This is a genomic window from Novacetimonas cocois, from assembly GCF_003311635.1.
In the GTDB taxonomy this organism is placed as follows: Bacteria; Pseudomonadota; Alphaproteobacteria; order Acetobacterales; family Acetobacteraceae; genus Novacetimonas; species Novacetimonas cocois.
Genome location: NZ_QEXL01000020.1, coordinates 1 through 57,447 on the forward strand (window position 1 = coordinate 1; position 57,447 = coordinate 57,447).

51 protein-coding genes (1 of these 51 only partly in view) are annotated in these 57,447 nt (G+C 62.9%); 26 read left to right on the plus strand and 25 right to left on the minus strand.

Going from position 1 to position 57,447, the window contains the following annotated elements:
* Positions 1–91: 91 nt before the first annotated feature.
* Positions 92–1,699, plus strand: a complete 1,608-nt coding sequence (locus NJLHNGOC_RS13385) for a S41 family peptidase (protein WP_113596818.1) — start codon at positions 92–94, stop codon at positions 1,697–1,699.
* A 166-nt stretch (positions 1,700–1,865) separates the two neighbouring features.
* On the opposite strand, the gene NJLHNGOC_RS13390 is transcribed toward NJLHNGOC_RS13385, so the two are convergent.
* Together NJLHNGOC_RS13390 and NJLHNGOC_RS13395 are read right to left on the minus strand one after the other, a co-directional pair.
* Entirely contained in the window at positions 1,866–3,143 is a 1,278-nt protein-coding gene (locus tag NJLHNGOC_RS13390) for a DEAD/DEAH box helicase (protein ID WP_113596819.1), read from the minus strand.
* A gap of 307 nt (positions 3,144–3,450) precedes the next feature.
* On the minus strand, positions 3,451–4,062 hold the full coding sequence (locus tag NJLHNGOC_RS13395) for a nitroreductase family protein (RefSeq protein ID WP_113596820.1): 612 nt from the start codon (positions 4,060–4,062) through the stop codon (positions 3,451–3,453).
* A 261-nt stretch (positions 4,063–4,323) separates the two neighbouring features.
* Here NJLHNGOC_RS13395 and NJLHNGOC_RS13400 point away from each other — a divergent pair, with 261 nt between their 5' ends.
* Complete coding sequence (locus tag NJLHNGOC_RS13400; RefSeq protein WP_113596821.1) at positions 4,324–4,755, plus strand: OsmC family peroxiredoxin; 432 nt, start codon at positions 4,324–4,326, stop codon at positions 4,753–4,755.
* Positions 4,756–4,781: 26 nt separating this feature from the next.
* On the opposite strand, the gene aroC is transcribed toward NJLHNGOC_RS13400, so the two are convergent.
* Positions 4,782–5,855, minus strand: coding sequence for a chorismate synthase (gene aroC, locus NJLHNGOC_RS13405; RefSeq protein ID WP_113596822.1), 1,074 nt, complete (start codon positions 5,853–5,855; stop codon positions 4,782–4,784).
* A gap of 24 nt (positions 5,856–5,879) precedes the next feature.
* On the minus strand, positions 5,880–6,719 hold the full coding sequence (gene fabI, locus NJLHNGOC_RS13410) for an enoyl-ACP reductase FabI (protein ID WP_110526455.1): 840 nt from the start codon (positions 6,717–6,719) through the stop codon (positions 5,880–5,882).
* Positions 6,720–6,936: 217 nt separating this feature from the next.
* Between fabI and pdxH the strand changes: the two genes are divergently transcribed.
* The 12 genes from pdxH to NJLHNGOC_RS13470 all read left to right on the plus strand — a co-directional run bounded on the left by pdxH (position 6,937) and on the right by NJLHNGOC_RS13470 (position 18,697).
* On the plus strand, positions 6,937–7,545 hold the full coding sequence (gene pdxH, locus NJLHNGOC_RS13415) for a pyridoxamine 5'-phosphate oxidase (protein WP_113596823.1): 609 nt from the start codon (positions 6,937–6,939) through the stop codon (positions 7,543–7,545).
* Between the two features lie 84 nt (positions 7,546–7,629).
* Positions 7,630–8,511 (plus strand): universal stress protein, encoded by an 882-nt coding sequence (locus NJLHNGOC_RS13420; RefSeq protein ID WP_110526449.1) that lies wholly within the window; start codon positions 7,630–7,632, stop codon positions 8,509–8,511.
* Between the two features lie 161 nt (positions 8,512–8,672).
* Positions 8,673–9,368 carry a phosphoadenylyl-sulfate reductase gene (locus tag NJLHNGOC_RS13425; protein WP_113596858.1) on the plus strand — a complete coding sequence of 232 codons (696 nt, stop codon included), beginning with the start codon at positions 8,673–8,675 and terminating at the stop codon, positions 9,366–9,368.
* 88 nt (positions 9,369–9,456) lie between these two features.
* Positions 9,457–10,251 (plus strand): sulfate adenylyltransferase subunit CysD, encoded by a 795-nt coding sequence (cysD, locus tag NJLHNGOC_RS13430; protein WP_113596824.1) that lies wholly within the window; start codon positions 9,457–9,459, stop codon positions 10,249–10,251.
* Positions 10,252–10,279: 28 nt separating this feature from the next.
* Complete coding sequence (gene cysC / locus NJLHNGOC_RS13435) at positions 10,280–12,160, plus strand: adenylyl-sulfate kinase (RefSeq protein ID WP_113596859.1); 1,881 nt, start codon at positions 10,280–10,282, stop codon at positions 12,158–12,160.
* A gap of 193 nt (positions 12,161–12,353) precedes the next feature.
* Positions 12,354–12,695, plus strand: a complete 342-nt coding sequence (locus tag NJLHNGOC_RS13440) for a DUF2849 domain-containing protein (RefSeq protein ID WP_113596825.1) — start codon at positions 12,354–12,356, stop codon at positions 12,693–12,695.
* Positions 12,688–14,388 (plus strand): nitrite/sulfite reductase, encoded by a 1,701-nt coding sequence (locus tag NJLHNGOC_RS13445; RefSeq protein WP_113596826.1) that lies wholly within the window; start codon positions 12,688–12,690, stop codon positions 14,386–14,388. The genes NJLHNGOC_RS13440 and NJLHNGOC_RS13445 overlap by 8 nt, the downstream gene beginning before the upstream one ends.
* Complete coding sequence (locus NJLHNGOC_RS13450) at positions 14,375–14,869, plus strand: DUF934 domain-containing protein (protein WP_113596827.1); 495 nt, start codon at positions 14,375–14,377, stop codon at positions 14,867–14,869. Before NJLHNGOC_RS13445 ends, NJLHNGOC_RS13450 begins: the two co-directional genes overlap by 14 nt.
* A gap of 156 nt (positions 14,870–15,025) precedes the next feature.
* On the plus strand, positions 15,026–16,288 hold the full coding sequence (locus tag NJLHNGOC_RS13455; protein WP_239021539.1) for a 3-deoxy-D-manno-octulosonic acid transferase: 1,263 nt from the start codon (positions 15,026–15,028) through the stop codon (positions 16,286–16,288).
* Positions 16,288–17,271: a tetraacyldisaccharide 4'-kinase gene (gene lpxK / locus NJLHNGOC_RS13460; RefSeq protein ID WP_113596829.1), complete on the plus strand. Its 984-nt coding sequence runs from the start codon at positions 16,288–16,290 to the stop codon at positions 17,269–17,271. Before NJLHNGOC_RS13455 ends, lpxK begins: the two co-directional genes overlap by 1 nt.
* Positions 17,271–18,185, plus strand: a complete 915-nt coding sequence (locus NJLHNGOC_RS13465; protein ID WP_113596830.1) for an LpxL/LpxP family acyltransferase — start codon at positions 17,271–17,273, stop codon at positions 18,183–18,185. Before lpxK ends, NJLHNGOC_RS13465 begins: the two co-directional genes overlap by 1 nt.
* Positions 18,186–18,358: 173 nt before the next feature.
* Positions 18,359–18,697 (plus strand): hypothetical protein, encoded by a 339-nt coding sequence (locus tag NJLHNGOC_RS13470; protein WP_110526647.1) that lies wholly within the window; start codon positions 18,359–18,361, stop codon positions 18,695–18,697.
* Between the two features lie 53 nt (positions 18,698–18,750).
* Here NJLHNGOC_RS13470 and NJLHNGOC_RS13475 read toward each other — a convergent pair whose 3' ends face one another.
* A complete protein-coding gene (locus NJLHNGOC_RS13475; protein WP_338045554.1) occupies positions 18,751–20,007 on the minus strand; it encodes a penicillin-binding protein activator in 1,257 nt (418 codons plus the stop codon).
* A 68-nt stretch (positions 20,008–20,075) separates the two neighbouring features.
* Between NJLHNGOC_RS13475 and rsmI the strand changes: the two genes are divergently transcribed.
* Positions 20,076–21,038 carry a 16S rRNA (cytidine(1402)-2'-O)-methyltransferase gene (rsmI, locus tag NJLHNGOC_RS13480; RefSeq protein WP_408890938.1) on the plus strand — a complete coding sequence of 321 codons (963 nt, stop codon included), beginning with the start codon at positions 20,076–20,078 and terminating at the stop codon, positions 21,036–21,038.
* A 24-nt stretch (positions 21,039–21,062) separates the two neighbouring features.
* On the opposite strand, the gene NJLHNGOC_RS13485 is transcribed toward rsmI, so the two are convergent.
* The 4 genes from NJLHNGOC_RS13485 to NJLHNGOC_RS13500 form a co-directional block, all read right to left on the minus strand.
* Positions 21,063–21,731: a LolA family protein gene (locus NJLHNGOC_RS13485; RefSeq protein ID WP_239021540.1), complete on the minus strand. Its 669-nt coding sequence runs from the start codon at positions 21,729–21,731 to the stop codon at positions 21,063–21,065.
* Between the two features lie 83 nt (positions 21,732–21,814).
* Positions 21,815–22,774: an iron exporter MbfA gene (gene mbfA, locus NJLHNGOC_RS13490; protein WP_113596833.1), complete on the minus strand. Its 960-nt coding sequence runs from the start codon at positions 22,772–22,774 to the stop codon at positions 21,815–21,817.
* Positions 22,775–22,996: 222 nt separating this feature from the next.
* Positions 22,997–24,406, minus strand: coding sequence for a glutamate--cysteine ligase (locus NJLHNGOC_RS13495; RefSeq protein WP_113596834.1), 1,410 nt, complete (start codon positions 24,404–24,406; stop codon positions 22,997–22,999).
* An 82-nt stretch (positions 24,407–24,488) separates the two neighbouring features.
* A complete protein-coding gene (locus tag NJLHNGOC_RS13500) occupies positions 24,489–25,238 on the minus strand; it encodes a 16S rRNA (uracil(1498)-N(3))-methyltransferase (RefSeq protein ID WP_113596835.1) in 750 nt (249 codons plus the stop codon).
* A gap of 106 nt (positions 25,239–25,344) precedes the next feature.
* On the opposite strand from NJLHNGOC_RS13500, the gene ubiA reads away from it, so the two are divergent.
* Entirely contained in the window at positions 25,345–26,295 is a 951-nt protein-coding gene (ubiA, locus tag NJLHNGOC_RS13505) for a 4-hydroxybenzoate octaprenyltransferase (RefSeq protein ID WP_408890941.1), read from the plus strand.
* A gap of 16 nt (positions 26,296–26,311) precedes the next feature.
* Here ubiA and NJLHNGOC_RS13510 read toward each other — a convergent pair whose 3' ends face one another.
* Positions 26,312–27,055 carry a dienelactone hydrolase family protein gene (locus NJLHNGOC_RS13510; RefSeq protein ID WP_113596836.1) on the minus strand — a complete coding sequence of 248 codons (744 nt, stop codon included), beginning with the start codon at positions 27,053–27,055 and terminating at the stop codon, positions 26,312–26,314.
* Positions 27,056–27,207: 152 nt separating this feature from the next.
* Entirely contained in the window at positions 27,208–28,629 is a 1,422-nt protein-coding gene (locus tag NJLHNGOC_RS13515; RefSeq protein WP_113596837.1) for a sugar porter family MFS transporter, read from the minus strand.
* 340 nt (positions 28,630–28,969) lie between these two features.
* Between NJLHNGOC_RS13515 and NJLHNGOC_RS13520 the strand changes: the two genes are divergently transcribed.
* Entirely contained in the window at positions 28,970–30,310 is a 1,341-nt protein-coding gene (locus NJLHNGOC_RS13520; protein WP_113596862.1) for a GntT/GntP/DsdX family permease, read from the plus strand.
* Positions 30,311–30,361: 51 nt separating this feature from the next.
* Here NJLHNGOC_RS13520 and der read toward each other — a convergent pair whose 3' ends face one another.
* The 5 genes from der to NJLHNGOC_RS13545 all read right to left on the minus strand — a co-directional run bounded on the left by der (position 30,362) and on the right by NJLHNGOC_RS13545 (position 35,582).
* A complete protein-coding gene (gene der / locus NJLHNGOC_RS13525; RefSeq protein WP_113596838.1) occupies positions 30,362–31,777 on the minus strand; it encodes a ribosome biogenesis GTPase Der in 1,416 nt (471 codons plus the stop codon).
* Between the two features lie 13 nt (positions 31,778–31,790).
* Positions 31,791–33,161, minus strand: a complete 1,371-nt coding sequence (locus tag NJLHNGOC_RS13530; RefSeq protein WP_113596863.1) for a PQQ-binding-like beta-propeller repeat protein — start codon at positions 33,159–33,161, stop codon at positions 31,791–31,793.
* A gap of 49 nt (positions 33,162–33,210) precedes the next feature.
* Entirely contained in the window at positions 33,211–33,909 is a 699-nt protein-coding gene (locus NJLHNGOC_RS13535; protein WP_113596839.1) for a hypothetical protein, read from the minus strand.
* Between the two features lie 238 nt (positions 33,910–34,147).
* Positions 34,148–34,540 (minus strand): hypothetical protein, encoded by a 393-nt coding sequence (locus NJLHNGOC_RS13540; protein WP_113596840.1) that lies wholly within the window; start codon positions 34,538–34,540, stop codon positions 34,148–34,150.
* Positions 34,541–34,679: 139 nt separating this feature from the next.
* Positions 34,680–35,582, minus strand: a complete 903-nt coding sequence (locus NJLHNGOC_RS13545; protein ID WP_113596841.1) for a glycosyltransferase family 9 protein — start codon at positions 35,580–35,582, stop codon at positions 34,680–34,682.
* Between the two features lie 87 nt (positions 35,583–35,669).
* On the opposite strand from NJLHNGOC_RS13545, the gene ygfZ reads away from it, so the two are divergent.
* From ygfZ to NJLHNGOC_RS13560, 3 genes are all read left to right on the plus strand, one after another.
* On the plus strand, positions 35,670–36,509 hold the full coding sequence (ygfZ, locus tag NJLHNGOC_RS13550) for a CAF17-like 4Fe-4S cluster assembly/insertion protein YgfZ (RefSeq protein ID WP_113596842.1): 840 nt from the start codon (positions 35,670–35,672) through the stop codon (positions 36,507–36,509).
* Positions 36,510–36,581: 72 nt separating this feature from the next.
* Positions 36,582–36,998, plus strand: coding sequence for a phosphoribosyl-AMP cyclohydrolase (gene hisI, locus NJLHNGOC_RS13555; protein ID WP_113596843.1), 417 nt, complete (start codon positions 36,582–36,584; stop codon positions 36,996–36,998).
* 37 nt (positions 36,999–37,035) lie between these two features.
* Positions 37,036–37,281: a hypothetical protein gene (locus NJLHNGOC_RS13560; protein ID WP_113596844.1), complete on the plus strand. Its 246-nt coding sequence runs from the start codon at positions 37,036–37,038 to the stop codon at positions 37,279–37,281.
* A 23-nt stretch (positions 37,282–37,304) separates the two neighbouring features.
* On the opposite strand, the gene lpxB is transcribed toward NJLHNGOC_RS13560, so the two are convergent.
* The 6 genes from lpxB to rpmI all read right to left on the minus strand — a co-directional run bounded on the left by lpxB (position 37,305) and on the right by rpmI (position 43,960).
* Positions 37,305–38,522 (minus strand): lipid-A-disaccharide synthase, encoded by a 1,218-nt coding sequence (lpxB, locus tag NJLHNGOC_RS13565; RefSeq protein WP_239021541.1) that lies wholly within the window; start codon positions 38,520–38,522, stop codon positions 37,305–37,307.
* A gap of 46 nt (positions 38,523–38,568) precedes the next feature.
* Positions 38,569–39,534 (minus strand): phosphate ABC transporter substrate-binding protein PstS, encoded by a 966-nt coding sequence (gene pstS / locus NJLHNGOC_RS13570; RefSeq protein ID WP_113596865.1) that lies wholly within the window; start codon positions 39,532–39,534, stop codon positions 38,569–38,571.
* Between the two features lie 112 nt (positions 39,535–39,646).
* The gene (gene pheT / locus NJLHNGOC_RS13575) at positions 39,647–42,109 is read right to left on the minus strand and encodes a phenylalanine--tRNA ligase subunit beta (RefSeq protein ID WP_113596845.1); all 2,463 of its coding nucleotides are present in this window, start codon (positions 42,107–42,109) and stop codon (positions 39,647–39,649) included.
* A 3-nt stretch (positions 42,110–42,112) separates the two neighbouring features.
* Positions 42,113–43,183, minus strand: a complete 1,071-nt coding sequence (gene pheS / locus NJLHNGOC_RS13580; RefSeq protein WP_113596846.1) for a phenylalanine--tRNA ligase subunit alpha — start codon at positions 43,181–43,183, stop codon at positions 42,113–42,115.
* Between the two features lie 202 nt (positions 43,184–43,385).
* A complete protein-coding gene (gene rplT / locus NJLHNGOC_RS13585; RefSeq protein WP_110526387.1) occupies positions 43,386–43,742 on the minus strand; it encodes a 50S ribosomal protein L20 in 357 nt (118 codons plus the stop codon).
* A gap of 14 nt (positions 43,743–43,756) precedes the next feature.
* Positions 43,757–43,960, minus strand: a complete 204-nt coding sequence (gene rpmI, locus NJLHNGOC_RS13590) for a 50S ribosomal protein L35 (protein WP_012554749.1) — start codon at positions 43,958–43,960, stop codon at positions 43,757–43,759.
* 241 nt (positions 43,961–44,201) lie between these two features.
* Here rpmI and NJLHNGOC_RS13595 point away from each other — a divergent pair, with 241 nt between their 5' ends.
* From NJLHNGOC_RS13595 to NJLHNGOC_RS13620, 6 genes are all read left to right on the plus strand, one after another.
* Positions 44,202–44,930, plus strand: coding sequence for an SDR family NAD(P)-dependent oxidoreductase (locus NJLHNGOC_RS13595; RefSeq protein ID WP_113596847.1), 729 nt, complete (start codon positions 44,202–44,204; stop codon positions 44,928–44,930).
* Between the two features lie 394 nt (positions 44,931–45,324).
* Complete coding sequence (locus NJLHNGOC_RS13600; protein WP_113596848.1) at positions 45,325–46,806, plus strand: mannitol dehydrogenase family protein; 1,482 nt, start codon at positions 45,325–45,327, stop codon at positions 46,804–46,806.
* 173 nt (positions 46,807–46,979) lie between these two features.
* Positions 46,980–49,346 carry a glucose/quinate/shikimate family membrane-bound PQQ-dependent dehydrogenase gene (locus NJLHNGOC_RS13605; RefSeq protein WP_113596849.1) on the plus strand — a complete coding sequence of 789 codons (2,367 nt, stop codon included), beginning with the start codon at positions 46,980–46,982 and terminating at the stop codon, positions 49,344–49,346.
* Positions 49,347–49,776: 430 nt separating this feature from the next.
* The gene (locus NJLHNGOC_RS13610; protein WP_113596850.1) at positions 49,777–51,105 is read left to right on the plus strand and encodes a cytochrome c; all 1,329 of its coding nucleotides are present in this window, start codon (positions 49,777–49,779) and stop codon (positions 51,103–51,105) included.
* 21 nt (positions 51,106–51,126) lie between these two features.
* The gene (locus tag NJLHNGOC_RS13615; RefSeq protein WP_113596851.1) at positions 51,127–51,600 is read left to right on the plus strand and encodes a (2Fe-2S)-binding protein; all 474 of its coding nucleotides are present in this window, start codon (positions 51,127–51,129) and stop codon (positions 51,598–51,600) included.
* Complete coding sequence (locus NJLHNGOC_RS13620) at positions 51,593–53,917, plus strand: xanthine dehydrogenase family protein molybdopterin-binding subunit (RefSeq protein WP_113596852.1); 2,325 nt, start codon at positions 51,593–51,595, stop codon at positions 53,915–53,917. The genes NJLHNGOC_RS13615 and NJLHNGOC_RS13620 overlap by 8 nt, the downstream gene beginning before the upstream one ends.
* Before the next feature lie 229 nt (positions 53,918–54,146).
* Here the strand turns inward: NJLHNGOC_RS13620 and NJLHNGOC_RS13625 are convergent, their stop codons facing one another.
* From NJLHNGOC_RS13625 to NJLHNGOC_RS13635, 3 genes are all read right to left on the minus strand, one after another.
* Positions 54,147–55,175 carry a hypothetical protein gene (locus NJLHNGOC_RS13625; RefSeq protein ID WP_239021542.1) on the minus strand — a complete coding sequence of 343 codons (1,029 nt, stop codon included), beginning with the start codon at positions 55,173–55,175 and terminating at the stop codon, positions 54,147–54,149.
* Between the two features lie 346 nt (positions 55,176–55,521).
* A complete protein-coding gene (locus tag NJLHNGOC_RS13630; protein ID WP_113596866.1) occupies positions 55,522–56,625 on the minus strand; it encodes a glycerophosphodiester phosphodiesterase family protein in 1,104 nt (367 codons plus the stop codon).
* 84 nt (positions 56,626–56,709) lie between these two features.
* A protein-coding gene (locus NJLHNGOC_RS13635) for an acid phosphatase (protein ID WP_113596854.1) crosses the window boundary here: on the minus strand, positions 56,710–57,447 show its 3' portion. Its footprint extends 72 nt past the window's final position; only the last 738 of its 810 coding nucleotides appear in the window; the start codon falls outside the window, past its right edge; the stop codon is at positions 56,710–56,712.

Below are 57,447 nucleotides of genomic sequence, written 5' to 3' on the forward strand. Positions count from 1 at the left end.
CCACATCGCAGCAAGCTTCATCTTCTATCTCAAAGAATGAGTCCTGAGCCTAAGCACAGGTGATCGAAAGAGCGCGAGGCAGGGGCAGGTAATGCGAATTCGGTTACTGTCAGTGCTGGCGATGATGGCGAATATCATCTGCTCCCCATGTCAGGCGACGCCAATAGCTGATGCCTGGCACACGATTGCTGTCGAAGATAGTAACGCCGCCCTCAAGCTGATCGAGACAGGCCATCCCGGGGCTGCGCCGGAACTGGGTGATGCAGCCTTTCAGGCACGGCTCGTGCTGGCGAAAGCCCATGTTGCTGAACGCTTGCCGCAGGTGACTGATTACCCGGCCTATGCCGCCCTGATGGCTGGCCTTGCTGCCGATTTTCAGGATGGGCATATCTGGAACAACGCGATCGTCGGTGCCCAACGGATCAACACTTCCGGCATCCTGCTGATCCGCCAAGACGGTCATTGGGTGGTGGGCGCGCAGCAGACACTTGATGGCGAACCGGATATCAAAGGTTCCGTCCTGCTCGGCTGTGACGGCAAGGACGCCGATAGCTGGGCTTTCCCGCGCATCGCCCAATTCCGTGGCGACCCTGAACTGGAGGCGATCCGGTCCAGCGCGGCAGGCTGGCTGCTGCTGGATGAAGGCAACCCTTTCCTCGTTCGGCCGACACATTGTCGTTTCGTCAGACCGGGAGGCCAACCAAAGGACGTGACCCTGCACTGGCATCCAGCTCTCACGGCCCACGTGCGGGAAGCAGTCAGGCAGATCGCACGCCACGGTGACGCCGGATTGAGCGTCATGCCTTTTTCAGGCGGCTGGTGGATCGGGCTGGATACCTTCGAAGACGAGGCGCAGAAGTTCGTCGATCTGGTCCGAAATAATCAGGCCGCCCTCCGGACCGCCCCGATGGTCGTGATCGATCTGCGGGGGAATGGTGATGGGAACTCCCGATACTCTGATGCCATCGCTCGATCGCTGGTCGGTGATCCGCGCTTCGCTGCCGCCCAGGTACCGCTTCCCGCATGCTCCGGCGATTACTGGCGAGTTTCACCCGGCACGCTGGCCACTCTCCAGAACGATCTGGCACATGCAGAAGCGGAGCACGATACCGCTGGCATAAGCTTTTATCAGCCGGTCGTCAGCGACATGAAACAGGCTATTGCCAGCCATCGTGAGTTCTCTCCAGCGCTTCCAGCCTGCGCCCGCAATGCCCTGGCCGTTGATCAGGATACCGCGCCCCGGTCATTACCCCCGAGCAAGATGAAAGGACGGCTGGTGCTAATAACCGACCATAATTGTTTCAGCTCCTGCCTGATCGTCGCAAATCTCTTCCGACGGCTTGGCGCAGTGCCATGTGGGGGAAGCAACGGATCGATCCACCCGTTACATGGAAGTAAGGGAAGAAACCCTGCCATCAAAGCTGCGCGCCTTTTCAACGCTTCAGAAGGTAGAAATCGGGATCGGCAATTATGGACCTTATATGCCCGAGATCGCGTATCCAGGTGTGCTCAGCGACGATATTGCGCTGAAAACGTGGGTTGCCGCATTGCCAGACCGAAAGTGAGAGAAAGACATTGGCGGGTCGGGTCGCGATCAGTCGCCAGCATGCAATCCAGATCACTGAGCAATTACCGGAACAATTACCGGAACACGATTGTTGATTTATGTAATATCCATGAATTATTCATTATAAAGTAATATATATTATCGAAAAATATAACGTTATTATTTTATATCATGCTCGGATCAGGTCCAATGATAGAATAAAAATTCACAATTACAATTGTAATGCATGACATCCTCAGTAAAAAGGGCTACACCCATATGGATACAGCCCTTTTGATCATTCAACGCGAATATTCAATCAGGCAACCCGACGATGACCTCCGCGCGGGCCACCATGACCACCGGGACGACCACCACGGCCGCCGCCACCGGGGCGACCACCACGTCCACGGCCGCCGCCACCCAGCACGGGCGGGCGCATGGTCGAATTCGCAGCAGCCTCGGAATGATACGGATGCTCCTGCACGACCGGGATCTTCTTGCCGATCGTCTTTTCGATATCGCGCAGCCATGCACGCTGTTCGGCATCGCACAGCGATACGGCCCAGCCATCACGTCCCGCGCGCGCGGTGCGCCCGATCCGGTGCACATAGCTTTCCGGCACATTCGGCAGATCATAGTTGAAGACATGCGTGACATCATCAACGTCAATGCCGCGTGCCGCGATATCGGTCGCCACCAGCACCTTTACCGCGCCAGAGCGGAAGCCCGACATCGCGCGTTCGCGCGCGCCCTGCGACTTGTTGCCGTGGATGGCCTCCGCCGTTATACCATGCTCGTTCAGGAACGCGGCAACCTTGTTGGCTTCGTGCTTCATCAGCGTGAACACGACGGCACGCTCCACCTTGGGGGAGTCCACCAGCAGCTTCAGCGCCTCGCGCTTGTTGCCCGTATCCACATACATCACGGCCTGACGGATGCGGTCCACCGTACTGGACGGCGGCGTGACCTGCACCGTGGCCGGGTCACGCAGCAGACCGTGCGCCAGCTCCGAAATGCTCTTGGGCATCGTGGCGGAAAACAGCAGGGTCTGGCGATCGGTCGGCAGCGTTGCGACAATCTTGCGGATATCGCGGACAAAGCCCATGTCCAGCATCCGGTCGGCCTCGTCCAGGACAAGGATTTCCAGCCCGGACAGGTCGACATGCCCCTGCCCCATCAGGTCCAGCAGACGGCCCGGGGCGGCGACCAGCACATCGACACCGCGACGCAGTGCCTCGATCTGGCGTCCCTGCCCCACGCCACCGAAAACCACCGCATGGGTGAACTTCATATGACGGGCATAGGACGAGAAGCTGTCATCGATCTGTGACGCCAGTTCACGCGTGGGCGCCAGGACCAGCGCGCGCGCGCCCTTGGGATGGGCACGGCCCTTGCTGGTCAGCAGATGGTTTAGGATCGGCAGCGCGAATGCCGCCGTCTTGCCCGTGCCTGTCTGCGCCAGGCCCAGCAGGTCGCGTCCCTCAAGCAGATAGGGAATGGCGCCAGCCTGAATCGGGGTGGGCGTGGTATAGCCTTCCTCGTTGAGAGCCCGCAGCAGCGGCTCCGCAAGATGAAGATCGGCAAACGTTGTCATGAAAAGCGCCTCCTGGCGCAAGGAAATATGGCCGGAAACGTCACGACAGCATGCGCGTCCGGAAAAACCTGATGAAGGAACACAAGACCTGCCCCCGCAGATGTGCATGGGGCGGTCGTCTGTCGTCGCGAATTATCAGGTGTCGGGATGAAACTGGTCCTGTCGCTTCTGTCGTGTCCCCCGCGTCAAGGACACGCGCCTACATGCCAGCAATCGGGACAGGCGCGGTCCGTCCCTTGGACGCGGCTTCTATCCGTTTGCGTCCCGCCCCGCAAGTTTTTTCCGTCCGCCCCGCTCAGATGACCATTTAACCGGCCGGGAAACGGTCCGTGATGATGACCTCGCTGTCCGGCAGCGCGCCGACCCGTGGCAGGGCTTCCTGCGTGCCCCGGCCAATCACGACGAACATGGCGACGACATGATCGGCAGGCAGGTTGATCAGCTTTCCCACCGCATCATAATCAAACCCGTCCATGGGGCAGCTCTGGTATCCCTCTGCCGTGGCCGCCAGCATCAGCGTCTGGGCCGCAAGGCCCGCGCTCCGCATGGTTTCGTCGCGCTGCACCCATTCGCGACCGCTGTAATAATCGTGGATCATGCCGGCCATCTGGTCCTGCACCTCTTTCGGTGCCCCGTCGAAATAGCGGGCCGGGTTCTTTTTCCATGCATCCACGTCGGCACATACGACCACCAGCACCGAGGCATCGGTCACCTGCGCCTGATCCCACGCCACCTTGCGCAGTTCCCGACGCAGTTCCGGGTCCTTTACCACCACGAAGCGGCAATGCTGGATATTGAACGCGCTCGGCGCGTGCCGGGCCGCGTGCAGCAGCGCCTCAACCTGCGCATCGTCAATGTGATAGGTAGGATCATATGCCCTTATCGCGCGGCGCCTGCGAACGGCTTCCAGTGTATCCATGGTCTTTTTCTCCTGCCTGATCCGCCTGCGATGGCCGCAAGGCCTTACGGGCGGCTGTCCTTTATTCCGCCACAGCGTAACCCCTGCCCCCGCCGCTGGTCAAAGGACCGGGAATCGCCGGTCGGCCCGGATATCGCCATCATCACGACAGCGTGACATTCCTTCCGACAACCTTCATGCGCGACCGAAGTTATAACACGATGCCCTCAGCATGGTCCGGGATCGCATGATCCGGGCCTGACAAAGGATGGAGTACGAAGAATGGCGATCAAGAAATATGGAACGGCGCAGTGGGCCGGTGGCCTGAAGGATGGAAAAGGCAATGTTTCCACCGAAAGCGGCGCCCTGTCGAAACAGCCCTATGGCTTCAACACCCGCTTCGAAGATGCACCGGGCACCAATCCTGAAGAACTGATCGGCGCCGCCCATGCCGCATGCTTTGCAATGGCGCTGTCGGGCGTGCTGGGCGGAAAAGGCATCACTGCCGACCTGCTTGAAACCAAGTCCACCGTGTCGCTGGAAAAGCAGGATGACGGCTTTGCCGTGACCGGCGTGCATCTGGCCCTGCACGCCACCGTGCAGGACATCGATTTCGCGACGTTCAACGAACTGGCCAATACGGCCAAGGCCGGCTGCCCCATTTCAAAGCTGCTGAACGCGCCCATCACGCTGGAAGTCGTGCTGGAACAGTAAGCCCCTTCCTCAACGGGCGGGGAACATCACGTCCCTGCCTGTCCCCGATGGCGCAGAAGATGATCGGCCAGCACGCAGGCCATCATCGCCTCGCCCACCGGCACGGCGCGGATCCCGACGCACGGGTCATGCCGTCCCCTGGTCATGACATCCACGTTTCCGCCCGATCGCGTGACTGAAGGAACGGGGGTCAGGATCGAACTCGTGGGCTTGACCGCGAAACGCGCAACGATGGGCTGTCCCGTGGAAATGCCGCCCAGGATGCCGCCGGCATGGTTGGACAGGAAATGCAGCTGCCCATCGCGCATGCGCATGGGATCGGCATTTTCCTCGCCCGTCAGGGTGGCGGCGGTGAACCCGTCGCCAATTTCAACGCCCTTGACAGCATTGATGCTCATGAATGCCATGGCAAGGTCGGAATCCAGCTTGCCATAAATCGGCGCCCCCATACCCGCGGGCACGCCTTCGGCCACCACCTCGACAACCGCGCCAATGGAGGATCCATCCTTGCGAATCTGCGCAAGATAATCTTCCCACTGTCCCAGCATTACCGGATCGGGACAGAACAGCGGATTATCCTCCACCAGATCCCAGTCCCACCGCGCACGGTCGATCCCGAGAGCCCCGACCTGCACCAGCGCGCCGCGAATACGCACCCCCTGGCCCAGCACCTGCCGCGCGATCGCCCCCGCGGCAACACGCATCGCCGTTTCCCGGGCGGAGGAGCGGCCACCGCCGCGATAATCGCGAATGCCGTATTTGCGGTCATACGTGACATCGGCATGACCGGGGCGGTACCGTTCGGCAATGTCCCCGTAATCGCGTGAGCGCTGGTCGGTATTGTGGATGCTCAGGGAAATGGGCGTGCCGGTCGTCTGTCCCTCGAACACGCCGGACAGGATCTGCACCCTGTCGGCTTCCTGCCGCTGCGTCGTATATTTCGACTGCCCCGGCCTGCGCCGGTCAAGCCAGGGCTGGATGTCGGCCTCGTCCAGTTTCAGGCGTGGCGGACACCCGTCCACCACACAGCCGATGGCCGGACCATGGCTTTCGCCCCAGGTCGTGACGCGGAACATGTGTCCGAACGTGTTGTACGACATCGTGCCTGCCCCGCCGTCCTGACGTCAGCTTCCCGCGACGGTGATGTCGGGGGCCGTGGGGTTCTTCATCCCCACGATATGGTATCCGGAATCGACATGGTGGATTTCACCCGTCACGCCACCCGACAGATCGGACAGCATGTACAGGCCCGCGCCACCGACCTCCTCCAGCGAGACATTGCGTTCGAGGGGGGAATTGTACTGGTTCCATTTGAGGATATAGCGGAAATCGCCAATGCCATTGGCCGCCAGCGTCATGACGGGACCGGCGGAAATGCCATTGACGCGGATGCCATCCCCGCCAAGGTCAACGGCCATGTAGCGCACCGATGCCTCCAGCGCTGCCTTGGCGACGCCCATCACATTGTAATGCGGCATGACGCGTTCCGCGCCGAGGTAGGTCAGCGTCAGCAGCGAACCGCCCGACTTCATCAGCCGCGCCGCGCGCCGCGCCACGGCGGTAAAGGAATAGCAGGATATGTCGAGCGCCTTGAGAAACGCCTCACGCGGGGTATCGACATAACGGCCACGCAGGAACTGCTTGTCGGCCCATCCGATCGCATGCACCACGAAATCAAGCTGGCCCCATTCCTTTTCGATCGCCGCGAACGTCGCGTCGATCGCGGCATCGTCGCTGACATCGCACGGCAGGACCAGGCTGGACCCGACGGAGGCCGCCAGCGGACGCACCCGCTTGCCCAGTGCCTCGCCCTGATAGGTGAAGGCCAGTTCGCCACCCTGTTCGGCGACGGCGCGGGCGATGCCCCACGCGATGGAGCGGTCGTTCGCGACGCCCATGACAAGTCCGCGCTTGCCTTTCATCAAAGAACCCGTAGCGGAGATTTTGGCCGCACCGTCTGACATGCTACTACCCTTGGTGGTGAATGGCGTATGAAATTTCGGCATGGTGGTCGCACAAGCCGAAGCATCGGACAAGGTCCGGCGCGCGGAATTGTAGCGATTAATCCCGACGTCGTAATTTACCTTATATTTCCATATGTTTCTCATCAGGCCACGCGCGGGGTCGAAAAACGATCAGGCCACGGCCCCCGTCATATGACACACAGACCGGAAAACAGACATGACCGTCAAGCTGATTGACCTCAAGGCCGACCCCTTCGCCCTTTTCGATGCGTGGATGAAGGATGCGGTGGCGCACGAACCCAATGACCCGAACGCGATGGCGCTGGCGACCGCCACCCCGCAGGGCCGCCCCTCCGTCCGCATGATCCTGCTCAAGGGGGCCGATCGGCGCGGGTTCGTCTTCTATACCAACCTCAACAGCCGCAAGGCGGCCGAACTGAAGACCAATCCGCACGCGGCCCTGCTGTTCCACTGGAAAAGCATCCGCCGCCAGATCCGCATCGAAGGCCCGGTCGAGCCGGTAAGCGCGGCGGAAGCCGATACCTATTTCGCCAGCCGCAGCCGCATCTCCCGCCTTGGCGCGATTGCATCGAACCAGTCCCACCCCCTTGCGGACCGGGGCGTGTTCGAGGTGCGGCTGAAGGAACTGGAAGAACAATATCCCGGCGAGGACGCGGTGATCCCGCGCCCGGAGAACTGGAACGGCTTTCGCGTGGTCCCCGACAGTTTCGAATTCTGGCAGGATCGTCCCTATCGCCTGCACGACCGCGCGACATGGACGCGTGACGGGCAGGACGGCTGGATACGGCAGCGTCTTTATCCCTGAACTTGTCGCCCGCTTATCCGTTCCCTGAAAGAGAGAGTTTCTCGACACGCAGAATAAATAACAAACAGATCGAAAGGGGCCTCCATGCACATCCGCAAGATCCTGCTGCCTTTATCCGGCGCGGAAAATGCAGGGAGCGCCCTTGGCATTGCCGTGATGTTCGCGCGACGTTTCAACGCGCATATCGCCGGACTGCATGTTGGAAGCGACTGGCAGGAGGTCAGCCCCATAGCAGGCGAAGGGCTGTCAGGCGCGATGGTGCAGGAAATGATCGCCGCCGCCCTGCATGAAAGCGCGGGGCACCTGCGCGAGGTGCGACAGGCATTTCATGGCTTCATGGACGAGGAAAACATACCGCTCGTCGCGCCACGCTCCCCCCTTTCCACCATTCCGATGGACCGGCCCAGCGCCAGCTTCACCGCCATGGCGGGCAACATGTACACCGTCGTCGCCCATCAGGCGCGGATGTCCGATATCGTCATCGTGCGCAATACCGGGGCCAGCGGACAGGTCTCCTCCTCCGACGCGCTGCATGCGACGCTGTTTGACAGCGGGCGCTGCGTCGTGGTCGCCCCCATCGAACGGCCGGTCAGCGTGGGCCGCCGCATCTGCATTGCATGGAACGGCACGACGGAGGCCGCGACCGCGCTGCGCCATGCCCTGCCCTGGATTGTCGAGGCGGAGGACGTGCGCATCCTTTACAGCCGCAGCTACCAGCGGCTTGGGCCGGAAGCCCGCCACGTCAAGCATTACCTGGACATACACGGGGTGGACACGACGATGCACGAATTCCACGCGGACGGACGCAGCGTGGGCGCAGCCCTGCTGGAGGCATGCCGTGATTTCAAGGCCGACATGATGGTCATGGGCGCATATTCCCATTCCCGCCTGCGCCAGATGATTCTGGGGGGCGTGACACGGCATGTGCTGGAAAATGGGAAGCTTACGGTTTTCATGAGCCGATAACCACTATGCAAAATAGTGCAATACAGCAGCCACAAAGTCATATGCCCGTCATGCGCACGGCCCGGAATGTGTATTATTCCCCTTGCATGAGGAGACGATAGTGATTAACTCCTCACCAAATTAACGATGAAAGATCGTGAACTGCGGAGGGGGATCGTTTGGTGAAGATTGATCCGTCAATTATACGATCACTACAGGCCGAAGCGAACACGGCGCAGGCTGTGCTGCGGGGCGCCCTGACGGGGGAACTGCGTGGACGCATCGGGCTGGTTTCCTCGTTCGGGACGGAATCCGCCGTCCTGCTGGCGCTGGCCGCCGAAATCGATCCCGCGGTCCCTGTCCTGTTCCTCGATACGGGGCAGCATTTTCCCGAAACCCTTGCCTATCGCCAGGAACTGACGCGCTTCCTCGGACTGACGGACGTGCGCGATATCCATCCCGACCCCGCGCAGGTCCATGATCGCGACCCGCAGGGCCAGTTGTGGGCCTTTGATACGGACGCCTGCTGCGCGCTGCGCAAGGTGGAGCCGCTGGATGAAGCCCTGATCCCGTTTGACGGATGGATCACGGGGCGCAAGCGCAGCCAGGCGGCGACCCGCGCCAACCTGCCCATGATCGAACATCTTGATGACGGCCGCATCAAGATCAATCCGCTGATCCGCTGGACCCCGCGCGAACTGGATGCGGAAATGACGCGCCGGAACCTGCCGCGCCATCCGCTGAGCCTGCGGGGATATCCATCCGTCGGCTGCGCGCCGTGCACCCGCCCCGTCGATGCGGACGCCGACCCGCGTTCCGGCCGCTGGGCGGGACAGAGCAAGACCGAATGCGGCATCCACCTTCGCAGGGTATCCTGAATTCCGCACAACGGCCCCGTGTCCCACGGCGACAACTTTTTTGCCTTATCCTGTCACTGCTTCCCCGGAAAGGAAGGTCTGCAAACCCATGGACGATCTCGATCAGCTCGAAGCCCAGAGCATTTTCATCCTCCGCGAGGCCTATCGCAAGCTCAAGCCGCTGGCGATGCTATGGTCGCTGGGCAAGGATTCCAACGTGATGGTCTGGCTTGCGCGCAAGGCGTTCCTTGGGCGCGTGCCGTTTCCCGTCATGCATGTCGATACCGGCAAGAAATTCCCGGAAATGTACCAGTTCCGCGACGAATATACCAAGAAATGGAACCTCGACCTGCTGCTGGGCGACTGCCCGGCGGTGGAGGAAATCGACCCGACCCTGCCGCCGGCCGCACGTTCGGCCGCGCGCAAGACGGCGGGCCTTGCCGCGATGATCGAAAAATACAAGCTGGCGGGCGTCATCGCGGGCATCCGCCGCGATGAACAGGCCACCCGCGCGAAGGAACGCGTGTTCAGCCCGCGCGGTGCCGGCCACAAATGGGACGTACGCAACCAGCCGCCCGAATTCTGGGACCAGTACGCGACCCCGCATGAACCCGGCATGCATATCCGCGTCCATCCCCTGCTGTCATGGCGGGAAATCGACATCTGGCGGTACATCGAGCGCGAGGGCATTCCCCTTGTCGACCTGTATTTCTCGAAAAATGGCAAGCGTTACCGTTCGCTGGGGGATCAGGACATCACCAATCCTGTCGAAAGCAACGCCAGCACGGTGGCCGAGGTGATCGCCGAACTGGAAACCTCGCGCACGTCGGAACGGGCGGGCCGCGCGATGGATCATGAATCCGAGGATGCGTTCGAGCGTCTTCGCGTTGCTGGTTACCTGTGAACGTCGGGCCGAGCGGAGCTGCAAGGACATGAATACGATTTCTCCCCCCGCCTCGCAGGAGGCAGCCACCCCGATCGTGATCGTCGGCCATGTCGATCACGGCAAATCCACCCTGATCGGACGCCTGCTGTACGATACCGACAGCCTGCCTGACGGACGGGTGGCGCAGATCATTGAATCCAGCACGAAGCGCGGCCTGTCGGTTGAATGGAGCTTCCTGCTCGACAGCCTGCAGATCGAGCGCGACCAGGGCGTGACCGTGGATTCGACACGCATCCCGTTCCGTCTGGGGCAGCGCCAGTTCGTGATCGTCGATGCGCCGGGCCACCGGCAGTTCCTGCGCAACATGATCACCGGCGCCGCCGATGCCGAAGCCGCCGTCCTGGTGGTTGACGCCGCCGAGGGCGCGCAGGAACAGACGCGCCGCCATGCCATGCTGCTGCGCCTGATCGGCATTCGCCACGTCATCGTCCTGATGAACAAGGTCGACCTGCTGGATTACGACGAAGCCAGGATCACGGCCTCCGAACACAGCGTGGCCGCCCTGCTCAAGCAGCTGGAAATCGAGCCGACCCTGTTCGTGCCGGCCTCCGCCCGCGAAGGTGACAATATCGCATCGCGGTCCGAACGGATGAAATGGTACAAGGGCCCGACCCTGACCGAGGCGCTGGCCCGCGTGCCGGCCCCCTCCTCGCGTTCGGACCTGCCGCTGCGCCTGCCGGTGCAGGACGTCTATCGCTTTGACGCCCAGCGCGTCGTCGTCGGCCGTATTGAACGTGGCCGCATCCATATCGGCGATGAGGTCGTGATCGGACGCCACGGCACCGTGGCGCGCATCGCGACGATCGAAAGCTGGCACACCGCCGTGCAGGAGACGGCGGTGGCGGGACAGTCGGTCGCCATCACGCTGGAACCCGACGTGATTCCCGACCGTGGCGACCTGCTTTTCCCGCCGACGGAGGCGCCATTGCAGGGCGCGCGCGTGCGTGCGCGCCTGTTCTGGCTGCGTCAGGAGCCGCTGCGCGTTGGCGAGAGTTTCCGCCTGCGGCTGGCGACGGCGGAACATCAGGTGACGGTGGCATCCATTGATTCCGTCGTGCGCCTGGAGGACCTGACCGAACATCCCGCCGACGTGGTTCCCCCCGAAGGGTTCGCCGAAATCACCCTCGCCGTGTCCGAGACGATGCAGTTCGACCCGTTCCTGCCCGGCACGGCGGATGGACGTGGCGTCCTGGTGGACCGCAACCAGCAGATCGTGGGCGGCGTGCCCCTGATCGGGGTGGCAGACATCGTTGCCGGGACCAACGCCATCCATCCGACCGGCAGCACCGTTTCCCTGTGGGACCGTGCACAGGCCAAGGGACATCGTGGCGGTGTTTTCTGGATGACGGGCCTGCCCGGCGCAGGGAAAAGCACCATCGCGCGCGCGGCCGAACTTCAGCTGTTCTCCCGCGGGATGGATGTCTCGGTGCTTGACGGGGATACGCTGCGCGCCGGCCTGTGTTCCGACCTTGGCTTCAGCGAAGCGGACCGGCGTGAAAACGTCCGTCGCGCCGCCGCCGTGGCGCGTATCCTTGCCGACAGCGGACAGGTCGTGCTGGTCGCCCTGATTTCGCCCACGGTCGCCGATCGTGAACTCGCACGCCAGATCGTGGGCGACGGGTTCCACGAGGTTTTTGTCGATACGCCGCAGCCCACCTGTGAATCCCGCGACCCCAAGGGACTCTATGCCGCGGCACGATCGGGCAAGATTTCAGGTTTCACCGGCGTGGATGCCCCGTATGAGGCCCCTGCCAAACCTGACCTGCGCCTTTCGACCGATGGCCGGGACGTACCGGCAACCGCGCGTGACCTTGTCACGTTCATTGCCCGGACGGTTGCCCTGACCTCAACGGGGTCCGGTTCCTGAGGAATGGAACAGGGTGGGCGGATATTTCCGTCCACCCGCTCCGGTCCGGCCAGCCCCGTTTGCGCGGCGGGGAATATATCTGGCATCGGGCATAAATATAAAATATACACAAATCACCGCGTAAACCCTGCGCATTTCCATTCATCACAGTGGAAATGCGCCATCTGCCTTGCCTGAGAGGGATCGACCAGAAGTGGACGTCAGGAACAACCGCCGCACGACAACGGGTTCAAGCGTTGTTACGGCCAATCGCCTTCTGGACGGGCGCATCGTCTGGCTGACGGATCAGGGCACATGGTCCGGGAATATCGCGCATGCCGCGGTATGGCCGAATGACCACATTGAATCCGTCATCGCGGATACGGCGCGACACCAGCAGGAACAGGGCGTGGTCGGCGTGTACGGGGTGCAGCTTGATGACCGGGCGGCGGGGATCTGTCCGCTGACGGTGCGCGAACGCATCCGCGCCTTTGGTCCCACGGTCCATCCCCAGTTCGCGCCTGGCGCGCCGCAGGAGGATATTGCCCATGTCTGAGATCCCTGTGTCCGAACCCACCACCGCAGCCGTCGGGCGCTATGCCTACGATCAGGTGGACCGCACGTTCCTGCATGAACGGGTGGAACAGTTCCGCGATCAGGTGGCGCGCCGCATCTCGGGCGAGCTGAGCGAAGATCAGTTCAAGCCCCTGCGCCTGATGAACGGGCTCTATCTCCAGCTGCATGCCTACATGCTGCGTGTTGCGATCCCCTATGGCATGCTCGGCGCGGCGCAGATGCGCGAACTGGCGCATATCGCGCGTACGTATGACCGTGATTACGGACATTTCACCACCCGGCAGAACATCCAGTTCAACTGGATCCGGCTGGAGGATACGCCGGACATCCTCGGCCGTCTGGCCGGGGTGGACATGCACGCCATCCAGACCAGCGGCAACTGCATCCGCAACGTGACCTGCGATGAATTCGCCGGCGCGGCGGCGGATGAAGTGCTTGATCCACGCATCCATGCGGAAATCCTGCGGCAGTGGTCCACCCTGCATCCCGAATTTTCCTTTCTGCCCCGGAAATTCAAGATCGCCATTACCGGCAGTCCCCATGACCGGGTCGCGGCGCGTTTCCATGATATTGGCCTGATCGCCCGTCCGGGCGACAACGGGCGTGCGGTTTTCGACGTGTATGTCGGCGGCGGTCTGGGACGCACGCCGGTCATCGGGGTACTGCTGCGCGACAGCCTGCCGGAAGAAGACCTGCTGGCATGGCTGGAGGCGATCGTGCGCGTCTATAACGCCCACGGGCGTCGCGACAACATGTACAAGGCACGCATCAAGATCCTGGTGCAGGCCCTGGGCATCGAACGTTTCCGCGAGGAAGTCGATGCGGAATTCGCGCAGATGGACCGCACGCGCTACCGGCTGGAACCCGCGATCGTGGACGCAATCCGCGCGCGTTTCGCCGTGCCGGACCTTCAGGCCCCGGCGGATGCGGCCGCGCGGATGAACGACGCACGGGCACGTGTCCCCGCCTTTGACCGCTGGGTACGCACCAATACGCATCCGCACCGGATGGCGGGCTTCATTTCCGCGGTGATTTCGCTGAAACCTGACGGGGGTATTCCCGGCGACGTGACGGCGGACCAGATGGACGCCATCGCCGACATTTCCGAACGCTACAGCTTTGGCGAAATCCGCATCACCCACATGCAGAACGTCGTTCTGGGCCATGTGCGGCAGGATCAGCTGCATGCGCTGTGGCAGGAACTGCTGGCGGTCGGGCTGGCGACACCCAATATCGGGCTGGTCGGGGACATCATCGCCTGCCCGGGACTGGATTACTGCTCGCTTGCCAATGCACGCTCCATTCCGATCGCCCAGAAGCTGAGCGCACGTTTCGCGGATGCCGAACTGCAGGAACGTATCGGGGCGCTGCGGATCAACATCTCCGGCTGTATCAACGCCTGCGGACATCATCATGCCGGGCATATCGGCATTCTGGGGGTGGACAAGCGTGGGGAGGAATATTTCCAGCTGACGCTGGGGGGATCAGGCGAAAACGACGCCGCCATTGGCCAGATACTTGGCCCCGCCCTGCCGGAAGATGAAACCGTCGATGCGATCGCAGCCCTGATCGATGCCTATCTGGTGCATCGTCGCGACGATGAACGCTTTGTGGATACCTATCGGCGGCTTGGCGCTGCCGTCTTCAAGGATGCTGTCTATGCCACTGCTTGAAAATGGCCGGATTGTCGCGGATGGCTGGACAGACGTCGCCGATGACGCCCCCTGCCCCGACAGGAACGCGATCATCGTATCGTCCGCCCGCCTGGAAGAGGCACTGGCCCGGGCGGAGGCCGCACCGGTTGGCGTGCGGCTGGCGCCTGATGATGACATCGCGTTCCTGCGCCCCGTCCTGCCCCGCCTTGGGCTGGTATGCGTGAACTTTCCCACGTTCCGGGACGGCCGCGCGTTTACGCAGGCGCGTGCCCTGCGCGAACATCTGCATTTCACGGGTGAAATCCGCGCGACCGGCCCTGCCCTGCCGGATCAGTATGAATTCATGCTCCGCTGCGGCATTACGACCGTCGAGATTCCCAATGGCAGCGATCCTGCCATATGGGAAAAGGCGCACCGGCGCATCACCGTGGCCTACCAGCCCTCGGTCCTGCATGAAAAAGCGCAGGGGTTCGGCTTCCGACGCTTTCTCGACGCATGACATGACGCGGGGGAAGGATCGCGGCGTCAGTTCTTCTTTCCCCCTGTCATTGCGCATGCTAACCGCATGAAAATGCGAACGCGTGCGCCGGATCGGGCCAGGCTGCCCCTTGCTGAAAGATTATGCGGCCGGCTATCGGCCGGCATATGGGCGGTCGTGGCGGAAGCACTCGCCCCCGCGCTGCGGCTTTACCTGCAACGGCGCGTATGGCGGGGCAAGGAAATTGCCGGGCGTGTCCGTGAACGTCGCGGCATCGCGACACAGCCCCGTCCCGAAGGGCCGCTGCTATGGCTACATGCCGTCAGCGTGGGCGAAACGTTATCCATTCTTCCCGTCATTGCAGCACTTCGTCACGACAGGCCTGATCTGGGGTTCCTTGTCACCACGGCCACGACCACGGCGGCACGCCTGCTGGTGCAGCGCCTGCATGAACTGCCCGATGACATGCGCGTGGTGCATCAGTTCATGCCGCTCGACGTGCCGACATGGATGCATCGCTTCGTCAGGCACTGGCATCCCGATGGCGTGGTTCTGGCGGAAAGCGAATTATGGCCGAACATGGTTTCGGCCTGCAGGCATGAAGATATCCCCCTGGTCCTGATCAACGGGCGCATGTCCGATCGTTCCTATGCCATGTGGCAACGCCTGCCGTGCCTGATCACGCGCATGCTGCGTTCGTTTGCATGGATCTGCGCACGCTCGGACGAGGACGCACGGCGGTTCCGGGCGCTGGGCGCCGAGAAAGTAGCACTGGTGGGGGACCTGAAGGATGCCGCCCTTCCCCTGCCGCATGATGATGGCGGGGTGGCCCAGATCAGGAAACAGATCGGGCAGCGTCCAGTCTGGATCGCGGCATCCACCCATCCGGGGGAAGAGGAAATCGTCCTTCGCGCGGCTGAACTGGCACGTCAGAAAGTGCCCGGACTGCTGACCATCCTGATCCCCCGCCATCCCGAACGCGGGGCGGCACTGCTGCAGCATACGGGCCCGAATACCCCCCGCCGCGCGCTGGGGCAGTCCCCCGCCCCTCATGATCCCGTATGGATCTGTGACACGCTGGGGGAGATGGGGCTGTTCTATGCGCTGCATTGTCCGGTGCTGATGGGCAACAGTCTTCTTTCCCCACCCGAAGGTGGCGGCCATAATCCCATGGAACCGGCACGGCAGGGCAATGCCCTTGCGACCGGTCCTGCGATCGCCAATTTCCGGCAGGCATATGGCGTGCTTGGCGATGCCGTCGCCCATGTTTCCGACGAACGGACGCTGGCGCTCTGGCTGGAAGAGATGCTGTGCAATCCGCAGGCATTGCGGCATGCCATCGCGGCAAGCAGCAACGCATGCGTCAACGATACCCACATCTCGCAGCGCGTCGCGTGGGGAATCCTCCAAGCCGTGTATTTCAGGGCCGTGTATTCCTGATGCGGGCTCCGCGTTTCTGGGACTGGGATGCCGGTTTCCACAGTCCGGCCGCCCGACTGCTGTCCCCCCTCGCCGCGATATATGGCGCGATCAGCGCCCGGCGCCAGCATCGCAGGCCATGGCATGCCCCGGTACCGGTCCTCTGCTGTGGCAATCTGACGGCAGGCGGGACGGGCAAGACAACGGTTGCGCTGGACCTTGGGGGGCGTCTTGTGGCCCGTGGCCGCGCCGTTGCCTTCCTCACCCGGGGGTATGGTGGACGGATCGGCCATCCGGCACGGGTTGATCCGGCACGGCACACGGCCCGTGACGTTGGGGATGAAGCCCTGCTGCTGGCGGCGCTGGCCCCCTGTTATGTCGGGGGCGACAGGGCGCGGACAGCGCGTCTTGCGATTTCAGACGGGGCGGACTGCCTTGTCATGGATGACGGCCTGCAGAATCCGGGGCTCTGGCGTGACTGCTCGCTGGTGGTGATGGATGGGTATCAGGGTTTTGGCAATGGCCGCGTCATCCCCGCCGGCCCCTTGCGCGAACCCGTTCCCAACGGTCTTTCACGGGCACAGGCGATGGTCATGATCGGCCCCGACCGGACCGGACTGATCCGCCATCTGCCGCCAGACATGCCATGCCACCATGCCACCCTGCGCCAGAAGGAAAGCGGCCTGCCGCCGGGCTGCGGGGTCGTGGCATTCGCGGGGATTGGCCGTCCCTCCAAATTCTTCGATGGCCTGCGGCAGTCGGGCCTCAGCCTGCGACGCGGCATCGCATTTGCCGACCATCATCCCTATCGTCGCAGGGAACTGGAGCAACTGCTTGAAATTTCAAAAAACATGGACGCCCGACTTGTGACTACGCCCAAGGATTTCGTGCGCCTGCCTTCCGCCTTTCGCGGACATGTCACGGCGGTCGGGGTCGGCCTGCACTGGTCCGATCCCCACGCGCCTGACCATCTGCTGGATGCGTGGCTGAAAGGACGCAGCTGATGGACCGTCCCGCCAGTCCCCCACGACGCATGTGGATCGAGGCCATGCTGCTTTCCTGCCTGCTGGCGGGACTGCGTCGCATGAAGCCCGATCAGGCGTCCAACGCGGCAGGATGGCTGTGTCGCGCAATCGGCCCCTGGCTGCCGGTTTCAAGGGTGGCGGACGCCAACCTGCGATACGTCATGCCGCATCTTTGCGCACGGTCGCGACGACGCATCATTCGGGACATGTGGGAAAATATCGGCCGCAATGCGGGTGAGCTTCCCCATCTGGGAAAACTGCCGCACAACCCGGCCTCCGGGCCGGGATGGGACGTGATCGGCGAAGAACACCTCCGGTCCCATGCCCGGACCGGGCAGCCCGTCATGTTCGTATCAGGCCACATCGGCAACTGGGAAATGCTGCCACCGGCTGTGGCACGGTATGGGCTTGTATTCTCCTCTTTCTATCGCGCGCCCAACAATCCCTATGTGGACCGCATGCTGTGCGATCTGCGTGACGAGGCCATGGGACAGGCGGTCCCCCTGTTCGCCAAGGGGGCGCGTGGCGCGCGACAGGCACTGGCCCATCTTATCCGTGGCGGCCATCTGGGCATGCTGGTGGACCAGAAAATGAATGATGGAGTCGAGGCGCGTTTCTTTGGACAGCCCGCAATGACAGCCAGCGCCATGGCGGCGATGGCGCTGCGGCAGCGTTGCCCGGTCATCGCGGGATATGTGGAACGGCTGGGCCCGGCACGGCTGCGCATCCATGTTTCCGCCCCGATGGAGCTTCCCGATACGGGGGACCGGAAACGCGACCAGATGCTGCTGACCCAGCAGGTCAACGATTACATTGAACAGAAAATACGCCAGCATCCGGGCAGTTGGCTATGGCTACATCGCCGATGGAATAGGCAACTGCCTAAAAAATAGCATTTTAATGACACTAAAACGCAACAAAGCATTGCTTTTTTGCCACGGTCGGCAATTTCTGCCTCTTTCTGCGGCTTTCCACGACAGATTCAGTTTGGCAAGCACTCATGCAAGACTTACGGTCAAGGTGTGCTGTTAACGCATAGGATAGTCAGAGGGCCGACATTATGAACATGATGGATCATGAGGTTTCTGCCTCCAACGTTGTTCCGTTCCGCCTCGGGTTCCTGCCCCGGCATTACGAATACCTGATGCGCTGGCTGCAGGCGGGTATGTGCATGGGACTGTGCGATGTTGACGTGGCTTCCGCCGACGAGGGCGAGGATATCGAACATGTGCTGGTGTGGGTGCGTGAAAACGCCGACCCTGCCTATATGATCCGTCCCGAAGGCATGCGCTGGGTCCTGATCGACCAGTTGCGTGACCGCCGCCTTTCTTCCTATCGCAGCTTCGAAGCGGCGCTGTACGCAATTCGCCCCGTGCTGTCATGTGGCGCGACTGCTGCGGCATGATTGCCGCAGCCTTTCATTATATTCGCGCGTAAGCGGGGAAAGTTCCCCGGCTTTCAGTTCGTGCCGTTCTGCAGGCGTCCCGATGGGGCCTGAACAATCCGGCTGCCGCCTTCGGGCAGGATCTGGAAAATTGCCAGATCCCGGCGTGTCCGACCATTCCCGGTAAATCCAAACACGCCATCCACCCCTGAAAACCCTTCCGGCCGGGTCAGGGCTGTCACGGAATACCCGTTTTTCGCCCCCGGCGCACGGGGGGCCTGATCTAGCGCCTTTACCAGCGCGGCCGCGTCATACGACAGATCCGCCAGCGGCGTGGGCATGTGGTGATACTGCGCCATGAACAGCTGCACGAAATGCTGGCGGCTGGCCGGGTCCGGCGCGGCGTACCAGGCATTCTGCAACTGCGCCAGCTTGCCCGCGAAAGCCCCCCACAGTCCCGGCCCCATGATCCGTGTCTCGGTCGGGGAAATCTGGGCCGTGCGCATGGCCGCGATGACATGACCAAGCTGCAGCCCGGTATCCGCCAGCAAAAGCGCATCGAACGGCGGTGGCGGCAGGTGGACCTCCTGGGGCGCGGGCGGTGCCGGGGGCGTGGCTGCTTCTGGCGCAGCAGACGAATCGGGATTGGCGGGATCGACGCCTGCGGGCGCGGGTTCCTGCGCGGCCGTGGCCGCCGCCTGCGTGGCTGCGGTCGCAGCGCGACTTTCGTAGGCAGAGAACGTCTTCAGCTGTTCGGTAATTTCGGTGGTGGTCGCGCCGTGGTACACGATCTGGGGCGAGGACAGGCCATGTTCGCTGCAGCTCTGCTGAAGCGCACTTCCCATCGCGTGCCCCAGCGCGTTATCAGGCAGGAACGCCGCGAAATGCTGGCGGTTTTCCTTTATTGCCGCACCCACCATGCGACGCACCTGCTGTTCCGGGGCGATCCCCAGGATCCAGACATCAGGCCGCGCAACCGAAACGTCGGACGTGAAAGCCAGCATCGGCAGGTCCGTCTGCGCCGTGACCGTCGCCGCCTGCGTCGCGTCACCAGCGGTCAGGGGGCCAAGAATGATGCCATCCTTCGCCTTTACCGCGGCCTGTGCCGCGGCAGTCGCCCCACCCGGGGCCGCCGTATCGTGGACATCAAGCGTGGGGGCGCCCGGCGTATTCATGGCCATCCGCGCGGCGCTGAGCATTTCCTGACCCAGTCGCGCGTTATTGCCCGTCAGGGGCAGCAGGACGCCCACATTGCGTCCGGCATGCGACGTCCCGGGTCCATGACCGCCCCCCGCGCAGGCGGCAAGCGTGGACATCAGCACCCCGGCCATCAATAAGCTCTTGCAAGGGAAGCCCTGAGTGGCAGAAACAGTATCCTGTTCAAATCTGCGGGTTACCAATGTCTGACGACTCATTTCTTGCGCCTCTGCAATCTCGATCCGCAATGATCCATAGCGGAGAAGCGCAGGCGCGTCATGCAGGGAAAGAAGATATGCACGTCATATCATCGCAAGAAGGCGGGATACTGACGCTGGTGGCGACGCCGATCGGCAATCTGGGCGATATTTCAGCCCGTGCCGTGGAATGCCTGAACGAGGCGGACCTGATCCTGTGCGAGGACACGCGCACCAGCGCGAAGCTGCTGCAGGCCCACGGCATCAAGACCCGGACCCGCCCCCTGCATGACCATAACGAGCAGGAGCGCATTCCCGGCCTGCTGGAACTTCTGGAACAGGGACGCAGGATCGCGGTCATTTCCGACGCAGGCACGCCCCTGATGTCGGATCCCGGCTACCGGCTGGTGCGCGCCGTAATCGCGGGCGGCGGCCATGTAACCGCCGTTCCGGGGGCGAACGCGGCCGTCATGGCGCTGACCCTGTCGGGACTGCCGCCGCATCCTTTCATGTTCTGCGGGTTCCTTCCCCCACGCGATTCGGCACGGCGGGAGAACCTGTCCGTCCTGCGCGCGGCGGAACAGGCGGGACTGTCGGCCACCATCATCTGGCATGAGGCCCCGCACCGACTGGCGGAAATGCTTGCATCGCTGGCGGAGGTATTCGGGCCGGAACGTCCCGCTGCCGTAGCGCGCGAGCTGACCAAACGGTTTGAGGAAGTCCGGCGCGGCCCGGTCGGGGAACTGGTGGCGCATTACCTCGACCATGCGGCGCGTGGGGAAATCACGGTCGTCCTCGGCCCGCCGCCCGCCGACGATACGGGGTCACGGGATCTGGACACCCACCTGCGCGAGGCCCTGAAGACCCTTTCGATCAAGGATGCGGCGTCGCTGGTGGCGGGGATCGTCAACCTGCCCCGCCGCACGGTCTATGCCCGGGCGCTGGAGCTGACGCGCGACGCCGGGTAACGCGCCGGGAAGCGTCTTCCCTCCCTACTTGTCCCCGATATCAGTGTCGAACAGGCGGTCAGGCGGCGGCGGACCGCCGACGGTGGCATGCAGCAGGTCCACGCGCGTGCTGGCCCCCTGCGCATCCTGAACGATCCAGCCCCGCAGCAGCAGGGTCTTGCCCTCATGAAACAGCAGGGTGAGGCTGCCATCGCCGGGGGATTCATCGCGCACCAGCGTGATTTCAATCTCCGGGCCTTCATGCATCAGGGCCGTCACGCGCACATCGCCCGACAGTTCCAGATGCGGACGCAGCAGAAGCCCGATGGGGGTCTTATCCATCGGCATGGTCGTGGTCTGGCCCAACTGGCTGTCGTTGAAGACAACCTGATCATGGTTGGCCACCAGCAGAAGCGGGCTTGGCGCATCATACTGAAAGCGCATGCGACGGTTCGTGCGGTCCAGCCACGCCGTGCCCGTGGACTGCTTGCCATCCGGGGCCACCTGATGGAACTGCGCCGTCAGCAGCGTGATGGTATTGAGGTGATCCTCGATTCGCTTGATCAGCGCATGGTCCTGATCCGATGCCCCCACGACCATCTGCGCCATGACGGGCCGAGGATGCAGCACTGTCCCGCCGCCAAGCAGCAGCGCAAGCGCCAGCAGGCGCATGCCGCGCGGATGCGGGAAATGGAAGCCATCAGGATGTTTCATCGAAAAGGAACCCGGCCAGAAAAAGCGCATGCACGTGGGTGCCCCATCACTTCGTCAAGATCAAGGCGTGAGCGGCGAAAGAGTCAGCCGGAACTGCCGATCAGCACGCCGGCGACGAACACCAGCGCGCCGCCGATGACGATCTGGACAATGGCGGAGCCGAACGGCGTGTCCTGATACCGCCACCGTATCCACGAAATGACGAATAGTTCGAGGATGACCACGATAATCGCCGCCATCAGCGCCGACGTGAAATTGTCGATAAGGAACGGCAGCGTATGGCCGATTCCCCCCGCCGTGGTCATCAACCCGCAGATCAGCCCGCGCAGCAGCGGCGCGCCACGACCCGACAGCTTGCCATCATCAGACAGGGCCTCGGCAAAGCCCATGGAAATTCCGGCGCCGACCGATGCCGCCATGCCAACCAGAAATGCATTCCACGGCACGTGGGTGGCGAAGGCGGCGGCAAAAACCGGCGCAAGCGTGGACACCGACCCGTCCATAAGGCCAACCAGACCGGGCTGGATAATCTGCAGGACAAAGCGGCGGCGGGCGTCCTCGTCCTCCATCTCGCGCTTGGAGGCGGGCAGCCGGTCCAGTTCAATCGCCCCGGCCGCCTGTTCGTGCCTGTCTTCGGCCAGGGCAAGATCGCCCAGCAGCTTGCGGGTTTTCGCGTCCGTGGTGCGTGTCGCGGCCTGACGGTAGAAGCGCGCCGCATCCAGTTCCATCTGGCGGGCGTGGCGACGCACGACATCAATCCCCTGCCCCTGGATCTGCCATGCTGGCTTGCGCACCAGAAAGCCCGCGATGTCCTGACGGCGGATCAGGGGAATGTGGGGGCCGAACCTGGTGGCATAGAGGTCGATCAGATCACGCCGATGCTGGTCCTCCTCCGCCGCCATGTCGGAAAAGATTTTCGATGTATCGGGGAATTTGTCCCGCGTGGCGTAAGCAAAGTCGGAATAGATGCGCCCGTCCTCTTCCTCGTTCGAAATGGCGAGGGCAAGGATTTCCTGATCCGTCAATGTCGAGAATTTACGCATGCATTACTGTATGCAGAAAGCGCGTATTACGCTCAAGTCATTTCACGAAACGAAAGTAATTCTCATTATACAGAAACAACCCGAAGACATGCAGAACAATAAAGGAAAAATTACTGTTTTTCTGAAAATGCCCGTATCCAAATACCTGATCGCATCGTCATTACATGCTTCCGGTCATCGTTATTTGATAACCGGAAGTCATGTGCGGACGCTGAATTCCAATCAGATCGCGGCTTCGTCAAAAATACGCGTCACATCCCCGTTCCAGCGCCCGTGATAGGCCGCAAGCCATGCCTCGGCCTGTATCGGCCCGCCCGCAACGATTTCGTGCAGCGGTGCGAGGTACTGCGTTTCATCCGCGCCCGTCGCATCCCGGCACGCGCGGGCGCGCAATCCGTCCGTGGCGATTTCCACCATCCGCGCGGCCAGTTCCCGCGCCCTGCCCCCCGCCCACGGGGCATCCAGCCCCAGACGCGGCACCTGCGCGCGCAGGTCGACATAACTGGTCCAGGGCTGTTCATGCACCAGCGCGTCGGCCGCGCTTAACGCGGCGTCATCATACAGAAGCCCCACCCACAACGCGGACTGCGCCAGCATCATTTCCGGCGATCCGGCGTCCGCGCCGCGCATCTCCAGAAACTGCTTGAGCCGCACGTCGGTAAAGGCGGTGGTCATGTGATCCTCGAAATCGCCGATTGTCGGCGTCAGCCCGTCCAGTCCCTCCTGGTACTCCCCCTTCATCCATGCACGGAAGGAGCGGCCGGCCACGTCATGGATCCTGCCGTCGCGCATGATGAAATACATCGGCACGTCCAGCAGCCATTCGACATAGGCCTCGAACCCGAAGGAAGGCGCGAAGAATTCCAGCGGCATGCCCGAACGCCGGTTGTCCGTGTCCGTCCAGACATGGGCCCGGTTCGACAGCAGCCCGTTGGGGTGGCCTTCGTAAAACGGGGAGTTCGCGAAGAGCGCCGTCGCCACCGGCTGCAGCGCGAGGGAGACACGCATCTTGCGTATCATGTCCTGTTCGGACGAGAAATCCAGATTGACCTGCACGGTGCATGTCCGCAGCATCATGTCCAGCCCCAGGCTTCCGACCCTGGGCATATAGGCCTGCATGATGGCATAGCGGCTTTTGGGCATGCGGGGCATGTCCTCGCGCCGGGCGAAGGGATGAAAGCCCAGCGGCGCGAACCCCAGCCCCAGCATCTCACAGATCGGATGGAGGTCGTTGAAATGCCCGGCCATCTCCGCCCGTGTTTCATGCAGGCTCGCAAGGGGCTTGCCCGACAGTTCGAACTGTCCCGCCGGTTCCAGAGAAATCGACGCGCCCTTCTGCGTATTCAGCCCTTTCAGGCCGATCAGCGCCCCTTTGTCACGGATGTCATGCCATATCGTGCCGTTGTGCTGCTGCATGGCGGACAGGACGGCGTGAATCCCGTCAGGCTCGTACGGCGGGGGCATCCACGGCCTGTGGCCGGGCCGCGTGGCCTGGGGGCGTATGAAGCCGAATTTCTCGTGCTCGGTGCCGATCCGCCACGCATCTTTTGGTTTTTCCCCCTGCGCCAATACGCCGGCAAGCTGGGAAACCGATTCGATCGGGGTTGTATCTTGATCGCCAGGATTGGACATGACGGGGCGGAAATCCTCGTTACAGAAATAGGACAGGGCATAATGGACCGGATGTGGCCCCTATGCCAGAAAGCGGCGCGGTCTATAACCCCGAAACGGCCTGCCTGCGCAGACCGGCCCCCATCAGGGCCAGTCCGGCCGCGGCCGCCGTATCCGCGCGCAGTACAAGCGGCCCAAGCGACAGGACGCATGCAAAGGGCTGCCTGCGCAGGAACTCCTGCTCCCGCGGGGAAAAACCGCCCTCCGGCCCGATCAGCAGGCCATCGCCAGGGCGGGCGGCGGGGAGTCCGTCCGGATCCGGTGCGGGTTCCAGACGCTCAAGCGCAACGAACAGTCGCATATTCGACGGGTAGTGCGCAATTACGTCCGTCAACGGACAGGGCGGGCGGATATCGGGAACATCCAGCCGCTCGCACTGTTCGCTGGCTTCGCGGGCGATCGCGCCCAGTCGCGTCTCGTTCAGGCGATGGGTATTCGTCCGCTCCGTAAAAACCGGGTGGAAGCAGCCCACCCCCAGTTCGGTGCCCATGCGGATAACCATTTCCGTGGCATCACGTTTCAGCGGCGCGAAGAAAAGAACCGGCCCCGCCGTGGCATGGGGCGCGCGTTCCATCCGCGTCAGGCGTATTTCCCCCCGGTCGCGGCGCAACGTCTCGATCCCGGCGGACCATTCGCCATCGCGGGCATTGAACACGACGACCCGCGCCCCGGCGGACAGGCGCAGGACGTTGCCCAGATAATGCGCCCGATCGGGTTCGAGGCGGACCACCATGTCAGGCTGCAACGGCGGATATGCCTGGGGGTCCATGAACAGGCGGGGGCTGTCCCTCATGATGTTTCCTTTGTCTGTGGCCTGCGATCGTATCGGCCCGGACTTGACCGCGTGCGATCATCCGGCCCATCTGTCTTCCGCATTAGCAGTCAGGTTGTCCGGCGTCATGCCGGACCTCATCGCCGGGAGAATACATGTCGTGACCCAGCCTGCGTCCCATACCGACATCCGCACAGACGGCTGGATCGGACGGCTGCCCGCCCCGGTGCGTCCCTATGCGCTGCTGGCGCGGCTGGACCGGCCCATCGGGACGTGGCTACTGTTCCTGCCGGGGGTATGGGGCATCCTGCTGCCCGCCGGGGTCGAACCGCGTGAGCGGATGCGCCTGATCGTGCTGTTCGGCATCGGCAGCATCGTCATGCGGGCTGCGGGCTGCGTCGTCAATGACATGTGGGATCGCGACATCGACCGGATGGTGGCACGGACCGCGGGCCGCCCGTTGGCCAGCGGCGCGCTGCGCATGCGCGAGGCGGGGCTGTTCCTGCTGGCGCTGCTGCTGATCGGGTTCAACATCCTGATGTGCCTCAATCCCCTGTCGCGGGTGCTGGGCGCGTCCTCGCTTCTGCTGGTGGGGCTGTATCCCCTTGCCAAGCGCGTGACATGGTGGCCCCAGCTTGTCATGGGATTCACCTTTGGCTTTGGCGCGCCACTTGGCTACGCGGCGGCGGCGGACCACCTCGATCTGGCGCAGGCGGCGCTTTATGCCGCCACCATCATGTGGCAGCTCGGCTTTGATACGATCTATGGCTTTCAGGACATGGAGGACGACGCGCGCATCGGCGTCAAATCCACCTCGCGCCTGATGGCCAGCCAGGCGCGCGGCTTCGTCGGGGCGTGTTATGTCATCGCACTGGCGGCGCTGGCCACGGCGGCCGCCCTTTCCCATCAGGGATGGGGTTTCTGGGTAACGCTGCCCCTGCCGGCCGCACTGCTGGCGTGGCAGGTCGCGCGGCTTGACGAACATGACGCCCCGCAATGCCTGCGCCTGTTCCGTTTCAACCGTGAAACCGGCCTTGCCGTGGCGCTGGTCCTGCTGGCGGGCCTGATGACGCGCTGAAGGTGCGGGAAAACCCCTATGTCAGGGCGCGGTGGAACAGCGCCCTGACCAATTCCATGCATCCCAGAAACAGGGCCGGGTCGTAACGTGGCCCTTCGTCACGCAAAAAGGCGTGCTGGGCATTGAATTCATGCCATTCATAACGCAGGCCCGCCTGTTCCAGGCGTTCACGGATCATCTGCCGGCCGGCAAAGGGCACGTGCGGGTCCTGCCGTCCCCAGACCATCATCACCTCCCCGCTGATTTCCCCAAGGCGACCGAGCGTATCGTCATGCTTCCCTTCGCCAAGGGAGGAGGAATGGATATCGGTGGCATAGAAACAGGCCGCCGCCTGCACACGGGGATCAAAGGCGGCGCGAAAGGCGAGATGACCGCCAAGACAGACCCCCAGCGTCCCGACCCGCCCCGAACAGGCCGGACATTCATCCACCAGCCATGAAATGGCCGCCCGCGCGTCATGGTCATACCCGGCCAGCGGCTTGGTGTATTTCAGCACGTTGCCCCGGTCCGTGCCCGCCTTGTCATAGGCCAGCACCGTCCCCGCCGGTTCATATTCATGATAGACCTCGGGCACCGCGACGACATATCCCTGTCCCGCGACCATGGCGGCAAGCCTGCGGATCGGGGCGGTGACCTGATAGATCTCGGAAAACAGCACGACGCCGGGAAAGCGCCCTTCGACCGCCGGGCGGAAAACATGCAGGCGCATCCCGCCCGACGGCGTGTCAATATCGAATGTTTCGTCAGTCCGGATAATCATTGCACCTGCCATCTGCCATGCTGGGTGAAAGAAAATGAGGGTTTTGGGTGTCGCCTGTTTTCAAAAAAGCGATGTCTTTCAAAGCTTTTTAAAAAAAGCCTCACCAAAAACTTTTATGATTTTAGGGTATTATCAGGCCTGCCTTCTGCCCCTCAGCGCCCAAGGTCGCGCAACGGGCGGCCACTCATCAGGTGATCCTCGATCGCTTCAAGGGAAACCCCCTTGGTCTCGGGCACGAAACCGATGGTGACGAGGATGAAAATCCCGTTCATCACCGCAAAAAGCCAGAAGGTCCGTGCCTCCCCCAGCCCTTCGAGGACCGACAGGAAGGTGTTGCTGATCAGCCAGTTCGCCGCCCAGTTCGTGAAGGTCGAGCACGCGATGCCAAAATCACGCCCGCGCAGGGGCTGGATTTCCGAACACAGCGTCCAGACCAGCGGCCCCGCCCCCATCGCAAACCCCGCAACGAACAGGAGCAGCGCGGCCACCATGCCGATTTCCTCCGGCAGGGTGGAGGCCCCCATCGCGACCAACAGTCCCGCCACCGCCATGCTGAAGGTCATGACGACACAGCTGAGCAGCAGCAGCGGCCGACGCCCCCAGCGGTCGATGAACATGATCGCCAGTCCCGTTGCCGCCATGTTGACCAGCCCGATGATCGCCGTGGACCACGTGGAGGCCGCAACACCGAAATGCGCGGCCTGAAAGACCTTGGGCGCGTAATACATCAGCACGTTGATGCCCGTCAGCTGCTGCATCACCTGCAGCAGCATCCCCAGCCCGACCGAACGGCGGAAATTCGAATTCGTGCGAAAAAAGGTCCAGACGTTCCCGTGATCCTTCTTCAGCTCCGTCGCGATATCGGCGATTTCGCGGTCGGCCTCCTGCGGGCTGGAACGCAGATACCGCATCACCAGACGGGCATGGCGCGTATCGCCGCGCATCATCAGCCAGCGCGGGCTGTCGGGCAGGAACAGGCAGCCGATGCAGAACACCAGCGCCGGAAGGGTCATGAGCCCCAGCATCCACCGCCAGTGCCCGCCATAGGACAGGAAGCTGTCAACCACATAGGCAAGGAAGATACCCAGTGTCATCATCAGCTGGTAACACGATATCAGCGACCCACGGGCGGATTCCACCGCAACTTCGGAAATGTAGAGCGGCGCGGTAAATGCTGCGATCCCGACCGCAAGCCCGAGGAAGATGCGCCCGACGACAAGCACGAAGACGGACGGCGCCAGCGCGCATGTCACCGACCCGGCAAGGAACAGCACCGCTGCCCCCATCAGCGCCTTGCGGCGACCGAAACGGAACGACAGGTTGCCCGCGACGATCGAGCCGATCGCGGCGGCCGCCATCATGGAGGAAACGATCCATTCCTGCATCTGGGCGGAGGCATGGAATTCATCGCCAATAAAGGTCAGGGCCCCGGCAATGACGCCCGTATCAAGGCCGAACATCAGCCCGGCCAGCGCGGCAAGCAGGCTGACCCCGACGGAGCGGGCAAGGAATTCGGACGAGGCGTCCCCTGTTTCCGTGCCTGGTGGTGATGTCGGGGTCTGAATTGACGACATGACAGTTTCCTTACCCGGTTTTATGATGAAAGCACGGACGTCTTTCATTCTGTTTTGTTATTTGTAACGGTTGTCACTGGTCGAATATGGCTGTCGGACGACGGCTTGCGTCCATCGGTCATATTCCGTCACCTTATGGGAAAGGATAATTTTTTCCAGCCGTCTTCCCTACACGGATGCTGGAGATCGTGGATCCCCCGCCGCCTGCCCCGCGTTACGAACCACATGCGTCGCATGACGCGCCCCTTATGCTCCCGCCTTGTGTTCCCGTCTGGGGTCTGTTCCCGTCTGGGGTCGCGACGATAACCTTCTGCATGACAATATTTTTTCAGATGTGATGATGTCCCCATTCCTGGCTGTCGCCCTTGCCGTCATGGCCATAACCGCCGTGGTGGCGCTTATCGCGCGCTACAAGATCAATCCCTTCATCGTACTGTTCGGTGTATCGATCCTGCTGGCGCTGTGCGCGGGGATGCCGCCGCAAAAGGCAATCGCCTCCTTCGAGGCCGGAACCGGCAAGGTGCTGGGCCACGTGGCCACCGTCATCGCGCTGGGCACGATGCTGGGCAAGATGCTGGCGGAATCAGGGGGAGCGGACCAGATCGCCCTGACCATTACCCGCATCGCCGGCACACGGCGCGTCAGCTGGGCCATGATGGTCATCGGGCTGCTGGTCGGACTGCCGGTTTTTTTCGAGGTCGGCTTCGTCCTGCTCATCCCGCTGGCCTATACGCTGGCGCGGCGGACGGAAACGCCGCTGGTGCTGATCGCCCTGCCCATGGGGGCCGCGCTGTCGGTGACGCACGCGATGATCCCCCCGCATCCCGCGACATTACTGGCGCAGGCGGCCTATCAGGCGGATATGGGACGCACCATCCTGTGGGGGATCCTGATCGGGACCCCGACCGCTGCCCTTGCCGGGCCTGTCTATGCCCGCTTCATCGCCCCACGGATCGGCCCGACGCATGAATCCGGACTGGCGGAGCAGTTCGTCAGCAGGCAGCCGCCGGCGCAGCTCCCCCCCTTCCTGACCACCGTCCTTGCGATCCTGTGCCCGGTCATCCTGATGATGGTGGGATCAGGCGCGGACCTGATCTCGCGCCCCGGGAACGGCCCCAACACGTTCCTTCATTTTGTCGGCAATCCCGATATCGCCCTGATGATCGCGACACTCCTGTCGTTCTACGTGCTGGGAACCGCGCGGGGCTTTTCGCGTGAGACCGTGCTGAAATTCAGCAACGAATGCCTGGGCCCCACCGCGCTGATCATCCTGCTGGTTGGCGCGGGCGGGGGATTCGGCCGCGAACTGGTCGATAGCGGCGTTTCCTCCGCCATCACGACGCTGGCGCTGGGCGCGCACGTGCCTCTGCTGGTCCTGGCATGGCTGCTGGCGGTCGTGGTGCGGGTGGCGACCGGATCGGCCACTGTCGCGATGAGCACGGCATCGGGCATTGTCGGGCCGATCCTGCAGCACAGCCATGGCGTATCGCCCGAACTGATGGTGATTGTCACGGGCGCGGGGTCTGTCGCGCTTGGCCCCCTCAATGATGCCGGATTCTGGCAGATCAAGGAGTATCTGGGCCTGAGCGTGGGGCAGACGATCCGCACATGGTCCGTTGTGGAAACGCTGATCGCCCTTCTGGGGCTGTTTTTCAGCCTGCTGGCCTCATGTTTTACGTAATACCCCGATGACACAGCGGGACGGGACGTTTCCATCCCGCCCCTGCTGACATCATCTGGGCGCGTAGGGATTGTTCGAGCCCCGCAGCAGCAGACGGATGGGCGTGCCCGGCAGGTCGAATTCCTCCCGCAGGCCATTGACCAGGTACCTCTGGTAATCCTCGGGCATCTGATCGGTGCGCGTCCCGAACAGGATGAAGGTCGGCGGACGGGACTTCGCCTGCGTGATGTACCGCAGCTTGAGCCGCCGTCCCTGCACCAGCGGCGGCGGATGACGCGACACCATCATCTCGAACCAGCGGTTCAGCTCACCAGTCGGCACACGACGGTTCCATACCTCATAGGCACGGCGCACCGTCGGCAGCAGCTTGTTGACGCCCGCCCCCGTCAGCGCGGAAAACGCCACGACCGGGATGCCGCGCATCTGGCTCAACGAGGTTTCAATACGGTCACGGATGGCCTGCCGCGTGACGTTGCGATCCGCGACCGCGTCCCATTTGTTCAGGGCAAGGACGCAGCAGCGGCCTTCACGCTCGATCAGTCGCGCGATCTGCAGATCCTGCTCATGCACGCCCAGCGTCGCATCCAGCGCCAGAATGACGACTTCCGCCATTTTCAGCGCCTCGATGGAGGCGGAGACGGACATCTTCTCCAATGTCTCGTCAATGCGGGCCTTGCGTCGCAGGCCGGCCGTATCGACAAGCTGGATCGGACCTTCGTCGTCATGCAGCATGACAGAGACGGAATCGCGCGTCAGTCCCGGCTCGGGGCCGGTAATCATCCGTTCCTCGCCCAGCAGGCGGTTCAGCAGCGTGGACTTGCCCGCGTTCGGACGCCCCACGATCGCAAGGCGCAGCGGGCCGGGGGAACGGGTGTCTTCCTCCTCCCCCTCTTCGCGCTCCTCCCTGCGCCTCGGGGCGCGGCGGGCCTGCGACGGGCCGGCGGGAATGCGATCGGCGATTTCGCCCATCAGGTCCGCAAGTCCCTCCCCATGCTCGGCCGAGATCGCGAGCGGCGCGCCCAGCCCAAGGGAGAACGCCTCCATCGCGGCGGCGGCGCCCTGGCGTCCTTCCGCCTTGTTGGCAAGGACAAGAACGGGACGTCCCTGACGGCGCAGCCACGCGGCGAAATGTTCATCCGCAGGGGTGATGCCCGCACGCGCATCCACGCAGAACAGCACCAGATCCGCCATGCCCACGGCGGATTCGGACGATGCGCGCATACGGCCGAACAGGGTGTCGGGCGCGGCCTCCTCCAGTCCTGCGGTGTCGATCAGGCGGATGCGCCTGCCACGGACAACGGTCTCGCTTTCCTTGCGGTCGCGTGTCACGCCCGGCGTATCGGCGACCAGCGCCTGCCTGCGACCGACCAGACGGTTGAAGATTGTCGACTTGCCCACATTGGGGCGGCCGGCAATGACCACGACGGGCAGGTCGTGCCCCGGATCGGGCGGAAATGATGAGGTCACGACGGAAACTTTCTCAACTATAGGCCATCAGGCCGCCGTTGTTGTTGAGCAGAAGCATCAGCCCGTCAACGATAATCGGTGTCACGGTGACAACATCCGGCAGCGTGTGCAGCGACATGATATGTCCCAGCGCGGGATCGACGATGACAACGCCGTTCTGCGGCAGGCTGGAGATGCAGACCAGCTTCCCCCCCGCCAGGAAAGGTCCGTTCCATACGACGCCGCGTTTCTGCTTGAGGCTGTTTTCATATTGGCGCAGCTGCGTGATCCAGCGCACATGCCCCGATACCCGGTCCAGGCAGGCCAGCTGCTCCTCCATGGAAAGGAGGAATATCCAGTCCCCGATCACCACGGGCGTATTCTGCCCCGAAATCGCGCGTTCCCACAGCCGCCGCCCCGATCGCATGTCGATCGCGACAAGAACCGAACCGGTACTGATGGCATAGGCCGTGCCATTGCTGATGACCGGCATGCCATGCACGCATGAAAAATCGATCAGCGCGCTCTGCCCGTTGGTACTGGCAAGCGTGTCGGCCCACACGACCTCGCCACCTTCGGCACGCAGCGCCACCAGATCGCCCGACCCGAAACCCGCCAGAACCACGCCATCGACCACGGCAGGCGCGGGCTGTCCCGCGATGACGGTATCGGCCGACGTCGCGGTATAGGTCCACAGTACGTCGCCGGTCTGTGCATTCACGGCGAACAGCTTTTCATCAATGGTGCCAAAGAACAGGCAGCCATTGGCGATGGTCGGCGCGGAACGGCCTGGCGTTTCCAGCTGCAGGCGCCATTTCAGCTTGCCTTTCTGCACATCGAGGGCAAGCGCCTGACCGATGCCATCCACGACATACAGGGTATCGCCGTCCACGCTGATGCCGCCGCCGATATTGTTGGACAGCAGTTTCTTGGGACGGGGGTTGTATTCCCATGCCTTGTGCATCGCGGGCCAGTGAAAGGCGTGGATGACGCCCTGCGCATCCATGACAAACAGACGGCCGTTCTGCACCACCGGGGGCGACTGGATCATGCCACGCCCCGTTTTGCCCAGCGCGACATAGGACAGGAATTCCGGTTCCGAATTGCCCGCCCCGATGCGATGGGTCCAGCGGTGCTGCATGTTGCCTGCCCACGCGACGTTCATGCCGACATGCCCCGGCGTCAGGCCCGGCTGCGGCCATGCGTTCACGGGGGTGGCCGCAGGCACCGTAACGGCGGCGGTTTCGTCACTGTCGACCGTCAGGCCTGCCCCCCCGCTGAGGACATCCGTCCGCCTGCCGATCAGCAGCGGCTTCTTTTTCGGTTCGTTTCCGGAACATTCAGCCAGAAGCGGCAAAAGCGCGGCCCCCAGAAGGGTGCGACGGCGTGTCAGGGTCTTTTTCATTGCGTTCATGCCTGTCGGATGGTGGGGATGCGCCGTATCGGAAAACGTCCTATCCCCCGGCATTGTCATTCCCCAACGCCTGCAGCAGCCCGTCGGCCCGGGTGCGCACCCCGTCAGACACGTTCATGTCCATGCTCAGCCGTTGCAGGCGGCCACGCGCGTCCTGCTCGTGCCCCTGACGCAGGTCAAGCAGCGCCTCGCACTCCAGCGCCAGGCCATGCCAGGGCTGCTGCGCCCCATCAAGCAGCGCCAGCCGCGAACGCAGCATCGCGGGGTCCGCCGTGTCGAGCTGATGCTGGACCCACAACAGGCCCGCCAGCGAACTGATGGTGGGATCCGCGGCCCTGTCCTCGTTCACCTGCGCCCACAGGGCAAGGGCCTGCGCCGTGTCGCCACTGTTGGCCAGAAGGGCCGCGCGTTCCATCCGCGACAGCGCACGCAATGGCGGCCGCGCGGTCTTTTCAAGGGCCGCCAGCTGCGTCAGGGCCGTTTTCTGCTGGTCGTTCAGGGGGGCGGCCTGCCCGTCGGGCGCATGCGACGCCGTGGCGTTTTTGAGCGCGGCGAAATACGCATCCGCGCTGGCCTGATCCGCCTGCTGCACCCGCCAGGCGTTATATTGCCATGCGCCACCGCCGATACAGATCACCGCAACGATAACGCCCGCCAGAATCATGTACCGTCGCGCCAATGCACGCAGCCGTTCGGCGCGCATTTCCTCATCGACTTCCCTGAAGATGTCGTCAGCCACGTTTAACCCGCTCTCCGCTTCCTGCCACGCACGATGCACGGCAGCCGTCCCGCCGGGACGAGATCCCTGTCATGAAGGCCAGACCATACCCGTCCTGTCCAGCGACAGCAAACCCGCATTGCCGGACATGCAACAGGCATGCCCCGCCACGCGGCGCCGTTGCGATCACATAGACCGCGCGGCGGATTGCCGCCAGATGGCCGGATCAGGGCCGACCAGTTTCAGGGGGCGGGCGGGCTTACTGTGTCGCCAGATGGTCGTGGCCCTTTTTCATTTCCGCCGACAGGTGCGAAAATTCATCGGAAATCTGTTTCTGTATCCGCGCCGCGCCATCATGGACACGGTGCATGCGCGCGGTGGCCTCCGCGCTGATGGCGGACTGTTCCTTGCCCGACGCGCCGGACACGCAGGCGGCATAGGTACGGGCCGCCTTTTCATAGGCGTTGACGCGATCGACGCTGGCATTGAAATGGCGGACATCCGTTGCATCCACCTTTGGCGCGACCGGTGCCGCACCACATGATTTCGGCGTCCAGTCCGCAGGCTGTGCCTGTACTGCCCTGTCGGGCACCGCCAGGCCTGTCATGATGGCGGCTCCATACAGGATCATGAAACTGCCGCGCATGGTCATCGTAAGATTCCTTGTCCAGAAATTGGGTCCAGAAATTGGCTGCGGTCAGCACGCCTACAGCAGCGTCATGGCAATCGCGGGGCAGGTTTCCTCCCGCTTGCGCCACGCGGCAAGAAAATTCCGGTTTTCATCCCATTTTTCAATGACGTGACAGCAGATCGGATGCCGCCCGCACCACGACACCGACCTCCAGATCCTTCATGTCGGCATGGCCGGTCGGGCCGGGGGCCACGACCTGTGCGGCCCGGCGGCCGCATGGGGCGTATTCATCCACGCGGCTTGGACCGAACAGGCCCAGCGTCGGCGTCCCGGCGGCGGCGGACAGGTGCATCAGGCCCGAATCGTTGCCAATGAACAGCGCGCATCGCTGCAGCAGCGCCGCCACCTGCGTGATGCTCAGGTTTCCGCCCGTATCAAGCGCGTCCGGAAGGGCATCCAGCACCCGGGCGGCCATCTGGCGTTCCGCAGCACCGGGACCATAAAGGATGACAGGACGCGCCGGTCCGTGCCGCGCGACAAAATCATGCCAGAAGGCGACGAATCGATGCGCGGGCCAGACCTTGCCCGACCAGTTCGCGGTCGGCGCCAGGGCAATCCATGGCCCCTCCCTCTCCGGCAGCAGGGCGCAGGCCTCCGCACGTTCCTGCGCGCTGGTCCAGACGACCGGCATCGGCGTATCCGTCAGGCCCAGCACCTGCGCCAGATGGGTCACGCGCGGGCCGGGACGCCTGCCACCGCGCATGACCCGCCGCGCGGATGTCCGGATCAGGAACGGGATCACCGAACCGCGCAGGTCGACACACAGGTCCCACCGCGTCCTTACGCAGTCGCGCCACAGCGCCACCCAGTGCATGTCATAGGGCCGTTTGGTCATGACGATGGTGCGTTCACGTCGCGGCATGTGCGCGAACAGGCCCGCGGCCACGGGGCCGCAGACGATGGTGAACCGTGCCTGCGGATAACGGTGCAGCAGGTGGTCCAGCAGCCCGGTCGAAATCACGGCGTCACCCAGCCGCGTCGATGTAATGAACAGGATACGCATCCGAGTGTGCATATGCGCCTTGGGCGATGATGCCAAATCTCCGTTATCCCCCTTGCCCGCCGACGCCGCTGTGCCCACAGTGGCGACATGGGTAAGTTTGCGTATCTGCCGGGCCGTGCGGTGCTGGCTGTCTCGGGGCGGGACCGGGTTTCCTTCCTGCAGGGACTTGTGTCCAATGACATGACGGTCGTCACGCCGGAACAGGCAGTCTGGACCGGATTCCTCTCGGCGCAGGGCAAATGGCTGGCCGATTTTTTCGTATTCGCGGACCCGCAGGGGGAACGGCTTTTGCTGGATTGCGACGCGTCGCAGGCGGACATGCTGCGCCAGCGCCTGTCGCGCTATCGCCTGCGGGCTGATGTGGATGTGGGCGACACCGGTTATGCCGTTCATGCGGGATGGGATGGCCCCGCCCCATCGGGCGGGGATTTCCCCACCAGCGCGGACCCGCGCCTGCCTGCCGCGGGATGGCGCAGCCTGCGGGGGCATCCCGCCACGGACACGACAGCCGATGACGTCGATTACGACCGCCATCGCCTTATGCTGGGCCTGCCGGATGGCGTGCGCGACTGCGAATCAGGAAAGACCCTCCTGCTGGAGGCGAATTTCGATCAGCTCAACGGCATATCGTGGACCAAGGGCTGTTACATGGGTCAGGAACTGACGGCGCGCACGCGCTATCGCGGGCTGGTGCGGCGTCATCTCCTCCCGATCGAGGGAACGCGCGACCTGCCCGAACCCGGAACGCCCATCATGCATGGCGAACACGAAGTCGGCCATGTCCGTTCCTCACGCGATCAGGCGGGCATGGCAATGATCCGCAGCACGCACATCCATGACACCAGCCTGACGGCGGGGGGGCATCCCCTGACGGTCCGGGTGCCGCAGTGGTTCACCCTGCCCCAGAAGGCGGGCGAAGAAAGCTAGACATTGCGCGACGGGGCGGGCATGTCGGAACTCCATGTCCGACATGTTCAACCGACCGGATTGACCGACCCCATGCCCTATCTTCCCCCTGATGCCGCGACCTGCGCCCGCATGGTCGAACAGGTCCGTTTCAACAGCGACGGGCTGATTGCCGCCATCGCCCAGCAGCATGACACGGGCGAGGTCCTCATGCTGGCATGGATGAACGCCGAGGCCCTGACCGAAACGCTCCGCAACGGTCGCGTGTGCTATTTTTCCCGCAGCCGCAACGCGTTATGGCGCAAGGGGGAAACGTCGGGACAGGTCCAGACGCTGATTGACGCGCGGCTGGACTGCGACCGCGATGCGGTCCTGCTTCTGGTGGATCAAAAGGGAGTCGCATGCCATACTGGCCGCCGCAGCTGTTTCTTCAACGCCATGCGCCCCGAAGGACTGGTGGAGATTTCACAGCCGCTTGTCGGGGCGGACGAACTGTATAAACGCACCTGAGCAGTTGCCGTCCACCAAAGCGCAGAAAGAGACCCGCATGGCCGCCGATCTTCCTCCCGAACCGGATCCCCGTTCTAAACTGACATGGATCATCCTGACGATTCTCCTGACCGTCCTGCTGGGAGGATACATGGTGATTTCCGAGGTCCGGGCCCTGGTGAACGCACAGGTGGAAACGCCGGAACAGCCGGATGGCAACAGCAGCGGACAGACGCCCCCGCCCTCCGTTCCGGTTCCGCCCGAAGGAAGCCCCCAGCCCTCAAAAACGCCCAACGCGCAATAGAATTGTAACGGCGGGTGCGGTGACTAGCCGCGTCCCACCCTTGCCGGGGACGGATCCTGCCGGGACAGGAGGTCAAGGATCTCCTGCGCGGCGGCGGCGGTGGGATCGCCCTGCGGTCCATGCAGGGTCGCGATAATCCGCTGGAAACCGGCCTTCTGCATCGCGGCACTGTGCCCGTCCGTCAGCAGCCGCATGATCGTTTTGGCCAGCAGGTCCGCGCGGCAGCGTTCCTGCAGCAGTTCGGGCACAAGCCGGTGGCCCGCCAGCAGATTGACCATCGCGACATATGGCACCCGGATCAGGCGTCGCGCAATCGCGGCCGTGACGGTATTGACGCGATAGGTCACGGCCATCGGAACCCCGGCAAGCGCCAGTTCCAGCGTGGACGTCCCCGATTTGGTCAGCGCCGCGCCAGCAGCGGCAAAGGCATCGTGCTTTTCCTGCAGGTCGGTCACGATAACCGGCTGGATGGGCCAGTCCGCGACACCCTTGCGAATGGTATCGGCAATGACGGGCGCGACGGGCACCACCGGCACGATGTCGGGACAAAGTGTGCGTAATATCCCCAACGTCTCGCCAAAGACCGGCAGCAGCCTTGGCGCTTCCGAACGGCGGCTGCCGGGCATCAGGATCAGCACGGGCGCATCGGGCGCGATGCCATGCCGCGCACAGAACGCCGCGCCATCGCCCTGATCGGCCCCGGACTGCACGACGGGATGCCCGACGAAGCGTCCCTCCACCCCATGACGCGCGAAAAATCCGGGCTCGAACGGCAGCAGGCACAGCATGCGTTCCCACAGGCCGGGGAATTTCAGCACCCTGCGTTCACGCCATGCCCATACCTGCGGCGCCACGTAATGGACGCGCGGGATCGACAGCGACGCTACCCGTCGCAAAAGCCGCAGGGCAAAGCCGGGACTGTCGATGGTGACGATCAGGTCGGGACGGACCGCCTCGATATGGGCCACGGCCTGATCCAGCCGCCGTGACAGGAAACGCAGGCGCGGCAGGACCTCCACCAGCCCCATGACCGCAAGGTCGCGCATGGGGAATTCGCTTTGCAGTCCCGCAGCCTCCATCCGCGCGCCCCCGACCCCGACAAATGTCAGAGCCGGGTCGCGCTGCCTCAGCTCACGCATCAGGCGCGCGCCCAGCACGTCGCCACTCGCCTCCCCCGCCAGAATCCAGATGGTCCGCGCGCCGACGTCACGACGGGCACGCATGGTGGCGGATGATGTCATTGGCACGTCTTCCTTGGGACCGGGGTCATGGGCAGGGAACCCCGGCCTATTCCTGTTTCAGGAATCCCACGATCCCGGTCTTCACCTCTTCAGGCAGGGGGACGTACTGCAACCTGCGTGCCGTTTCATCCCCCCTGGCGAACGCCCATGCAAAGAAATCCCTGACCGCCCGTCCCCGGGCATGATCCCTGGGGTCGGTCGGGATCAGGACATAGGTGGCCGCCATGATCGGCCATGCCCCCTGCCCCGCCGCATCCAGCACATCGACATGGCGGGTGACGCCTTCGTCCCATTTCGCGGAACGGGCGGCGGCCTCGAAACTGTCACTGTTGGCGGCGACATCTTCGCCGTGGCTGTTGCGCATTTCCACCATGGTCATGTGGTTTCCAACGGCATAGGCATATTCAAGATAGCCGATGCTGCCTTCGGTATTGCGCACGGCGGCCGCGATTCCGTCATTTCCCCGCGCGCCCTCGCCCACCGGCCACTGGATCGAGGTGCCGGCCCCTTCCTGCGCCTTCCATGCCGGCCATGACAGCGACAGATAGGACGTAAAGACGAAAGTCGTGCCCGATCCGTCCGCCCGCCGCACGGGCGCGACCGGGATATCCGGCAGGGCAAGGCCCGGATTGACGGCAGCGATCCGGGCATCATTCCATGACGTGATTTCACCGTCATAGATCTGCGCCAGCAGCGCGCCGGTCAGATGAAGCCGACCATCGGCCACTCCCGGCAGGTTGACCACCGGCACGATCGCTCCCATCACCGTGGGGAACTGCGCCAGATGCGCCGCCTCCAATGCCGTTGCGGACATGGGGGCGTCGGACGCGCCAAAATCGACGGTCCGGGCACGCACCTGGTTCTGTCCCGCGCCGGAGCCGATCGTCTGGTAATTCAGGGTGACGTCCAGATCCCGGGCGGCATCTTCCCCCCATGCCCCGTAAATCGGCGCGCCAAAGCTGGAACCCGCCCCCGTGATTTCGGTGGCGCAGGCCATGCCGCCATACGCCATGAGCGTTACGGCCAGTCCCGTTCCGATCCATCCCTGTATGGCGCGCAATAGAATATTCCCCTTGACGAAGACGCAGGCGCGACGGGACAGGCGCCCCGTCGCGTTACGGCATTCAGCCACGCAGATCCGCATTGCAGGTTTTCTTCGCCGCCGCAATCACGCGCGCGCATACCGCCTCGATATCCGCATCGGTCAGGTTGCGCTCGACAGGCTGGATCGTGATCTCGACCCCCAGCGACTTGTGCCCTTCGGGGATCTTGTCGCCTTCATAGACATCGAACAGGCTGACCGCCGAAATCAGGTTGCGTTCCGCGCCCCTGACGGCCCGCAGCAGCTGTTCCGCCGGAACGTCACGCGCGACGATGAAGGCGAAGTCACGATGAAGCGGCTGGAACGGCGACAGGTTGGGCGGCGCGCGGCGACGGCGCTTTGGTTCGGGAACATCCTCGATAAAGGCCTCGAACCCTACCACCGGCAGGTCGATGCCACGTTCGGCCAGCAGGGCGGGATGCACCTGTCCGAAATATCCCAGCACCAGTCGCGGCCCCTGCCGCACGGTACCCGACCGGCCGGGATGGTAATGCGATGGCGCATCGGCGGTGATGCTCAGCCCCTCCATCGACGCGCCCGCCACACGCAGCGCCTCAAGGATATCCGCCTTGGCCGCCCATAGATCCACAGGCGTCGCCGGGTGCGCTGGCATGCGCGGCGAATGGCCGCTGCGGATGCCGGCTACGATCTGGCGCTGTCCGTCGGCGCCAAACCCCGCCCCGATTTCAAACAGGCCGAGGTCTGGATAACCGCGCGCCGCGTTGTGATGCACGGCATTGAGCAGATTCACCAGCGGCGTAGGCCGCATCTGGTCCAGGTCAACCGCGATCGGGTTGAGCAGACGCAGGCTTTCGGGTGTTTCGCCGAAGGCCGATGCCTGTTCGTAGGAAACGAAGGAGAATCCGACCGTCTCCAGCAGGCCACGGGCGGCAAGCTGCCGGCGCGTGGCGGCCACGCGCGCCTGCGCCGGTGTCAGGGCCGCAACCGGCACGGCGGAGAGCGGCGGCAGCGAAACCGCAGGAACGGCGTCCATGCCCTGCAGGCGCAGGACTTCCTCGATCAGGTCCACTTCGGCATCCACCGCCATGACACCCTGCGCTGCGCGCTCCGCCTGTTCGGGGGGCAGATCGCGCGCCTGGTCCAGGACAATCGGCGTTGCGATGTCATTGCGCCATGACGGCACGCTGACGACGACCTGTTGCGCGTCGCGGCTGCGGACCCCGAATCCCAGCCGTTCGAGGGAGGTCACCGCCACATCCGGCGCGACCGTCAGGCCGCCCAACGTCGCAATGCGTTCAAAGCGCAGCCGCGCGTCGCGCTGCCACGCGGGCGGCGCCCCGGCGGAGACCACCTCGCTGGCCTCACCCCCGCACAGTTCGATGATCATGCGCGTCGCAGCCTCCAGCGCGGCGGGGGGCAATGCCTGATCCACCCCGCGCTCGAAACGCTGGCGCGCGTCGGAATGGAGATTGTGACGCCGGCCGCTCAGCGCGATATGCACGGGCTCGAACAGGGCGCATTCGACAAACACATCCGTTGTCGTCTCGCTGACGCCTGTCGCCTCGCCCCCCATGATCCCGGCCAGCGACTGTACGCCGTTCGCATCAGCGATCACGCAGTCATCGACCGTCATGACATGCTCGCCGCCATCCAGCGTCCGCAGCGTCTCGCCCGCGCCACGGCAGACGGTCAGGACGTTTCCGCCCACCTTCGCCACGTCGAAGACATGCAGCGGACGCCCCAGATCGAAGGCAAAGTAGTTGGTGATGTCCACCAGCGCGGAAATCGGACGCAGCCCGACCGATTCAAGCCGTCGCTGCAGCCATTCCGGGCTGGGACCGTTGCGCACGCCGCGGATCGTCCGGCCCAGCACCCAGGGACAGGCCTCGGGGAAGGTATCCGCCCATGTCAACGGGGAGGCGAAGGTGCCTTCCACCGTTTCCGCCAGCCACGGCCTGAGTTCCCCCATCCCGGCGGCGGCAAGGTCGCGCGCGATGCCGCGAATGGCCAGGGCGTCGCCCCGGTTGGGGGTAATCGCGATTTCGATGACGGGATCATCCATGTCCGCGAACAGGGCATAGGACTGCCCCACGACCGTCCCGTCCGGCAGTTCGGCAATGCCGCCCGTTTCCTGACCCAGCCCCAGTTCACGCAGCGAACACAGCATGCCGCCACTCGTCTCGCCCCGGATCTTGCCCGCCTTGATGGTGATGTCGCTGCCGGGGATCCATGTGCCCGGCGGGGCAAAGATGACCGACAGGCCCGCCCGCGCGTTGGGCGCGCCACAGACGACCTGCACGCGTTCGAATCCTTCGCCGGCATCGACCTGGCATACCCGCAGGCGGTCGGCATTGGGATGCTGTTCCGCGCTGAGGATCCGCGCGGTGCGGAATGGCGCAAGGACCGCGCCCCGGTCCTCGACCCCTTCGACCTCCAGCCCGATCGTGTTCAGCCGTGCGCAGATTTCTTCGACGGTTGCCGTGGTTTCCAGATGTTCACGCAACCATGACAGTGAGAACTTCATCAATCACAGACCTTCATGCAGCAGGGCGGGTGACAGGGGGCTGGTCCCGTAATGACGCAGCCAGCGCACGTCGCTTTCGTAAAAGGAGCGCAGGTCGGGAATGCCATGACGCAGCATGGTCAGCCGTTCGACCCCCATGCCGAACGCAAATCCCTGCCACTCACGCGGGTCGAGGCCACAGTTGGCCAGCACGCGGGGATGCACCATGCCGGACCCCAGCACCTCCAGCCAGTCGCTGCCCGCGCCGATCTGTCCCGTCTTGCGCGACCAGCCGATATCGACCTCCATCGACGGTTCGGTGAACGGGAAATAGGAGGCACGGAAACGTACCGGCAGGTCGGGCTGCGCAAAGAACGCGCGCAGGAAATCCGACAGGCAGCCCTTGAGGTGACCCAGCGTGATGCCACGGTCGATCACCAGTCCCTCGCACTGATGGAACATGGGGGAATGGGTGGCGTCATGATCGGCGCGATAGGTACGGCCCGGCGCGATGATGCGGATGGGCGGCTCATGCGACAGCATGGTGCGGATCTGCACGCCAGACGTCTGGGTGCGCAGCACGCGCTCGGCCTCCTGCCCCTCTTCGTGCGGCAGGTAGAAGGTATCCTGGTCCGTGCGGGCCGGGTGATGGGCGGGGGTGTTGAGGGCGGCGAAATTGTGCCAGTCGGTTTCGATATCCGGACCTTCGGCGACCCTGAATCCCATCGCCCCGAAAATCGCGCTCATTTCCTCGATCGTGCGGGTGATCGGGTGGAGCGTGCCTTCGGGCTGCGGGGCGGCGGGCAGCGTGACGTCAACCCGTTCGGCGGCAAGGCGGGCGTTGAGGGCCTGTGCCTCCAGCTCCTGTCCGCGCTCGGCGATCACGCGCGACAGTTCGTCGCGCAGACGGTTCAGGGCGCCCCCACGGAGCCTGCGCTCCTCCGGCGACATCCGGCCCAGTCCCTTCAGCAGGCCGGTCAGGCGTCCCGACTTGCCCATCGTCGCGACGCGCACTTCGTCCCATGCCCGCAGGTCGGACGCTGCCGCCAGCGCGCTGAGGGTGTCTTGCTTCAGGGTTTCGAGATCGTCACTCATGCTACCTCGCACAGGCTCACCTGACAGGCTGGCCGAGGCGCATTTGACACATGGCGGCCATGCCGGTCACTGGATTACTTGGGGTGGGACCGACAATCGCCACTGTCGCGGGCCGGAACGCACCTGAACTAAAAACAAAACGGGCCGCCCGGCAGGACGACCCGTTTCGCGGACCTGTCACCACACGGGGTGGAGAGCAGGTTCAGGCCAGAGCGGCCTGCGCCTTCTTGACGATTTCGGCAAAGGTTGCGGCATCGTCATAAGCAATGGCGGCCAGCACCTTGCGGTCGATCTCGATCCCTGCCTTGTCCAGACCGTTGATGAAACGGCTGTAGGTCAGGCCATGCTCACGCACGGCGGCATTGATGCGCTGGATCCACAGGGCGCGGAATTCACGCTTCTTGTTGCGGCGATCGCGATAGGCATAGCGAAGGGCCTTTTCCAGCCGTTCGAGCGCGATGCGATAATTGGTGGAAGACCGACCCCGATACCCCTTGGAGAGTTCCAGGACCTTCTTGTGACGGGCGTGTGAGGTAACGCCCCGCTTGACGCGTGCCATATGTCAGATGCTCCTTATGCCAGCCCGTAGGGCGCCCACTGCTTCACAGTGCGACCATCCATTTCCGTCAGCGTCTGCGAACCGCGGTTGGTGCGCTTCATCTTCTGCGAACGGTTGATAAGGCCGTGACGCTTGTTGCCGGGGCCAGCCAGCACCTTGCCGGTCGCGGTGATCTTGAACCGCTTCTTGACCGACGACTTGGTCTTCATCTTGGGCATTTTCATCTCCAATCGATTTTTCACATTCCGCCACGTCCCGGGGGACGGCGGAACGGGAACATGACATTGCGGCCGGGCATGCCCTTGATCAGGCCCGGACGCGCGAACATCGCTGCCTATAGACAACGCCGCGACGGCAATCAAGTCCTGATCGGCCGATGTCGCGTTGTCTCGGTCCCGACAAGATATTAAGGAGGATCGGCAACGCGACAATAACGGACAGATACGGGAGCAACCGACCATGACAGCACGTGTGGCACTGGTAACAGGCGGCAGCCGCGGAATTGGTGCAAGCATTGCCGAATCCCTGGCACGGGACGGCTTCGACATCGCGATTTCCTATGCCCGCAATGCGACGGCGGCGGAACAGACGGTGGAGCGCATCGCCGCCACGGGCCGCACCGCGCGGGCCTATCGCGCGGGCGAAGGTGCGGGTGCGGCAGAGGACCTGATCGGGCAGGTGGCCCGCGATTTCGGGCGGCTGGATGTCCTGGTTTGCAATGCCGGCATCTATCCCTATGCTATGGTGCGCGACATGACGACGGAGCAGGTTGATGCGACGCTGGGGCTGAACGTGCGCGCGGTCATGCTGGAGACGATCGCGGCGGTCAGGCACATGCCGCGCGGCGGCCGGATCATCTTCATCGGCTCCACGTTTGGCGAACGCGCCCCCTTCCCCGGCATTTCGCTCTACAGCGCCACCAAGGCCGCCCTCACCGGCTTCGCGCGCGGCCTTGCCCGCGATCTCGGGCCGGATGGCATTACCGTCAATGTGATCCAGCCCGGCCCCATCGATACGGACATGAACCCCGCCGACGGCGCGGCGGCCGACATGCTGCGGGGATTCCTGTGCGTGCCGGAATATGGCAAGCCCGGCGACATCGCGGCCATGGCGTCCTTCCTCGCCCGGCCGGAGAGCGACAACATCACGGGGGCGGCCCTGACCGTTGACGGCGGCCTCGCCGCCTGAGGAATCATGCATCACCCTGTGGTTCGGGCCGGCCTGAGTCTGGAGTCTGGTCGGGCCAGTCCACGGGGATACATGCGGAAATACATGACGGCATGCCGGTTGCCGCGCCATGCTGCACCCGACGGGGAGCATCCCGCAACGCGAAGTCCGGATTCCTCCCAAGCTTCATTCCCCTTTGGACTGCCATCCCGCTCACGTCATCGGGGTGCCTGCAAAGCGTTGAAATACTTCGTCATGGTCAATATCGGCAGGCCCCGGGTGGCCCCATCACGCAAAAAAGAGCCAATGCGCCCGCCCCTGCCCAAAACCCACTGCTGACATCCGGTTTTCACGGGTTGTATCCCTGCCTGTTTCTGATCTAGGCGTCGGGAATACCTTGCCGTGGAAACTGGTCATGACCGCACTCAATACTACGTCCCTGCCCCATCTGCCGCCGAACATCGCCACTCCCGCCTATGACCGTGCAAAAGTCACGCCGGGAATCGCGCATCTGAGCGTCGGCAATTTCCATCGCGCGCATGAGGCGGTCTATGTGGATCACGTCCTGGCGCGGCCGGGGCAGTCCGACTGGGGCATCGTCGGGATCGGCCTGATGGAAAGCCCGTCCGAAAAAGCCAAGGCGGACGCGATGAAGGCGCAGGACTGCCTTTACTCCCTGACCGAATGCGCCCCTGACGCCCCCGATACGGTCCGTGTCATCGGCTCCATCGTCGAATATGTCTATGGACCGGCGGACCGCGCCGCCGTGATCGAGCGGCTGGCCGATCCGGCGATCCGGATCGTCAGCATGACGATTACCGAAGGCGGTTATTACGTCGATGAAAACGGGCACTTTCCGATCGACCTGCCCTTCATTGCCGAGGACCTGAAACGTGCCGTGCCCCAGACCGCCTTTGGCGTGCTGACCGAGGCGCTTCGCCTGCGGCGCGACCGGGGCGTCGGCCCGTTCACCGTCCTGTCGTGCGACAACCTGCCGCAGAACGGCCATATCGCGCGCACCGCCGTCCTGACATGGGCAAAAGCCCGCGACGCGGCGCTGGCGCAGTGGATGGAAGCAAACGTGACCTTCCCCTGCACCATGGTTGACCGGATCACGCCTGCGGTGCACCCCGACGACGTCCGCCGGCTGGATGCCGCCAGTGGCCTGGATGATCGCATCCCCGTTTTCTGCGAGGATTTCATCCAGTGGGTCATCGAGGACAAATTCTGCGCCGGGCGCCCCGAATTCGATGCGGTTGGCGTGCAGTTCACCGATAACGTCCATCCCTATGAGGAAGTGAAGCTGCGGATGCTCAACGCCTCCCATTCGCTTCTGGGGCTGTCGGGCGTGCTGTCGGGATACCGTATCGTCAGCGATATCATGGAGGACGTGAACGAGATCGCGCTGGTGGAACGGTATCTGGGATATGACGCGGAACCGTTGCTGACGGCGCCGCCAGGCATGGCGCTGCATGAATATGGCGCGCTGCTGCTGCGGCGTTTCCGCAATCGCGCCATCAGCGACCAGCTGCTGCGCATTGCCTCCGACAGCACCTCGAAACTGCAGATGTTCGTGCGTGAGACCGCGATGGGCGTGCTGGGTCAGCATCACAATCCCATCCGCATCGCCTTTTTGATCGCATGCTATCTGGAATATCTGCGCGGGCATGATGACAGCGGCGCGGCCTATACGGTGACGGAACCGCACCTGTCGGCAGATGACCGTGCCCTCGCCCTTGATCCGGACGTGAATGCCGGGCTCAGGATGTCGGTGTTTTCTGGCTGGGAACTGACGGATTCCGAAGATTTCGTCCGTGACTACCGCACGGTCAGGCAGTCGATCCGCACGAACGGAACACGCAGGACGCTGGCTGATATCGTCCTTGCTGCGGAATAATCTCCCTTCCTCCCCCTGCAGCATCGCGCTTTCCCGCCCTTCCGCCATCATCGCATGGCGGAAGGCGTTGACACGTCATTGTCAGAAATAACTTCTTGACGCCGGGCCGTTTTATAAGCTGTCTCCTGAAAAAGCCGTCTTTCGCCACAGCTTCGCTTCAATTCAGGAACACTATGAATATATTTTCTCGCTTTGGGCCCACCCTCCTGATCGCCATCGCCATATGCGCGATATCCGGCCTTTATGTATTGGGAGGGGGAATCTGGCTGGGTCTGCTGGGCGGCTCGTTCTATTACATGATCGCGGGCGTCGCCCTGCTGGTGACGGCATTCCTGCTGCTGCGTGGCCGGCAGGAAGCGCTCATCGTTTATGCGATCTTCCTGATCGGCACGATGGTCTGGGCCGTCAGCGAGGTCGGTTTCGATTTCTGGGCGCTGGCGCCGCGCGGTGACATCCTTGTCCCGATCGGCATCCTGCTCCTGCTGCCTGCGGTGACGCGTCACCTCGGCCCGCCGGGCAACGCCGGCCGCTTCTCCCTTGGCGCGGCCGTCGTGGCGGCGATTGTCGTCGTCGTGGTTGCCCTGACGCAGGATCCGCAGGATGTCGCGGGCGCGCTCCCCCCCGTGGCGCAGAACGCCCCGACGCCCGGCGATGCGGGCGAAATGCCGGACGAGGACTGGCAGGCCTATGGCCGTACGGAATTCGGCGACCGCTTTTCCCCGCTCAAACAGATTACGCCCGCCAATGTCAGCAAGCTGAAAGTGGCATGGACCTTCCGCACTGGCGACATGCGCGGTCCGGGCGATCCGGGCGAAACGACGGATGAAGTCACGCCGATCAAGATCCGCGATACGGTCTATCTCTGCTCCCCGCACCAGATCCTCTTCGCGCTGGATGCGGCAACCGGCAAGATGCGGTGGAAATTCGATCCGAAAATCGTCCACAACCCCACCTTCCAGCATCTGACCTGCCGTGGTGTTTCCTATCACGAGGCCAAGGCTGACGATGCGGCCGCGCCCACCGAATGCGCACAGCGCATTTTCCTGCCCACCAACGATGGACGCCTGTTCGCGCTTGACGCCCATAGTGGGGAGCGGTGCCATGGCTTTGGCAATGACGGCGAAATCGACCTGAAGGATGGCATGACCGTCAAAACGGCGGGCTTTTACGAACCGACCTCGCCGCCGGTGGTGACGGACACCATGGTCATCGTCTCCGGCGCGGTGACGGACAACTATTCCACGAATGAACCTTCTGGCGTGACCCGTGGCTTCGACGTCAATACGGGCGAGCTGAAATGGGCGTTCGATCCGGGCAACCCCGATCCGAACGAAATGCCGTCGGAACAGCATCATTTCGTGCCGAATTCGCCCAATTCCTGGATCACGGCGTCCTATGACCCGAAACTGGACCTGGTCTATATCCCGATGGGCGTCCAGACCCCCGACATCTGGGGCGGCAACCGCAATGCCGATGCGGAACGGTATGCCAGTTCCATCGTCGCGCTGAATGCCTCCACCGGCAAGCTGGCCTGGAGCTACCAGACCGTCCATCATGATCTGTGGGACATGGACATCCCCTCCCAGCCCAGTCTGGTGGACATCCGCAATGCGGAAGGGGAAATCATCCCCACCCTGTATGCCCCGGCCAAGACCGGCAACATTTTCGTGCTGGACCGTCGCAATGGCAAGCTGGTGGTGCCCGCGCCCGAACGTCCGGTCCCGCAGGGTGCCGCGCCAGGCGACCATCTGTCGGCAACGCAGCCCTTCTCCGAACTCACCTTCCGTCCCAAGAAGAACCTGACGGACGCCGACATGTGGGGCGGCACGATGTTCGATCAGCTGATCTGCCGCATCATGTTCCACCAGCTGCGTTACGAGGGACCGTTCACGCCGCCTTCGCTCCAGGGCACGCTGGTGTTCCCCGGCAATCTTGGCATGTTCGAATGGGGTGGCCTGGCGGTCGATCCGGTCCGGCAGGTCGCGATCGCCAACCCGATCGCCATTCCGTTCGTCTCCACCCTGATCCCGCGTGGCCCGAACAACCCCGCGACACCTGACAAATCCCTGCCCTCGGGCAGCGAAAGTGGCGTGCAGCCCCAGTTCGGCGCCCCCTTTGGCGTTGACCTGCACCCGTTCCTGTCGCCGCTGGGCCTGCCCTGCAAGCAGCCGGCATGGGGCTACATGTCGGGCATCGACCTGCGCACCAACAAGATCGTGTGGAAGCACCGCAATGGCACGATCCGTGACAGTGCGCCGCTGCCGCTGCCGTTCAAGATGGGCGTGCCCAGCCTTGGCGGCCCGCTGACCACCGCCGGTGGCGTGGCGTTCCTGACCTCGACGCTGGATTATTACATCCGCGCCTATGATGTCACGACGGGACAGCAGCTGTGGCAGGATCGCCTGCCCGCCGGCGGACAGTCCACGCCGATGAGCTATTCCGTCAATGGACGGCAGTTCATCGTGACGGCCGATGGCGGCCATGGATCGTTCGGCACGAAGCTGGGCGATTACGTGGTGGCCTACAGCCTGCCGGAATAAGATCAGGCGAAAAAAACGGGGCGGCATTCGTGTCGCCCCAGCTTGACCGGCCGGGCCATGTCTGTATATAAGCGGATATAGACACAGTTCGTGGAAGATTATTTCCAGCCCACGTCCCTGCGCCCCATCCGCCAGCAGGCCCCTGTAATCGCCACTTATTCAGGCTTTTACAGATTTTCTCCTATGGGGATTAAAAATCCAAATAAGTCTTATCAGCGTTTTCATCTTACGTTGGATGGAAGCCCTTGATTAGGAAACAGAAGACTTACTGTCCGCCGCGAGGGCGACGCCATGACGCGTCAGCGCCGATCCGGTGCCGGAAATCAATGTGCAACGGCACGTCGATTTCATTGTTTCTGAAGACGTAGCGCCGAAACTCGGGGCGGATGATACGGGGTGATATGATGACTTTCACAACCGCGAGAACATCGTGATTAAACGCATTGCAGCAGCGATTGTGGGAATCGGTGTCGCCGGAGGCGTCGGATTCCTTGCTTACGCGTGGTATCCGGAGATTGCTCCGGTTGCTCCGCCTCCTCCCTCAGCCTTCAGCAAGGCCCAGATCGAGCACGGGCGCATCCTTGCGGCCGGTGGCTACTGTGCCGAGTGCCATACGCGCACCGACGGCAAGCGTGGCGTGGAACTGGCGGGCGATTACAAGATGGACACGCCTTTTGGCGCCATCTTCTCCTCCAACATCACGCCCGACCCGGAAACCGGGATCGGCCACTGGTCCGAAGCGGCGTTCAAGCGTGCGATGCGCAAGGGTATCTCGCGCGATGGAACGCAGCTTTTCCCTGCCTTCCCGTTCGACCATTTCACACACATGACGGATCAGGACATCGACGATGTCTATGCCTTCCTCATGACGCGGGAGCCGGTCCATTCGGTCAAGCGCGACAATACGGTTGCCTTCCCCTTCAACATCCGCCTGGAGCAGGCCGGCTGGAAGCTTCTGTTCCTGCATGAAGGTCCGCTGAAGAACAATTCGGCCAAGGATGCCGAATGGAACCGTGGCGCCTATCTGGCGGAGGGGCTGAGCCACTGCTCCGCATGTCATACGCCGCGCAACGCGATGGGCGCGGAAAAGAGCAGCGCTCCCTATGACGGCGCGCCGGTGGACAACTGGATCGCCCCGCCGCTTAACGAACACAATCCCACCCCGGTCGTCTGGACCGAGGATGAGTATTTCAAGTACCTGCGCTATGGCTCTGCCCCGCTGCATGGCAGCGCCGCCGGTCCCATGTCGCCTGTCGTCCATGGCGGCCTGAGCGAAATGCCCGAATCCGACGTGCATGCGATCGCGCATTACCTGGCGGATATCGACAAGGCATCCACCCGCGTCAGCCAGGATCCGCAGGCCATTGCATGGGCCATGAAGGCCTCCATGCGTGATCTGGTGGGACCGCAGACGGACCCGAATGCGCGCCTGTATGCCGGCGCCTGCGCCGCGTGCCATGCCAATGCTGGCCCGCAGCCGGTGGAAGGCCGCCCCGATCTGGCGCTGAACAACGCGCTGTGGCTGGATGAGCCGACCAACCTGTTCCAGGTGATCCTGCGTGGAATTGGAACGACGGAAGGTATTTCCACCGTCTCGATGCCCAGTTTCTACCATTCCTTCTCGGATGCGGATCTGGCGCGTCTGGCGGCCTACCTGCGCGCCACCCGGACAACCCTGAAACCCTGGACCGACCTTGAGAAGAAAGCCGCTGATGTCCGCAAGACACTGGTTGCCTCTCCTGTCGCCTCTTCGCATTGAGATGAAAGACGGAGCTAGAACATGACGACCTTTCACCTCAATGGACGGGAAGTAACCGTTGACGTCCCGGAAGATACCCCCCTGCTGTGGGTCATCCGTGACGAAGTCGGCCTGACCGGCACGAAGTTCGGCTGTGGCATCGGCATGTGCGGCGCCTGCACCGTGCATATCGGCGGTCGCGCCACGCGTTCGTGCATCACGCCCGTCAGCGCCGCCGAAGGTGCCGACATCACCACGATCGAGGGACTCGATCCCGAAGGCAATCACCCCGTCCAGGTTGTCTGGCGGGAATTGCAGGTGCCCCAGTGCGGTTACTGCCAGTCCGGACAGATCATGCAGGCCGTCAGCCTGCTGAAGGATTATCCCTCCCCCACGGATGAGGAAATCGATGCGGTCATGGCCGGCAGCCTGTGCCGCTGCATGACCTACATTCGCATACGCGAGGCCATCAAGAAGGCCGCGGCAGCCGCACGCGGAGATTCGTCAAATGGGTAGACTGAACCGTTTTCTTACCGGCAAGGGTTCCAGCGCTGGACAGGGCCTCTCCCGGCGCGGCTTCCTTGTCACCTCGCTTGGGGCGGGCGTCATGTTCGGCTTTGCCCGGCAGGCGTCGGCCAATCAGATTTTCCCGCTTGATAAATCCGGACCCGGGGAAGGCGCGTTCGAACCCACCATCTGGTGTTCGATCGCCCCCGATGGGGAAATTACCGTCAACATCATCCGCGCGGAAATGGGCCAGCATATCGGTTCCGCCCTTGCCCGCATCATCGCGGACGAGATGGAAGCTGACTGGGAAAAGGTCCGTATCAATTACGTTGATACCGATCCCAAATGGGGCCTGATGGTCACCGGCGGAAGCTGGTCCGTATGGATGACGTGGGATGTCTTCCGTCAGGCGGGCGCGGCGACGCGCACCGCACTGGTGGAGGAAGCCGCGCGGCTGCTGGGCACGACGCCGGACAAATGCACCGTCAGCCAGAGCGTCGTCTCGGCCAGCAATGGCAAGCAGATCAGCTTTGGCGACATCGTGGCGCAGGGCCATCCCAGCCATTCCTTCACGCCGGAGGAAATGGCGAAGCTGCCGCTCAAGCCCGCCAGCGAACGCCGCCTGATCGGCAACGCGGAGCTCAAGAAGGCGCTCGACATTCCTTCCAAGACCACGGGCGAGGCCATTTACGGCATCGACGCCAAGGTCGAAGGCATGGTGTACGCGCGTCCCAAGATGCCGCCCACCCGTTACGGATCCAAGGTGCGTTCGGTGGATGACAGCGAAGCGCGCAAGGTCAAGGGATATATCCGTTACCTGAAGATCGAGGATCCGTCCGAGGTCGTTCAGGGATGGGTCGTCGTGCTGGCAAGCAGCTACAGCGCCGCGATCCGCGCGACCGACGCGCTGAAGGTCGACTGGATCCCCGGCGAAACCGCGCATGTCAGCGAACGCGACATCCAGGATCGCGGTCGCGAGCTGATCAACCACAAGGAAGGCGGCGTTTACGTCTTTAACGATGACGGGGTGGATGCGGCTTTTTCCTCCGCCCATACCGTCATGGACAAGGAATATACCTGCGCCTCCGTCCTGCATTACCAGCTGGAACCCACGAACGCCCTCGCCTTCGTCAAGGACGGCGTTTATGAAATCCATGCGGGCAACCAGTGGCAGTCACTGATCCTGCCGACCCTGGCAAAGGCGCTGGAAGTCCCCGAAAGCAAGGTGCTGCTGCGCAGCTATCTGCTGGGCGGTGGTTTCGGGCGTCGCCTGAACGGGGATTACATGATCCCGGCCGCGCTGGCGTCCAAGGCGCTGGGTGGCAAGCCGGTCAAGCTGATCCTGACGCGTTCGGACGACATGGTATTCGACTCCTTCCGCTCCCCCTCCGTGCAGCGGGTGCGTATGGCGTTCGATGCCTCCAGCAAGATTACCGCCATGGATTACCAGGCAGCGGCTGGCTGGCCCACGGGCGTCATGGCCGAGGCATTCATGTCCAAGGGCGTGAATGACGTGCCTTATGACCAGTTCGCCATCGCGGGCGCCGATCACTGGTACGAAGTCGGTGCGTTCCGTGTTCGCGCGCTGCGTAACGATCTGGCGGAAAAGACTTTCCGTCCCGGCTGGCTGCGTTCGGTCAGTCCCGGCTGGACCAGCTGGGGGGTGGAATGCTTCCTTGACGAAGTCGCGCATGCCCAGAAAAAGGATCCGGTCCAGTTCCGTCTGGATATCCTGACGGCGACCGGTCGCAACAAGGGCGAGGCCCCCGACGCGGTTGGCGGCGCGTTGCGACAGGCTGCGGTGCTGCGTCGTCTGGCGGAAAAGGTGAACTGGGGCAAGCAGACGCTTCCCAAGGACACGGCGCTGGGCATCTGCACCACGGCAGGTCAGGAACGCGGCATGCCGACATGGATCGCATGCTGTGCGCAGGTGCATGTTGACCGGTCCACCGGCGTGGTGCGGTGTGAAAAGCTGACGATTGTCGTGGATGCAGGCACCGTGGTCGATCCCGACGGCGCACGCGCGCAGACCGAGGGCGCCGCGCTGTGGGGCCTGAGCATGGTGCTGTTTGAAAATACGGAAATCGTCAACGGGCAGCCGGTTGACCGGAACCTGAACACCTATACCCCGCTCCGGATTGCCGATACGCCGGAAATGGATATCGAATTCCTGCCCAGCACTGAAAAGCCAATGGGACTGGGTGAACCCGGAACCACGGTTGTGGGGCCGGCCATTGGCAATGCAATCTTTAACGCGGTAGGCGTCCGCCTGCGCCACATGCCGGTCCGTCCGGCCGATGTGCTGAGGGGGCTTCAGGGAAGCTGACGGCTTTCCTGAAATAACCCACCATCCGGAACGGGCCTGTCGCACCATGCGTCAGGCCCGTTCTGATTCAGGGCCGGTCCCCCAAGAGACTGTTTGAAAAGGCCAGGCCGATAACACCCTGAAATTATAAAAGTTTTTGGTGAAGCTTTTGCAAAAGCTTCAAAGAACGTCGCCGCTTTGAAAAAAGCCGACACCCAAAAACTTTTGTCGTTTTATCAAGAAGTTATTTTCAAACAGTCTCCAGATCCCGGGGGACGGATCCGGAACTGAGAAAGGATATGATCGCCTCTGCCGCCCTTTGGGCGGATGATCTGTCCGGCTGAAGGGAAAAAGTCAGTTCAAAGGCCTTCGTCTGGCGGGTTCTGAAAACCTCGTCCAGGGTGCATGCCTTTTCAAGTGCTGCTGGCAGATCCGCGATGCGGTCAATGACCTGTCCCAGTTCCCAATGGGCATAATTGGGATTGTCCTGCCATTGGGCGGCATGAGCATTCAGGAAAATGCAGCTACGTGGCTGATGAATCCATTCGTAAACCTGACTGCTGACATCGCCGAGGTAAATGTCAGCCGAGCGGGTGTAGGACATGTCCACCGAATGGCTGCTTCCCTCATCGATCAGGATATGGGGTAAATGCCGGTATTTTTCCGGTATGCTGATCCTGTGCCGCAATTTGCGATGTTCGACCGATGTATGGAACCGCCGCCGGAACAGCATGATATGCGGCGCGAAAATCAGATTGTACCGGTCCTGCCGCGCGAACCATTCCAGCACCGGAAGGCCCATGTCCCACCACGAAGACAGGCGCGGATCGAAGTGCGGGTTGTACAGGACCGTGGGGCGATCGTTGTCGAAAAAACGCTTGCGATCCGTCAGGTCGATGAGGTCGAATTTTGGATATCCAACGACGGCGTGACTGTCGGGTCGTATGAGGTCACGTTCCAGCATGCGATCACGAGTTTTGGTACCTGGCAGCAGGACAAGATCGAAATGGCGCGTGACATCACGAAACCCGACCGACCTGTCCCCTGCCCCATGCGGCAGGTAAATCAGCTTCAGCTGTTTCAGCCCGAAATGACTTTTCAGCAGCGCCGAAGTCGTCTCCGGCACGACCAGGGCATCAAAGCTGGAAAACAGCTTCAGATTTTCCCGAAGGCTGGCGATACGCCGGAAGGGAATGATCTGACGGGCCAGTACATCGACGGCTTTGGCAACCCGGCCGATATCGATATGGACAAATTCCACATCGGCGACATCGCCCATTATTTTCGTCAGATGTTCAATCTGTGTCCTGCTGGATGCAATGACAGTAACATGCCCCCCCATACGGGCAATTTCGGAAATAATGGGCGCCGTATGTGAAATCTGATGGATACTGTCGTGGTTGAAAAGAAACCCGATTTTTATCGACAAGATGGATCCACCTGCAAAAACATTTTCTGACGCAGCCGGATTTACAATACCTTTTCATATATTTCCAGAGAAGTCCCTAGTGCCTGAATACATGATATGGAAACGTTCAGTAACATGACTTACTTTCCGGACATTTCGTAATCGGGGAAAGTAAAGGTCTGATTCACAAAAAAAGTTACAAAATATCCTGCCTGTGTTACCCAAGGCCGATGGCCTGACGACCCAGCGCGGGATCATCCGTGAAAAAACCATCCAGCCCCAGATCCAGATATCGCTGGATTTCAGCGATTGCACCCTGCGGGTTACGGACGTTATCCCCCCTGTCATTTCGCAACTGCAGCGGCAGGAATCGGTTTTCCGGCCGGAAAGTATAGGAATGCACCAGCAGGCCCGCGCGATGCGCGTCCTCGATCAGGGATGAAGGGCGCAGCCAGGCGCCAGAGGCATCACGGGGAATGATATCCGCATTCGACGGACCGATCACATCGGCATAACGACGCACCTGCTGCAATCCCGCCGACGTCATCAGTTCCCCGAATGTCTTTCCCTGTTCCGTCCTCAGGGTGTCGGGCACGCGCTCTCCCCGCTCCCCCATAAGGAACATCAGGCGCGCCTGCGGATTTATGTTTTTCACCCGGTCGTAAAGAAACTTCAGGTTTCCGCTTTCAAAGGACTGCACCTCCAGCGGGCAGTAACGGGTATATTCATGCGCGGCGATGACCTGCAGGAACATGTCCTCGGGCGCGTATCCCATCTGGTGAAAATGGGTCGAGTTCTTGATTTCGGGAATCAGGCCGATCTCCCGCCCCCGCGCTGCGGCCTCCGCCGCAACGAAATCAATGATCTCCTCAAATGTCGGAATATCGAAATGTCCATCATAGCGGGTGTTATGGGCGCGTACCTCCGCCAGACGTTCCTTCGCACGCAGGCGCTTGAGTTCCTGAAGGGTGAAATCGGTCGTGAACCATCCGGCTTCGGTCCCGCCATCAATCATGACAGTGCGCCTGCGGGACGCGAATTCGGGATGATCGGCAACATCCGTGGTCGTCGCGATATTGCTTTCATGACGGGCGACAAGCACCCCGTCGCGCGTCGGGACAAGATCGGGCTCGATATAATCCGCCCCGTCCGCGATGGCCCTGGCATAGGATGCTAGCGTATGTTCGGGCCGCAGCGCCGACGCGCCCCGATGCGCCATGACAAGGGGAACAGGCACCAGCGATGGCGCCGCATATGCGTGGCGTGCCGAAAACATTGCGATAGTCCCGGCAAGCCCCATCGCCTGCCTGCGTGTCAGCATGCGTCCATTCATGAAAACCAACCTTTGCCGGACCCGGCCCCGATCATGAAATCAGGTCGGGGCGATGAGTGTTCCCCCCCGTTCTTACAACGGAGAATGCGTGGCGGCATCTTCCTCGATCGCGCAGGCCTTTGCCTCGGGCTTCGGGGCCGTATGGCGCAGATCCTCCAGTTCGCTCCGCGCGGCCTCCATATCCGTCCTGAAGGCGGCATTTCCATGCATCGCGGCGATATCGGCGGCCCCTGTTACATACCCCTCCAGAACGTCGCTGGCCCAGTGAACGCCACAGATAATGCGGCTTTCGCCAAAGACACGCCCGCGCTGCAGGATCTGGGTCGCACGATCAGGCAGCAGTTCCGCCAGCACAAGCGCGGTACTCCAGCCATACATGGTATGACCGGAGGGATAGGATCCCGACGTCGCCAGATGGGCACGGTCGCTTTCGGTGCAGATCGGCTGCGTATTGCCCACGAAAGGACGGGCCCGATGCCAGTACGCCTTGCTTTTGCGCATGTCGGGAATTTCGGTCACATCCATCCTGTGGATCAGCGCCACCAGACGGGGCGCCCTGCCCGCATCGATCGTAAAACCGGCGGCGCAGGAAAACGCATGCAGCAATCCATCCATGCGCAGGTTGGCGTCGGATGTCGCAAGGGCCCATCGTGCACTGCCGGCCAGTCCTCGCGTGACCTCGAAAGCATGGGTATCCGCCGCCTGCCGGGCTGATCCGGGCTGTGGCGGCGGGGGCAGGATACGGGTCGAATCGGGTTGCGCATCGGGTGCCAGATATCCCGTTTCAGGCGTGCCCCCGTTCTGGGACGC

Coding starts and splice junctions, on each gene's coding strand:
- NJLHNGOC_RS13385 (WP_113596818.1), top strand. CDS start 92: ATGCGAATTCGGTTACTGTCAGTGCTGGCGATGATGGCGAATATCATC.
- NJLHNGOC_RS13390 (WP_113596819.1), bottom strand. CDS start 3,143: ATGACAACGTTTGCCGATCTTCATCTTGCGGAGCCGCTGCTGCGGGCT.
- NJLHNGOC_RS13395 (WP_113596820.1), bottom strand. CDS start 4,062: ATGGATACACTGGAAGCCGTTCGCAGGCGCCGCGCGATAAGGGCATAT.
- NJLHNGOC_RS13400 (WP_113596821.1), top strand. CDS start 4,324: ATGGCGATCAAGAAATATGGAACGGCGCAGTGGGCCGGTGGCCTGAAG.
- aroC (WP_113596822.1), bottom strand. CDS start 5,855: ATGTCGTACAACACGTTCGGACACATGTTCCGCGTCACGACCTGGGGC.
- fabI (WP_110526455.1), bottom strand. CDS start 6,719: ATGTCAGACGGTGCGGCCAAAATCTCCGCTACGGGTTCTTTGATGAAA.
- pdxH (WP_113596823.1), top strand. CDS start 6,937: ATGACCGTCAAGCTGATTGACCTCAAGGCCGACCCCTTCGCCCTTTTC.
- NJLHNGOC_RS13420 (WP_110526449.1), top strand. CDS start 7,630: ATGCACATCCGCAAGATCCTGCTGCCTTTATCCGGCGCGGAAAATGCA.
- cysD (WP_113596824.1), top strand. CDS start 9,457: ATGGACGATCTCGATCAGCTCGAAGCCCAGAGCATTTTCATCCTCCGC.
- cysC (WP_113596859.1), top strand. CDS start 10,280: ATGAATACGATTTCTCCCCCCGCCTCGCAGGAGGCAGCCACCCCGATC.
- NJLHNGOC_RS13445 (WP_113596826.1), top strand. CDS start 12,688: ATGTCTGAGATCCCTGTGTCCGAACCCACCACCGCAGCCGTCGGGCGC.
- NJLHNGOC_RS13450 (WP_113596827.1), top strand. CDS start 14,375: ATGCCACTGCTTGAAAATGGCCGGATTGTCGCGGATGGCTGGACAGAC.
- lpxK (WP_113596829.1), top strand. CDS start 16,288: ATGCGGGCTCCGCGTTTCTGGGACTGGGATGCCGGTTTCCACAGTCCG.
- NJLHNGOC_RS13465 (WP_113596830.1), top strand. CDS start 17,271: ATGGACCGTCCCGCCAGTCCCCCACGACGCATGTGGATCGAGGCCATG.
- NJLHNGOC_RS13470 (WP_110526647.1), top strand. CDS start 18,359: ATGATGGATCATGAGGTTTCTGCCTCCAACGTTGTTCCGTTCCGCCTC.
- NJLHNGOC_RS13475 (WP_338045554.1), bottom strand. CDS start 20,007: ATGGCCGGGGTGCTGATGTCCACGCTTGCCGCCTGCGCGGGGGGCGGT.
- rsmI (WP_408890938.1), top strand. CDS start 20,076: ATGTCTGACGACTCATTTCTTGCGCCTCTGCAATCTCGATCCGCAATG.
- NJLHNGOC_RS13485 (WP_239021540.1), bottom strand. CDS start 21,731: ATGAAACATCCTGATGGCTTCCATTTCCCGCATCCGCGCGGCATGCGC.
- mbfA (WP_113596833.1), bottom strand. CDS start 22,774: ATGCGTAAATTCTCGACATTGACGGATCAGGAAATCCTTGCCCTCGCC.
- NJLHNGOC_RS13495 (WP_113596834.1), bottom strand. CDS start 24,406: ATGTCCAATCCTGGCGATCAAGATACAACCCCGATCGAATCGGTTTCC.
- NJLHNGOC_RS13500 (WP_113596835.1), bottom strand. CDS start 25,238: ATGAGGGACAGCCCCCGCCTGTTCATGGACCCCCAGGCATATCCGCCG.
- ubiA (WP_408890941.1), top strand. CDS start 25,345: ATGCCGGACCTCATCGCCGGGAGAATACATGTCGTGACCCAGCCTGCG.
- NJLHNGOC_RS13510 (WP_113596836.1), bottom strand. CDS start 27,055: ATGATTATCCGGACTGACGAAACATTCGATATTGACACGCCGTCGGGC.
- NJLHNGOC_RS13515 (WP_113596837.1), bottom strand. CDS start 28,629: ATGTCGTCAATTCAGACCCCGACATCACCACCAGGCACGGAAACAGGG.
- NJLHNGOC_RS13520 (WP_113596862.1), top strand. CDS start 28,970: ATGTCCCCATTCCTGGCTGTCGCCCTTGCCGTCATGGCCATAACCGCC.
- NJLHNGOC_RS13530 (WP_113596863.1), bottom strand. CDS start 33,161: ATGAAAAAGACCCTGACACGCCGTCGCACCCTTCTGGGGGCCGCGCTT.
- NJLHNGOC_RS13540 (WP_113596840.1), bottom strand. CDS start 34,540: ATGACCATGCGCGGCAGTTTCATGATCCTGTATGGAGCCGCCATCATG.
- NJLHNGOC_RS13545 (WP_113596841.1), bottom strand. CDS start 35,582: ATGCGTATCCTGTTCATTACATCGACGCGGCTGGGTGACGCCGTGATT.
- ygfZ (WP_113596842.1), top strand. CDS start 35,670: ATGGGTAAGTTTGCGTATCTGCCGGGCCGTGCGGTGCTGGCTGTCTCG.
- hisI (WP_113596843.1), top strand. CDS start 36,582: ATGCCCTATCTTCCCCCTGATGCCGCGACCTGCGCCCGCATGGTCGAA.
- NJLHNGOC_RS13560 (WP_113596844.1), top strand. CDS start 37,036: ATGGCCGCCGATCTTCCTCCCGAACCGGATCCCCGTTCTAAACTGACA.
- lpxB (WP_239021541.1), bottom strand. CDS start 38,522: ATGACATCATCCGCCACCATGCGTGCCCGTCGTGACGTCGGCGCGCGG.
- pstS (WP_113596865.1), bottom strand. CDS start 39,534: ATGGCGTATGGCGGCATGGCCTGCGCCACCGAAATCACGGGGGCGGGT.
- pheT (WP_113596845.1), bottom strand. CDS start 42,109: ATGAAGTTCTCACTGTCATGGTTGCGTGAACATCTGGAAACCACGGCA.
- pheS (WP_113596846.1), bottom strand. CDS start 43,183: ATGAGTGACGATCTCGAAACCCTGAAGCAAGACACCCTCAGCGCGCTG.
- rplT (WP_110526387.1), bottom strand. CDS start 43,742: ATGGCACGCGTCAAGCGGGGCGTTACCTCACACGCCCGTCACAAGAAG.
- rpmI (WP_012554749.1), bottom strand. CDS start 43,960: ATGCCCAAGATGAAGACCAAGTCGTCGGTCAAGAAGCGGTTCAAGATC.
- NJLHNGOC_RS13595 (WP_113596847.1), top strand. CDS start 44,202: ATGACAGCACGTGTGGCACTGGTAACAGGCGGCAGCCGCGGAATTGGT.
- NJLHNGOC_RS13600 (WP_113596848.1), top strand. CDS start 45,325: ATGACCGCACTCAATACTACGTCCCTGCCCCATCTGCCGCCGAACATC.
- NJLHNGOC_RS13605 (WP_113596849.1), top strand. CDS start 46,980: ATGAATATATTTTCTCGCTTTGGGCCCACCCTCCTGATCGCCATCGCC.
- NJLHNGOC_RS13615 (WP_113596851.1), top strand. CDS start 51,127: ATGACGACCTTTCACCTCAATGGACGGGAAGTAACCGTTGACGTCCCG.
- NJLHNGOC_RS13620 (WP_113596852.1), top strand. CDS start 51,593: ATGGGTAGACTGAACCGTTTTCTTACCGGCAAGGGTTCCAGCGCTGGA.
- NJLHNGOC_RS13625 (WP_239021542.1), bottom strand. CDS start 55,175: ATGGGCGATGTCGCCGATGTGGAATTTGTCCATATCGATATCGGCCGG.
- NJLHNGOC_RS13630 (WP_113596866.1), bottom strand. CDS start 56,625: ATGCTGACACGCAGGCAGGCGATGGGGCTTGCCGGGACTATCGCAATG.